49 protein-coding genes and 2 pseudogenes (1 of these 51 cut by a window edge) are annotated in these 56803 nt (G+C 69.7%); 29 read left to right on the top strand and 22 right to left on the bottom strand.

Annotation, left to right across the window (positions count from 1 at the left end):
- Positions 1 to 4973: the 3' portion of an amino acid adenylation domain-containing protein gene (locus tag AB0H43_RS03645; RefSeq protein WP_359995932.1), read on the top strand. It extends 2299 nt beyond the left edge of the window; the window shows 4973 of its 7272 coding nt (coding positions 2300-7272); the start codon falls outside the window, past its left edge; the stop codon is at positions 4971 to 4973.
- A 33-nt stretch (positions 4974 to 5006) separates the two neighbouring features.
- On the opposite strand, the gene AB0H43_RS03640 is transcribed toward AB0H43_RS03645, so the two are convergent.
- Positions 5007 to 6035: a pyridoxal-phosphate dependent enzyme gene (locus AB0H43_RS03640; RefSeq protein ID WP_359995929.1), complete on the bottom strand. Its 1029-nt coding sequence runs from the start codon at positions 6033 to 6035 to the stop codon at positions 5007 to 5009.
- A 109-nt stretch (positions 6036 to 6144) separates the two neighbouring features.
- Here AB0H43_RS03640 and AB0H43_RS03635 point away from each other — a divergent pair, with 109 nt between their 5' ends.
- From AB0H43_RS03635 to AB0H43_RS03600, 8 genes are all read left to right on the top strand, one after another.
- Positions 6145 to 11532, top strand: a complete 5388-nt coding sequence (locus AB0H43_RS03635; protein ID WP_359995926.1) for an SDR family oxidoreductase — start codon at positions 6145 to 6147, stop codon at positions 11530 to 11532.
- Positions 11522 to 12496, top strand: a complete 975-nt coding sequence (locus AB0H43_RS03630) for an LLM class flavin-dependent oxidoreductase (RefSeq protein WP_359995923.1) — start codon at positions 11522 to 11524, stop codon at positions 12494 to 12496. Before AB0H43_RS03635 ends, AB0H43_RS03630 begins: the two co-directional genes overlap by 11 nt.
- Positions 12493 to 14661 (top strand): lantibiotic dehydratase, encoded by a 2169-nt coding sequence (locus AB0H43_RS03625; protein ID WP_359995920.1) that lies wholly within the window; start codon positions 12493 to 12495, stop codon positions 14659 to 14661. Before AB0H43_RS03630 ends, AB0H43_RS03625 begins: the two co-directional genes overlap by 4 nt.
- Positions 14636 to 14863, top strand: coding sequence for an MbtH family NRPS accessory protein (locus AB0H43_RS03620; RefSeq protein ID WP_359995917.1), 228 nt, complete (start codon positions 14636 to 14638; stop codon positions 14861 to 14863). Before AB0H43_RS03625 ends, AB0H43_RS03620 begins: the two co-directional genes overlap by 26 nt.
- Before the next feature lie 125 nt (positions 14864 to 14988).
- Positions 14989 to 15978 (top strand): ATP-binding cassette domain-containing protein, encoded by a 990-nt coding sequence (locus AB0H43_RS03615; RefSeq protein ID WP_359995914.1) that lies wholly within the window; start codon positions 14989 to 14991, stop codon positions 15976 to 15978.
- On the top strand, positions 15975 to 16751 hold the full coding sequence (locus AB0H43_RS03610) for an ABC transporter permease (protein ID WP_359995911.1): 777 nt from the start codon (positions 15975 to 15977) through the stop codon (positions 16749 to 16751). Before AB0H43_RS03615 ends, AB0H43_RS03610 begins: the two co-directional genes overlap by 4 nt.
- Before the next feature lie 70 nt (positions 16752 to 16821).
- Entirely contained in the window at positions 16822 to 17655 is an 834-nt protein-coding gene (locus AB0H43_RS03605) for a metallophosphoesterase (protein ID WP_359995909.1), read from the top strand.
- A 1-nt stretch (position 17656) separates the two neighbouring features.
- Entirely contained in the window at positions 17657 to 18307 is a 651-nt protein-coding gene (locus AB0H43_RS03600; protein ID WP_359995906.1) for a 4'-phosphopantetheinyl transferase superfamily protein, read from the top strand.
- A 114-nt stretch (positions 18308 to 18421) separates the two neighbouring features.
- On the opposite strand, the gene AB0H43_RS03595 is transcribed toward AB0H43_RS03600, so the two are convergent.
- Entirely contained in the window at positions 18422 to 18853 is a 432-nt protein-coding gene (locus AB0H43_RS03595) for a nuclear transport factor 2 family protein (RefSeq protein ID WP_359995904.1), read from the bottom strand.
- Positions 18854 to 18901: 48 nt separating this feature from the next.
- On the opposite strand from AB0H43_RS03595, the gene AB0H43_RS03590 reads away from it, so the two are divergent.
- The 3 genes from AB0H43_RS03590 to AB0H43_RS03580 all read left to right on the top strand — a co-directional run bounded on the left by AB0H43_RS03590 (position 18902) and on the right by AB0H43_RS03580 (position 21224).
- Positions 18902 to 19552: a TetR/AcrR family transcriptional regulator gene (locus tag AB0H43_RS03590; protein WP_359995902.1), complete on the top strand. Its 651-nt coding sequence runs from the start codon at positions 18902 to 18904 to the stop codon at positions 19550 to 19552.
- A 42-nt stretch (positions 19553 to 19594) separates the two neighbouring features.
- On the top strand, positions 19595 to 20164 hold the full coding sequence (locus tag AB0H43_RS03585) for a DUF1349 domain-containing protein (RefSeq protein ID WP_359995899.1): 570 nt from the start codon (positions 19595 to 19597) through the stop codon (positions 20162 to 20164).
- A gap of 160 nt (positions 20165 to 20324) precedes the next feature.
- Entirely contained in the window at positions 20325 to 21224 is a 900-nt protein-coding gene (locus tag AB0H43_RS03580; RefSeq protein ID WP_359995897.1) for a glycosyltransferase family 2 protein, read from the top strand.
- On the opposite strand, the gene AB0H43_RS03575 is transcribed toward AB0H43_RS03580, so the two are convergent.
- The gene (locus tag AB0H43_RS03575) at positions 21124 to 21978 is read right to left on the bottom strand and encodes a glycosyltransferase family 8 protein (RefSeq protein ID WP_359995894.1); all 855 of its coding nucleotides are present in this window, start codon (positions 21976 to 21978) and stop codon (positions 21124 to 21126) included. The genes AB0H43_RS03580 and AB0H43_RS03575 overlap by 101 nt on opposite strands.
- Positions 21979 to 22163: 185 nt before the next feature.
- Between AB0H43_RS03575 and AB0H43_RS03570 the strand changes: the two genes are divergently transcribed.
- From AB0H43_RS03570 to AB0H43_RS03560, 3 genes are all read left to right on the top strand, one after another.
- Positions 22164 to 22619 (top strand): hemerythrin domain-containing protein, encoded by a 456-nt coding sequence (locus tag AB0H43_RS03570; protein WP_359995891.1) that lies wholly within the window; start codon positions 22164 to 22166, stop codon positions 22617 to 22619.
- 67 nt (positions 22620 to 22686) lie between these two features.
- On the top strand, positions 22687 to 25185 hold the full coding sequence (locus AB0H43_RS03565; RefSeq protein ID WP_359995888.1) for a multicopper oxidase domain-containing protein: 2499 nt from the start codon (positions 22687 to 22689) through the stop codon (positions 25183 to 25185).
- Positions 25186 to 25340: 155 nt separating this feature from the next.
- The gene (locus AB0H43_RS03560; RefSeq protein WP_359997450.1) at positions 25341 to 25613 is read left to right on the top strand and encodes a hypothetical protein; all 273 of its coding nucleotides are present in this window, start codon (positions 25341 to 25343) and stop codon (positions 25611 to 25613) included.
- A gap of 257 nt (positions 25614 to 25870) precedes the next feature.
- On the opposite strand, the pseudogene AB0H43_RS03555 reads toward AB0H43_RS03560, so the two are convergent.
- From AB0H43_RS03555 to AB0H43_RS03530, 6 genes and pseudogenes are all read right to left on the bottom strand, one after another.
- Positions 25871 to 26395, bottom strand: a pseudogene (locus tag AB0H43_RS03555) (AAA family ATPase); the annotation flags it as partial.
- Positions 26396 to 26474: 79 nt separating this feature from the next.
- The gene (locus AB0H43_RS03550) at positions 26475 to 26759 is read right to left on the bottom strand and encodes a hypothetical protein (RefSeq protein ID WP_359995886.1); all 285 of its coding nucleotides are present in this window, start codon (positions 26757 to 26759) and stop codon (positions 26475 to 26477) included.
- A gap of 49 nt (positions 26760 to 26808) precedes the next feature.
- Complete coding sequence (locus AB0H43_RS03545; RefSeq protein ID WP_359995883.1) at positions 26809 to 27726, bottom strand: RNA polymerase sigma-70 factor; 918 nt, start codon at positions 27724 to 27726, stop codon at positions 26809 to 26811.
- 5 nt (positions 27727 to 27731) lie between these two features.
- Positions 27732 to 28676, bottom strand: a complete 945-nt coding sequence (locus AB0H43_RS03540; RefSeq protein WP_359995881.1) for an NAD(P)-dependent oxidoreductase — start codon at positions 28674 to 28676, stop codon at positions 27732 to 27734.
- Positions 28677 to 28726: 50 nt separating this feature from the next.
- Positions 28727 to 29173, bottom strand: coding sequence for a WS/DGAT domain-containing protein (locus AB0H43_RS03535; protein ID WP_359995878.1), 447 nt, complete (start codon positions 29171 to 29173; stop codon positions 28727 to 28729).
- Positions 29065 to 30045 carry a wax ester/triacylglycerol synthase domain-containing protein gene (locus tag AB0H43_RS03530; RefSeq protein WP_359995875.1) on the bottom strand — a complete coding sequence of 327 codons (981 nt, stop codon included), beginning with the start codon at positions 30043 to 30045 and terminating at the stop codon, positions 29065 to 29067. Before AB0H43_RS03530 ends, AB0H43_RS03535 begins: the two co-directional genes overlap by 109 nt.
- A 130-nt stretch (positions 30046 to 30175) precedes the next feature.
- Between AB0H43_RS03530 and AB0H43_RS03525 the strand changes: the two genes are divergently transcribed.
- Positions 30176 to 30619: a nitroreductase/quinone reductase family protein gene (locus AB0H43_RS03525; protein WP_359995872.1), complete on the top strand. Its 444-nt coding sequence runs from the start codon at positions 30176 to 30178 to the stop codon at positions 30617 to 30619.
- 64 nt (positions 30620 to 30683) lie between these two features.
- On the opposite strand, the gene AB0H43_RS03520 is transcribed toward AB0H43_RS03525, so the two are convergent.
- The 5 genes from AB0H43_RS03520 to AB0H43_RS03500 all read right to left on the bottom strand — a co-directional run bounded on the left by AB0H43_RS03520 (position 30684) and on the right by AB0H43_RS03500 (position 36333).
- Positions 30684 to 31721, bottom strand: a complete 1038-nt coding sequence (locus AB0H43_RS03520; RefSeq protein ID WP_359995869.1) for a zinc-dependent alcohol dehydrogenase family protein — start codon at positions 31719 to 31721, stop codon at positions 30684 to 30686.
- Between the two features lie 119 nt (positions 31722 to 31840).
- Positions 31841 to 32524, bottom strand: a complete 684-nt coding sequence (locus tag AB0H43_RS03515; RefSeq protein WP_359995866.1) for a hydrolase — start codon at positions 32522 to 32524, stop codon at positions 31841 to 31843.
- 134 nt (positions 32525 to 32658) lie between these two features.
- The gene (gene pflA / locus AB0H43_RS03510; RefSeq protein WP_359995863.1) at positions 32659 to 33402 is read right to left on the bottom strand and encodes a pyruvate formate-lyase-activating protein; all 744 of its coding nucleotides are present in this window, start codon (positions 33400 to 33402) and stop codon (positions 32659 to 32661) included.
- Positions 33403 to 33407: 5 nt separating this feature from the next.
- Entirely contained in the window at positions 33408 to 35684 is a 2277-nt protein-coding gene (pflB, locus tag AB0H43_RS03505) for a formate C-acetyltransferase (RefSeq protein ID WP_359995860.1), read from the bottom strand.
- 175 nt (positions 35685 to 35859) lie between these two features.
- Positions 35860 to 36333 carry a hypothetical protein gene (locus tag AB0H43_RS03500; protein ID WP_359995857.1) on the bottom strand — a complete coding sequence of 158 codons (474 nt, stop codon included), beginning with the start codon at positions 36331 to 36333 and terminating at the stop codon, positions 35860 to 35862.
- A gap of 204 nt (positions 36334 to 36537) precedes the next feature.
- Here AB0H43_RS03500 and AB0H43_RS03495 point away from each other — a divergent pair, with 204 nt between their 5' ends.
- From AB0H43_RS03495 to AB0H43_RS03460, 8 genes are all read left to right on the top strand, one after another.
- Positions 36538 to 37401, top strand: a complete 864-nt coding sequence (locus tag AB0H43_RS03495) for a hypothetical protein (protein WP_359995855.1) — start codon at positions 36538 to 36540, stop codon at positions 37399 to 37401.
- Between the two features lie 65 nt (positions 37402 to 37466).
- Positions 37467 to 38714: an FAD/NAD(P)-binding oxidoreductase gene (locus AB0H43_RS03490; RefSeq protein ID WP_359995852.1), complete on the top strand. Its 1248-nt coding sequence runs from the start codon at positions 37467 to 37469 to the stop codon at positions 38712 to 38714.
- A gap of 1 nt (position 38715) precedes the next feature.
- A complete protein-coding gene (locus AB0H43_RS03485) occupies positions 38716 to 39030 on the top strand; it encodes a TusE/DsrC/DsvC family sulfur relay protein (RefSeq protein ID WP_359995849.1) in 315 nt (104 codons plus the stop codon).
- 30 nt (positions 39031 to 39060) lie between these two features.
- Positions 39061 to 39579, top strand: a complete 519-nt coding sequence (locus AB0H43_RS03480) for a DsrE/DsrF/DrsH-like family protein (RefSeq protein ID WP_359995846.1) — start codon at positions 39061 to 39063, stop codon at positions 39577 to 39579.
- Between the two features lie 26 nt (positions 39580 to 39605).
- Entirely contained in the window at positions 39606 to 40019 is a 414-nt protein-coding gene (locus AB0H43_RS03475) for an OsmC family protein (RefSeq protein ID WP_359995845.1), read from the top strand.
- Positions 40020 to 40115: 96 nt separating this feature from the next.
- The gene (locus AB0H43_RS03470) at positions 40116 to 40583 is read left to right on the top strand and encodes a universal stress protein (protein WP_359995842.1); all 468 of its coding nucleotides are present in this window, start codon (positions 40116 to 40118) and stop codon (positions 40581 to 40583) included.
- A gap of 56 nt (positions 40584 to 40639) precedes the next feature.
- Positions 40640 to 41119 (top strand): universal stress protein, encoded by a 480-nt coding sequence (locus AB0H43_RS03465; RefSeq protein ID WP_359995839.1) that lies wholly within the window; start codon positions 40640 to 40642, stop codon positions 41117 to 41119.
- 21 nt (positions 41120 to 41140) lie between these two features.
- The gene (locus AB0H43_RS03460) at positions 41141 to 41569 is read left to right on the top strand and encodes a CBS domain-containing protein (RefSeq protein WP_359995837.1); all 429 of its coding nucleotides are present in this window, start codon (positions 41141 to 41143) and stop codon (positions 41567 to 41569) included.
- A 73-nt stretch (positions 41570 to 41642) separates the two neighbouring features.
- On the opposite strand, the gene AB0H43_RS03455 is transcribed toward AB0H43_RS03460, so the two are convergent.
- The gene (locus tag AB0H43_RS03455; RefSeq protein WP_359995834.1) at positions 41643 to 42131 is read right to left on the bottom strand and encodes a flavodoxin domain-containing protein; all 489 of its coding nucleotides are present in this window, start codon (positions 42129 to 42131) and stop codon (positions 41643 to 41645) included.
- Between the two features lie 69 nt (positions 42132 to 42200).
- Entirely contained in the window at positions 42201 to 42851 is a 651-nt protein-coding gene (locus tag AB0H43_RS03450; RefSeq protein ID WP_359995831.1) for a hypothetical protein, read from the bottom strand.
- A 371-nt stretch (positions 42852 to 43222) separates the two neighbouring features.
- Between AB0H43_RS03450 and AB0H43_RS03445 the strand changes: the two genes are divergently transcribed.
- Positions 43223 to 44239, top strand: coding sequence for a nitroreductase family protein (locus AB0H43_RS03445; RefSeq protein WP_359995828.1), 1017 nt, complete (start codon positions 43223 to 43225; stop codon positions 44237 to 44239).
- A 23-nt stretch (positions 44240 to 44262) separates the two neighbouring features.
- Here AB0H43_RS03445 and AB0H43_RS03440 read toward each other — a convergent pair whose 3' ends face one another.
- The 4 genes from AB0H43_RS03440 to AB0H43_RS03425 all read right to left on the bottom strand — a co-directional run bounded on the left by AB0H43_RS03440 (position 44263) and on the right by AB0H43_RS03425 (position 47991).
- Positions 44263 to 45234, bottom strand: coding sequence for a nitroreductase (locus AB0H43_RS03440; RefSeq protein WP_359995826.1), 972 nt, complete (start codon positions 45232 to 45234; stop codon positions 44263 to 44265).
- Between the two features lie 66 nt (positions 45235 to 45300).
- Complete coding sequence (locus AB0H43_RS03435; RefSeq protein ID WP_359995823.1) at positions 45301 to 45732, bottom strand: hypothetical protein; 432 nt, start codon at positions 45730 to 45732, stop codon at positions 45301 to 45303.
- 102 nt (positions 45733 to 45834) lie between these two features.
- Positions 45835 to 47412: a GAF domain-containing protein gene (locus AB0H43_RS03430; protein WP_359997390.1), complete on the bottom strand. Its 1578-nt coding sequence runs from the start codon at positions 47410 to 47412 to the stop codon at positions 45835 to 45837.
- Between the two features lie 177 nt (positions 47413 to 47589).
- The gene (locus tag AB0H43_RS03425) at positions 47590 to 47991 is read right to left on the bottom strand and encodes an Hsp20/alpha crystallin family protein (RefSeq protein ID WP_359995820.1); all 402 of its coding nucleotides are present in this window, start codon (positions 47989 to 47991) and stop codon (positions 47590 to 47592) included.
- Between the two features lie 235 nt (positions 47992 to 48226).
- Between AB0H43_RS03425 and AB0H43_RS03420 the strand changes: the two genes are divergently transcribed.
- From AB0H43_RS03420 to mgtA, 4 genes are all read left to right on the top strand, one after another.
- Positions 48227 to 49102, top strand: coding sequence for a universal stress protein (locus tag AB0H43_RS03420; protein WP_359997387.1), 876 nt, complete (start codon positions 48227 to 48229; stop codon positions 49100 to 49102).
- Positions 49103 to 49106: 4 nt separating this feature from the next.
- Positions 49107 to 50519: a multicopper oxidase family protein gene (locus AB0H43_RS03415; RefSeq protein WP_359995817.1), complete on the top strand. Its 1413-nt coding sequence runs from the start codon at positions 49107 to 49109 to the stop codon at positions 50517 to 50519.
- A 116-nt stretch (positions 50520 to 50635) separates the two neighbouring features.
- Positions 50636 to 53134, top strand: coding sequence for a cation-transporting P-type ATPase (locus AB0H43_RS03410; protein ID WP_359995815.1), 2499 nt, complete (start codon positions 50636 to 50638; stop codon positions 53132 to 53134).
- Between the two features lie 31 nt (positions 53135 to 53165).
- Entirely contained in the window at positions 53166 to 55799 is a 2634-nt protein-coding gene (gene mgtA / locus AB0H43_RS03405; protein WP_359995812.1) for a magnesium-translocating P-type ATPase, read from the top strand.
- A 125-nt stretch (positions 55800 to 55924) separates the two neighbouring features.
- Here mgtA and AB0H43_RS03400 read toward each other — a convergent pair whose 3' ends face one another.
- Complete coding sequence (locus AB0H43_RS03400; protein WP_359995809.1) at positions 55925 to 56407, bottom strand: cyclic nucleotide-binding domain-containing protein; 483 nt, start codon at positions 56405 to 56407, stop codon at positions 55925 to 55927.
- Positions 56408 to 56494: 87 nt separating this feature from the next.
- Positions 56495 to 56803, bottom strand: a pseudogene (locus tag AB0H43_RS03395) (phosphoketolase); the annotation flags it as partial.

Raw genomic sequence — 56803 nt, 5'->3', positions numbered from 1 at the left:
CCGGCGCGACGCTGCACAATCTCTACGGGCCGACCGAGGCTTCGGTCGACGTCACGGCGTTCCAGATCCGCCCGGCCGACCTGGCCGACTCGGTCGCGCCCACGGTCCCGATCGGCGGACCGATCAGCAACATGATGGTCTACGTACTGGATCAGCATCTCTCGCCCGCGCCGGTGGGCTGCCCGGGAGAGCTTTACCTGGCCGGAGTCGGCCTGGCCCAAGGTTATCTGCGGCGTCCGGAGATCACCGCGGAGCGGTTCCTGCCCGACCCGTTCGCGGCGGTTCCCGGCAGCCGGATGTACCGCACGGGTGACTTGGTGCGATGGCGGCGCGACGGGACGATCGAGTTCCTCGGTCGCACCGACCATCAGGTGAAGCTCCACGGGGTTCGGATCGAGCTGGGCGAGATCGAGGCGCGGCTCGCTGAGCATCCCCGGATCGCTGCGGCGGCCGTCGTCGTGCACCGGCCCGCGGGCGGCATCGCGCAACTCGCCGCGTATGTGGTGAGCCGGGGCGACATCGAGCTCACCCCGGGCGAGCTGCGGGCGTACCTGGTCGGGCTGTTGCCGGCGGCGATGGTGCCGGGCCGCTACGTATTCCTTCCCGAGCTGCCCTTGACGAGCAGCGGAAAGATCGACAGGCGGGCACTGCCCGCCCCGGCGGTGACCCGCGAGCTGGACGCGGACTACGTGGCTCCGCAGAACGCCGAGCAGGTGCTCATGACGTCGGTTTGGGCGGAGGTCCTCGGCGTCGACCGGATCGGCGCGGACGACGACTTCTTCGCCCTGGGCGGCGACTCGATGCGGGCCATCCGCCTGGTCGGGGCGCTGAAGGATCAGGGTGTCGGCATCACGGTGCAGGATCTGTTCCAGCACCGTACGCCCGCGGCCCTGAGCGCGGTCGCCACCAGGACCGACGCGACGGCAGAGGAGTCGGCCGCCGAGCCGTTCAGCCAGATCTCGCCCGCCGATCGCGCCAGCCTGCCCGACGGCGTCGTCGACGCCTACCCGGTGACGCAGGTGCAGGCCGGAATGCTGTACGAGATGATGTCCGACGCTCAGCGGCTGCCTTATCAAAACGTGACGCTCTACTTCATCGACGACGGTGCCGAGCTGTCCGAGGCGGCGTTGCGCGGGGCCGTCCGCGAGGTCGTCCGCCGGCATGAGGTGCTGCGTACCTCCTTCGACCTGGTGAGCTACGGGGAGCCGCTGCAACTCGTGCACGCCGAGGCCGAGGTGGAGATCAGCGTCCAAGACCTGACCGGGCTCACCGACGAGGAGCAGGCCAGGCAGATCCGGCAGGCCACCCAGCAACAGCGGCTGCGGCCGATGGACATCGGCGAGGCTCCGCTCTGGCGGCTGTACGCGTACCGCACCTCGCCGACTCGCTGGACCCTGGCCTGGATGGAATGCCACGTCATCCTCGACGGGTGGAGCCACAACTCGCTGCTCCGGGAGGTGATGGATCGCTACACGGCCATCCGTGCGGGTGAGCCGTCGGCGCCGCTGACGCCGCCGGTCCGGCGGTGGGCGGACTTCGTCGCCGCCGAGCACAAGGCGATCGCCGACCCGGTGAGCCGGGACTTCTGGGCCGGTGTTCTGGCTGATTCGCAGACCTTGCGTCTGCCGCAGGAGTGGGGCGGGACGACGAGTCCGGCGCACACCGTGATGCAGCCCATCGGCGTCGAGGCGGCCGAGATCCGGGATCTGGCCAAGGTCACCGGAGTGCCGGTCAAGAGCATCTTCTTCGCCGCCTTCCTCAAGGTGATGAGCGCGATCACGCCGCTGGACACCTTCCTGTGCGGGCTGGTGTGCAACGGCCGTCCCGAGGTGAGCGGCGGCGACGAGGTGCTCGGGATGTACCTGAACACGGTGCCGATCCCCGGTGCGCGGCCCAAGGGAACCTGGCGGGATCTCCTTCAGGCCGCCGCCGCCGCCGAGACGGCACTCCTGCCGCACCGGCGGTTCGCGCTCCCGGCGATGCGTACGCTGGCCGGCACGTCCGAGCCGTTGTTCGAGGCGGTCTTCAACTTCCTGGACTTCTACCTGCTCGACGGCAGCGGGGTGGAGGTCACCCGGACCGACGACGACAGCCCGAACGAGTTCCCGTTGGCGGTCACCGTGCTGCCCGGTGCCGTCGCGTTCACCGCCCCCGGCGAGCGCGTTCGGCCGGAGCGGCTCGCTTGGCTGGCCGACGCGTACCACCGTGTTCTGCGGCAGATGCTCACCGATGTCGATGGTCATGCGGGCGGGCCCGTCCTCTCCCCGGCGCAGCTCGCGGAGCTGGCGTCGGCCACGGAGCACGAAGCACTGCCGGTGACCACCCTGCACGGTCCGTTCTTCGCGCAGGCGCGCCGTATGCCGGACGCGGTCGCCATCCGTGACGACGCGGGCGAAGTCACGTACGCGTCCCTGGCCGGCGAGGCGACGGCGTTGGCCCGCCGGCTGACCGCGGCCGGCGTGGAGGGCGGGCAGACGGTGGCCGTCTGCATGCGCCGTAGTCGTGTCCTGGTTCGGACGCTGTTCGGCGTCCTGGCGGCCGGCGCGGCGTACCTGCCGCTGGACCCCAACGACCCGCCGTCCCGGCTGCGCGAACGAGTCGCGGCGGGCGGAGCCGTACTGGTGATCGCGGACGAGGATCTCCACGACCGGCTCGCCGGTTTGCCGATTTCCGTCGTGACCCCGGAGTTCACCGGGCCTGAGCAGGATGCCGGCCGGGCGATCCCCGGGGACGTCGCCTACGTCTTGTTCACCTCCGGTTCGACCGGTGGGCCCAAGGGTGTCCGGGTCCCGCACGCGGGAGCGGCGAACTACGCGCATTGGCTGCAGTCGCAGATGCCGGTGGGGACGGGCGACGGCGTGATCCAGAAGACGCCGTACACCTTCGACGTCTCGGTGCCGGAGTTCTTCTGGCCCTTGATGTACGGCGCCACGGTGGTGGTGCCGCCGCCGGACCTTCACCTCGATCCGGTCGGCCTGGCCGCCTTCATCGGCCGGCACGGGGTCACGCACGCGTCCTTCGTGCCGTCCATGTTGGACATTTTCCTCGACACCGTCGAGACGGTGCCGGACTGCCTGCGCGAAGTGGTCTGCCTGGGCGAGGCGCTCCACTGGCCGACCGTTCGGCGTTTCCAAGCACGCTCGACGGCCCGCATGCACAACCACTACGGTCCGACGGAGGCGTCGATCGTGTGCATCGGGCAGGAGGTGGCGCCCGGCCGGTCGCCGTACGCCGTCGACGTGCCCATCGGCAAGCCGGTCACGGGCATGCGCGTACACGTGCTCGATCCCCAGCTGAACCCGGTGCCGGTCGGTGTGCCCGGCGAGCTGTACCTCGGCGGGGTCGGCCTGGCGTACGGATACGCCGGACGCCCCGGCGCCACCGCGGCGGCCTTCGTGCCCGACCCGTTCGGGCAACCCGGTGAGCGGCTCTATCGCACCGGCGATCTCGTGCGCCGGCTGGACGGGGACCTGCTGGAGTTCGTCGGCCGGATCGACGATCAAGTCAAGTTCGCCGGGGTCCGGCTCGAACCGGGCGAGATCGAAGAAGTGCTGACCGCTCACCCTGCCGTCCGTAGCGCGGTCGTGGTTCCGTTCCTGGACGGCAAGCGGTCTTCACTGGTCGCGTACCTCGTGGGACAGCCCGGAGCTGAGCCGATCGACGTCGGCGAGGTGAGGCGGCTGGCGCGTACCCGGCTTCCCGCGCTGCTGGTGCCCTCCCACTTCATCGTGCTCGCCGAACTGCCGACGACGAGCAGCGGGAAGCTCGACCGCCGGGCGCTTCCGCGGCCCGACGAGGCGTCCACCGGCAAGAGCCTGACGCCACCGCGGACGCCGCTGGAGAAGATCGTGGCTAGGGTGTGGCACAACGAGCTCGGCGGCGGCCCGGTCGACGTCGAGCAGGACTTCGCCGACGCGGGCGGGAACTCGCTGGGCGCGATGCGCATCGCGATCCGGCTGGGCCGCGAGCTGGAACTCCCCGTCTCGCCGACTGAAGTGCTGTTGCGCCGGACGGTGGCGGGGATGGCCTCCTGGATAGCCCCGCTCCTGCACGTCGTCCCGTCCGAGGACGCCGGCGCCCCGCAGGCCGCGACGCGAGCGCCGAACGTACTGTCGGTGCTCGACAACCAATCCGGCACCGATCTCGTGTGGTTCAGGCATCGGGAACAGGACGCCCCCGCGCTCTACTGTGTACATCCCGGCGGCGGCAGCGCGCACTGGTACCAGCGACTCACCCAGCATCTGCCGGAGTGGCTGGACGTCGGCGCCTTCCAGCACCCGGGACTGACGAATCCGGCCCGGGCCGCGACGTCCATGGCGGATCTGGCGGCGGGCTACCTGGCGGACCTCCGGGCGTCGCAGCCGGCGGGCCCGTACCACATCTTCGCCTGGTGCGGTGGCGCGCCGATCGGCTGGGAGATGGCCCGCACGCTGAGCGACTCGGGCGAGCAGGTGACGCTGATCTTGCACGATCCGGTGCTTCAGGTCGCCGAGGCCCAGGTCGGCGGCGGCGAGAATCTGCGGCAGCTCGCGGAGTGCGACGACGCGTACGAGCGGCTCGCCGTGGAGACCGACCCGGAGCAGATCCAGCGGCTGCAGGCGCGGATCGCCGAGCTGCTGCCCTCCATCGTGGTGGAAGCCTTCCACGACGCGTTGGACGACCCGGACCTGGAAGAGATCTGGCCGATCGCGGTGAAGAGCTGGCGCAGCCAGGTCGAGGCCCGGCTGCCCTACCGGTTCGGCCCGTACGCCGGTGCGCTTCACCTGCTGGCCTGCGACGAGCTGGCGGGTGGTGTGCACGACAGCCTGGCCGGGCTGAGCCTGGCTGAATACCTCGGGCACTGGGAGAAGCTGGCCACCGAGGTCACCGTTCATCGCGTGAGCGGCGGAAACGTCACTTCGATGCTGCCGCCGCACGTGGCGGGGCTGGCGCAGGTGCTGGCGGGGGTGGTGCGGCCGGAGAGCGGTCGCTGACGAGGACGTTGGCCTGGCCGGAGAACGACCTCGCTAAATCTGCGGCTCGGTCGACTTGAAGGCCAGGCCGTCGGCCCGCCATCGCTCGATGGTGGCGTGGACGGCCTCGACGAGCTTCACCTGCTCCAGCCACTCGTCGCTGTAGACGGAGTCTTCATACTTGGCGGCGTCGTCCGGCGCCAGGCACAGCGGGCGTGTGGGTGCCTCAGCGGACGTCAGATCCGTGACGCAGGCGCTCAGTACGCAGCCGGCCGACCCGCCCACTCCGATGTCGGTGTCTTCACGCAGCATCCGGCACATCGCGATCGCGTCGCTGTCGCGCACCATGTGGCGGGTGTCGAAGCTTTGCGGGGTGAGGAAGGACGACTGCCGGCTGGCGCCGATGCCCGGCAGCAGGCGGGCATCGGCGGTGGTCGCCTGAGACGCCGGCGGACCGCTGGCCATGGAGGCGTACGCGTCGACCGCGATCAGCCGGATCGGCCGTCCGGTGCCGCGTACGTGGCGGGCGATTCCGGCGAGCGTGCCTCCGGTGGAGACGGCGACGTAGACGGCGTCCAGTTCGGGTCCGCCCTGGCAGAGGATCTCGGGGCCGGTGGTCTGGGCGTGGATCTCCGGGTTCGCCTCGCTCCCGTACTGGTTGGTCCAGCGGTAGCCGGGGTGTGCCGTGATCAGCGCCCGCACGGTCGCGAGCCGGGTCAGCAGGTAACCACCGTGGCCGTCATCCTCGTCGACCATGTGCAGTGTGGCGCCCGCGGCGATCAGCAACTGCCGGGTGGCGACGGGAGTCTTCGGGTCGATGACCGCGATCAACCGTCCGCCGATGCGGGCGAGCTGATGGGCGAGCGCGATACCGAGATTGCCCGAGGTGGACTCGACCACCACCGTCCCGGGCGTCAGGGGCTCCTGCCGGTCCAGCGCCCGGAGCAGTCCGATGGCCGTGCGTTCCTTCACGGATCCAGAAGCCAGGTAGCTCTCGTGCTTGACCAACATCCGATGATGCTTCCCGGCGTATGTCACCAGAAGCTCTGACACCGGAGTCGGCGTCAGCGAGTCAAGCCACATCGTCAAAGAATGCAAGCGCCTCCCACTACTAGGAAGGCGCATGGCGAGTTGTCGCCAGGAGCCGGGCTCGGCCTTGATAGCCCGTCCACATCCACCCAGCATGACTCGCATGGCTCTTCACCCAGGTGCTGCGCAGTCGAAGATCATTCGCCAGCCGGGGCAGCCCGTCGCGATCATCGGCATGGCGGGCCGCTTTCCTGGCGCCAAGTCCATTGAGCAGTTCCGCCAGAACCTGCTGGCGGGCGTGGAGTCCATCTCCTTTTTCGACGAGGACGAACTACGTGCCAACGGCGCCACCGATGCCCAGCTCGCCAACCCCGCGTACGTGCGTGCCGCGCCCATCCTGGGCGACGTGGACAAGTTCGACGCGGACCTGTTCGGCTTGAGCGCACGGGAGGCGCAACTGCTCGACCCGCAGTTCCGCGTGTTCCTGGAGGTCTGCCACGCCGCTCTGGAAAACGGTGGCGTGGTTCCCGGACAGTCCGAGGACCGCGTCGGCGTCTATGCGGGCTCCAAGGACAACGCCTACCTGGAGGAGAACGTCTTCCAGAACGGCGCCATCATGCGCGGCACCGGATCGCTCATGGCGATGATCAACAATCACACCGACTACCTCGCCACCAGCGTCGCGTTCCGGCTCGGCCTGACCGGCCCGGCGATCAGCATGGTGACCGCCTGCTCGACCTCGCTCGTCGCGATCCACACGGCGGTCCAGGCGTTGCGCGCCGGTGAGTGTGAGGTCGCCCTGGCCGGCGGTGTCGAGATCGGCCTTCCCGAGGTGGGCGGCTACGTCTACAACGAGGGCGGAATCTACTCGCCCGACGGCCGGATCCGGCCGTTCGACGCCAAGGCCCGGGGCACGGTGTTCGGCAACGGTGTCGGCGTCGTGCTGCTCAAGCCCCTCGCTGCCGCGCTCGCCGACCGCAACCCCATCCACGCGATCATTCGCGGGTCGGCGATCAACAACGACGGCAACGACAAGAACGGCTTCTTCGCGCCGAGCAAGCCCGGCCAGGCCGCCGTGGTCCGCGCGGCGCTCAACGACGCCAATGTCGACCCGTCGACGATCGGCTACGTCGAAGCGCACGGCACAGGCACGCTCGTCGGCGACCCGATCGAGGTCGGCGCGCTGAGCACCGCATACCGGGAGCGGACCGACCGGACCGGCTACTGCGCGATCGCCTCCATCAAGGCCAACGTCGGGCACCTGGGCGCGGCCGCCGGCGTCGCCGGGTTGATCAACGCGGTGAGCAGCGTCAAGGACGGACAGCTCGCGCCAGTCGCGAACTTCGACGAGCCAAACCCCCGGATCGATTTCGGGCGCAGCCCCTTCTACCTGAACCGCGAGCGCAGTTCCTGGCCAGGCGGCACGGCGCCGCGTCGCGCGGCGATCAGCTCGTTCGGCATCGGCGGCACGAACGCGAACGTGATCATCGAGCAGGCCCCGGACCGCCCAGCCGCCCGCCCGGCACGCAGGCCGGTCCAGCTGGTGCCGTTGACCGCCCACGTCCAGACCGCGCTCGACGAGCTGACCGAGAACGTCGCCAAGCACCTCGGCCGCGGTGACGACGAACTCGCCGACGTCAGCTACACGCTGACCGTCGGCCGCAAGCCGCTGGCACTGCGGCGGTACGCGGTGGCCGGTAGCGCCGCGGCGGCCGCCGAGCGGCTCACCGTCGACCTGCCCGCGTTCCAGCCGAAGTCCGGGCGTACCGCCACCTTCCTCTTCCCGGGGCAGGGCGCGCAGTATCCCGCGATGGCGATGGAGCTCTACCACGCGGAGCCGGTGTTCCGGGCGGAGCTGAACGCCTGCGCGGCGGTTTTGCGCGAATCGCACGGCCTGGATCTGCTGGATCTGATCTTCCGCGCGGACGCCGAGACTCAGAACCAGACCTGCCACACCCAGCCGATCCTCTTCGCCGTCGAGTACGCCCTGGCGAAGACGCTGCAAGGGATGGGCATCACACCGACTGCGATGGCCGGCCACAGCGTCGGCGAGTACGTGGCGGCGGCCCTAGCCGGCGTGTTCAGCCGCGATGACGCGCTGCGTCTGGTGGCCGAGCGCGGGGCGCTCATGCAGACCGTCGAGAGTGGCGCGATGCTCGCGGTGCCCCTCTCCGAGGAGCTGCTGGCCCCGATGCTCGACGAGTCCCTGGACATTGCGGCGATCAACGCCCCCGGTGTCTGTGTGGTGGCGGGAACGCATGACGACATCGCCCGGCTCGAGGAGGAGTTGAGCCTGCAGGGGGTGAGCAGTCGCCCGCTGCACACCTCGCACGCCTTCCACTCCCGGATGATGGACGGGATTCTCGAGCCGTTCGCCGAGGCGGTCCACCGGACGACGCTGAATCCGCCCAGCATCCCGTTCGTCTCCAACTCGACCGGGACGTGGATCGCCGACGACGAGGCGACCGATCCGATGTACTGGGTGCGCCACCTCCGTGGCCGCGTACGCTTCTCCGAATCGCTGCGGTTGCTGACTTCCGACGGCGACCGTGCGTTCATCGAGGTCGGCCCCGGCCGGACGCTGACCGGATACGTCACGAGTCACGACCGTGCCGCCGTCGCCGTGCCGGCCATGCGTCATCCGAAGCAGCAGCAGTCCGATGTGGAAGTGCTGTTGACCGGGGTGGGCCGGCTCTGGGCCGAAGGCGTCGACGTCGACTGGTCCCAGTTCTGGAGCGACGAGCAGCGCAGCCTGGTGCAGTTGCCTGAGTACCCGTATCAGCGCCACCGTTACTGGATCGACCCCGATCCCGAGGGGGGCAGCGGGGAGGTCGCGGTCGCCGGTACGCCGGTCAAGGTCGGCGCGTACACCGCACCGGTGTGGCTGGAGAGCGTCCCGCCGGTCGCCGGATCGGCCTCCGGCGTCTGGATCACGCTCGGCCGGCCGGGCGACACCGTGCTGGTCCGCCTCGCGGAGCTGGCCGGGGCGGCCGGCGCGAAGGTGGTCGTCGCCACGACCGAGGATGAGCTGATCGACGCCCTCGCCGGGCGCGGCGGAAACGACCGTGAGAAGGTGACGATCGTCCACGGGCTCTGCCTGGGGGAGCGTCCCGCCGGAACCGGCGAATCCGAGTACGCGAACACGTGGCTGCGCGACGGATTCCACAGCGGACTGACGATCCTTCAGGAGGCGGCGCGGCAGCTTGCGGGAACCCCGGTCGAGCTGGTGTTCGTGACCAGTCAGATGCAGGACGTCGCCGGTGACGGGCTGATCGAGCCGGCGAAGTCGGCTCTGCTCGGTCTGGTGAAGCTGGTGCCGAAGGAGATGGAGTCGGTCAGCTGCCGCAGTGTGGACTTCGGCGCCGACCTCGCCGTCGAACGTGTCGCCGGCCAGTTGTTCGCCGAGATCACCGCCGGTGGCTCGGAGCAGCAGGTCGCCTATCGCGGCCGCAAGCGCTGGTCCTGGTCGTACGCCTCGACGCCATTGCAGGCGCCCGACGGGGTTCCGGTCATGCTCCGGCCTGGCGGTGTCTATCTGCTGACCGGTGGCCTGGGCGGTCTCGGTCTGGTGCTCGCGCGCCAGCTCGCAGCGCAGGTGCAGGCGAAGGTCGTGTTACTCGGCCGCAGCGGATTGCCGGACCGGGAGCACTGGGCGGAGATCCTCTCCACCACGCCGGACAGTCCACAGGCTCGCCGCATCCGGGCGGTCCGGGAGGTGGAGGCCGCCGGTGGCCAGGTGATGGTGCTGGCCGCCGACGTCACCGACGCGGCGGCGATGCGGGCCGTGAACGACGCGGTACGCGCGGAGTTCGGTGCCGTGGACGGCGTCTTCCATCTCGCTGCGGTAGCCGGTGGCGGCATGCTGGAGACGCGGTCCCATGCGGACGCCGCGGCCGTGCTCGCGCCCAAGGTTCAGGGCACCTACCTGCTCGAAGAGATCTTCCACCCTCGGTTGATGGTGCTGTACTCGTCGATCGCGGTCCTGTCGGCCGACTTCGGGCTCGGCGACTATGTCGGGGCGAACGCCGTCCTGGACGCCTTCGCCCAGTCCCGCTGGGCGCGCGGCCAGCACACCGTGTCGATCAACTGGCCGCCGTTCGCCGAGGTCGGCATGGCCAACGACGTGCTCGCCCCAGCGGTGTTCGACCACATCGCACTGGGCGGCGCATCGGGTGAGGGACCGCGTACGGCGGTGCGGCATCCGATGCTGCAGAGCCGGACCGAGGTCGACGCCGTCACCACGCACTTCGGCATCAACCTGTCGCATTCGCTGTGGGTGCTCGCCGAGCACAAGCTGAACGGCATCCCGACTATGCCGGGGACCGGCATCGTCGAGCTGGTCCGGGCGGCGTACGCGGAGCTGACCGGCAGCGAGACCGCCGAGATCACGGATCTGACCTTGGTGCAGCCGTTGGTGGCCCACGCAGGTCTGCGTTGCCACCTCGAACTGCGCCGAGCCGACGACGGCGGCTTCGAGGTGGCGATCCGAGCGCACGACGGCAACGAGTACGCCAAGGGCCGGGTCGGCCCGCTGACGTCCGAGGCGCCCGGCCGGCGAGACCTGACGGTGATGCGAGAGTCTTCCGGCGACGTCGGCGTCCCCGACGCGGCGGAGTGGGACGGCCCGCTCGCCTTCGGCCCCCGCTGGACCGGAATCCAAAGTGTCCGCTCGGCCGAGGCCACGGAGTTCGTCACGGTCGAGCTCGCGGACCGGTTCCGCGCCGACGAGGACACGTACTACGTGCATCCGGCGGTTCTCGACTGTGCGATCGGCTTGGGGCAGATCATTCGCGGCACCGGCCAGTATCTGCCGTTCAGTTACGGTCGGCTGTCCGTACGCGGGCCGTTGGCGGGGCGCGTGCACTCGATCATCGGTCATCTCGACGACACTCGCGGCGAGGTGAGCAGCACCAACGTCTCCGTCGTCGACGACGACGGCAACGAGCTCGTGTCGGTGGAGCGATTCATGCTCTTCCGGATGCCGGAGCATCTGGCGGCGAGCATGAAGGCCGAGCCGGCCACTTCGGGACCGCTCGACGACGAGGTCCTCCCGCAGCAGGGTGAGGAGGCGTTGCGGCTGATCCTCGGCTCCGGCGCGGGGCCGCAGGTGATCTGGTGCCCGGAGGGACTGGACGTCCGGATTCGGCGTACTTCCCGGGTGAACCGGGAGGCGGTCACCGAGCAGCTGACTGCGCAGTCCGGGATGGTCGGCGCTCCCCGGACGCTGACGACGCCCTACGTCGCACCGGAGTCCGATGTCGAACGGATTCTCGTGGGGCTGTGGTCGGAGACCGTCGGCGTGGAACGGATCGGCGTCGAGGACGACTTCTTCGACCTGGGCGGCAACTCGCTGTTCGCGGTGCAGCTCGTGGCCCGGATCAGCCATCGGTTCTCGATCGACGTCTCGGCGGCGTTGCTGTTCGATTCCCGCAACGTGCGTACGCTCGCCACGGCGATCGAGGCGGCGCTCATCGAGAAGGTGGCGTCGCTGTCCGAAGACGAGGCGCGTCAGGCCCTCGAGGCGTTGGGGACGGCCGCCAATGTCGGCTGAGCGGCTGCGCGTAGGGGCCGTCGTCGACGGCGGCGGGATTCCCATCTCGGCGATGATCGAAATCGTCGACCATGCCGAGGACATCGGCATGGACTCCATCTGGCTGCCGCAGATGCCGAACCAGCTGGACGTCGCGACCGTTCTCGCGGCGTTGGCCGCCCATACCAAGCGGGTCAGGCTCGCCTCCGCCGTCCTGCCGATGTACTCGCGGCCGCCCGTGGTGATGGCGCAATCGGCTCTGACCGCGGACGCCATCTCGGGTGGACGAGTCGCGCTCGGGCTCGGCCTGGGGCACCGCGCGGTCGGCGACTGGATGGTCGGCGGGCAGCCGGCTCCCGCGCTGCCCGCCACCCGTGAGTACCTCACGGTCGTGACGTCGCTGGTTCGCGATGGCGAGGTCAACTTCGACGGCACCTGGTACAGCGGCCATGCCGCCTACATCGGTGAGCGGCGCGAAGACTTCCCCGTCTACCTGGGATCGTTCGGGCCGAAGATGATCGAGCTGGCCGGTGAGCTGGCCGACGGCGTCATCCTGTGGATGTGCACCACCGACTATCTGGCCAAGCACGTGATGCCGGCGCTGCGACGGGGCTGGGCCAGGCGGGGCGGCCGCCCGGACGGCTTCAAGATCGTCGCCATGATGCACGCGGGCCTGTCCGGTGACCCCGATCGCGACCGGCAGGTCTTCGGCCGGACCCTGGGGGCGTATCTCCGGGTCGCGACCTATCGAGGACTGTTCACGCGGAGCGGTTTCGCCGATTCGGTCGCCTCGACCAGGCCGGACGACGCGATGGTCCGGGCACTGGGCGCCTTCACCGAGGACGAGGTGAAACAACGGCTCGAGGAGTTCCGCCGGTGTGGCGTGGACGAGATCGGGGTGGCTCCGGCCGGAGCCGCGAAGGCCTCCTTCGACCTCTGCCTCAAAACGTTGACAAGGGTTTATGAGATCGCGGGCGAGGGATGACCTCCGACCATCTGATCCCACTCGGCACGGGGGAGTTCTCGCTGTGGCGTTCGGTGTGCGTACGCTCCGCCGGGCTGCCCTTCGAGTGGATCAGTGATCCGGAGACGATCCGGCAGGCGCCGTTTCTCGAGGCGTTGGCCTGGCAGCATCCGCTCGTGGGCAGGCTGGCCCGGCGCGCCGGCGAGACGATGCCCCGAGACCTCGCCCGTACGCTCGCGAGCTACCGTTCGCGGTACTGCGCGAAGAACGATTCCATCGGTTTCTTCGGCCCGGTCGCCTGGGGCGCGTGGCGGGACGGGCCGACCAAGATCGGCGAGCTGACGCCGCCGGTACGAGGTCAGCTGTTCTTCGAGATGTGGGCGATCCAAGCACTGGGCGACGCCCTCGTGGAGCGGTACGCCCTCGACGAGTGGACGGTGCCGCACCGGTGCGCTTCGGTCGCGGTCACCTCCGGCGGGGTCCACCTGGCCGACGGTTCCTTTCTGCCCCTCTCGGAAGTCCGTCAGCAGATCGTCGCGGCCGCCGACGGATTCCACACCGTCGCGGACATCACCGCAGCCTGCGCCGACTTCGGCGACCCGGAGAAGATCGTCGGCGAAGTCAAGGTGCTCCGGGCGATGGGCGTGCTCACGCGGGGATTCTTCATCCCACAGTCCCGGCATCCGGAGCGTCAGCTCGCCATGCAACTCGCGCGCGTCGCCGACCCGGACCGCCGGGAGGCGGCCGAGCGGGATCTCGGCGCGCTGATCTCCGCACTCGACGAGGTGCGTGGCGTGCTCGGTGAACCGGCGGCGGTGGCGGCCGAACTCGGCATCCTGCACGACCGGTTCACCGAGCTGGCGGCAACGTCCTGGCACCGCCGGGACGGCGAGTTCTACGCCGGTCGGTCGGTCGCGTACGAGGACTGCCGATCGGAGTTCGCCCTGGAACTGGGCACCGAGCTGCTGACGGAGATCGCGCCTGCACTGGAACTGATGCTGCTCAGCGCCCGCTGGTATTCGACGCAGGTGGCGTCCCGATATCTCGCCCTCTGCCGCGACCTGCTCGCCTCCGAGCGTGATCCAGCCGGGTACCCCTTGCCGAAACTGCTGGCGACATTGGCCTCCAGCATCGGCGGCGACGCCGGCAGCCCCGCCGGGCAGGCCGCTGCGGAGCTGCGCCGGAAGTGGACCGAGCTGCTGTCGCCGGGCCGGCAAACGGGCGCGGTCACCTTTCGATCCGAGGACATCCGCGACGAGGTGACGGCGGCCTTCGCGGTCACTGAACCGGGCTGGCCGACCGCCCGATGGCATGGCCCGGACCTGATGTTCGCCGCCGCCAGCGTCGACGACCTGCACGAAGGACGTTTCCTCGGGGTTCTCGGCGAGCTGCATCCCACCATCAACTGCGTCGACCAGCTTTGCTTCGCCTCGACCCACCCGGATCAGCCCGCATTGCGCCGCTGGATCAACGCCGACATGCCCGAACGGATCGTGCCGCTGTATCCCATGATCGGCGGCATGGTCAACTCCCGGACGGCTCCGCCGGAGGCGTACCACGCGCCGCACTACACCTATCTCGGGGTGGCCAACGAACCCTCGTACGCCCCGCGCCGGGCGAAGGTCGTCGCGGCCGGGGGTCTTCGCGTACACCAGGAGGACGATCGGCTGGTGGTCCGGTCGGTCGCCGGGGACTTCCAGGCCGACCTCGCCGAAGTGCTCGACGACTATCTGGCGTTCGCGGCGTACAACAGGTTCGGCCTGTTCGAGCCGGCGGCACATCACCCCCGGGTGCAGATCGACCGGCTGGTGGTTTCTCGGGAGCGCTGGCAGCTGCCGATGGCCGCGTTTCCCGACCTCCCGCGGGCGAGACTGGATCAGGTCGTGGCCCACCTGCGCCGCCTGGCGTCCGAGCACGGACTGCCCGAGGTCGCGTTCTGGGTGGTCGCCGGTGAGGCGAAACCGATCTATGTAGATCTCGCCGATCCGACCTTGGTGGATGCCGTGTGGGCGAAGCTGCGCCGCGGCCGGCAGCGGCAGCCGGGTGGCTGGGTGACGGTTTCGGAGATGCTGCCCGGACCGGATGAGCTGTGGCTACGCGATGCCGATGGCCGCCGGTACGCCGTCGAGTTCCGGGTGACCTGCGTGGACAGTCGCCGATATGGAGGAGGTAACCCAAGTGTTTGACGATGAGGATCGGGTGTTCTGTGTCGTCGTCAACGACGAGGACCAGTACTCGATCTGGCCGGACGATCGCCCGGCGCCTTCGGGTTGGTCGATGGCCGGCAAGACCGGTCGCCGGCAGGAGTGCCTCGAATACATCGCGGAGGTGTGGACCGACATGCGGCCACGCAGCCTGCGCCTGCAGATGGACGGCGAATCCCGGTGACGGCCCGGGGATCCTCCCGCTGAACACCACGGCCGAGCACATGAGCGCCCCGGGCGGCCACCGGGAACTTGGGCAGCGCCGTGATCAGCGGACTGATCACGGCACAGAAGCGAGGAGAAGACATCATGGCCAGCGCCTCGATTCAGGTGAGCGATCTGGTGAAGACCTACCCACGGGGCGTACGGGCGCTGGACGGGCTGACCTTCACGGTCCGGGAAGGGACGGTGTTCGGGCTGCTCGGGCCCAACGGCGCCGGTAAGTCCACCGCGGTACGGATTTTGAGCACCCTGTCGCGCCAGGACACGGGGACCGCAGTCGTGGCCGGGTATGACGTCTCCCGGCAGCCGGACGCGGTCCGGCGCGAGATCGGGCTGGTCGGCCAGAAGCTCAGTGCCGTGCCGACCGCGACCGTACGGGAGAACGTCCTGCTTCAAGGCCGCATGTATGGCCTCAAGGGCCGGGAACTCGCGACCCGGGCCGACGAGGCGATCGCCCGGATCGGGTTGTCCGACGCGGCGGGCAAGCCGATCGGGTTCTGCTCGGGCGGCATGAAACGCCGAGTCGACATCGCGATGGGCATCGTCCATCGCCCGAAGGTGCTGTTCCTCGACGAGCCGACCACCGGGCTCGACCCGGACATCCGGATGCAGCTGTGGGACGACCTGGCCAAGCTGGTCCGTGCGGACGGGCTGACGATCCTCCTGACCACCCATTACCTCGAAGAGGCCGACACGCTCGCCGACGAGGTCGCCATCATGGACTCCGGACGAGTGGTCACTTCCGGGAGTCCGGCGACGTTGAAGCAGGAGCTTCGTGGCGACACCCTGCTCGTCGAGCTGGACACCGACGAGGCCGCCGGGCAGGCGACGGCTCTGCTGGCCGATGTGGGGCAGGTGGGCGAGTTCAAGGTGGATGGCCGGACGCTGCACGCCCGCGCGGAGGTCGGCGGCGCGGCCGTACCGGCGGTGCTCGAACGGCTCAGCGGTGCGGGGCTGCGAGTGACCTCGGTGACGGTTTCCCAGCCGACGCTCGACGACGTCTATCTGCAGCACACTGGGCACCGGCTGGTGGCACAACGGCGCGAAGAAACCGAACTCGAACGGAGCCAGTCTTGACCGAGCTCGTAGGCCAATCGGCGCACCTGGCCAAGCGCCACATCCTGCACGCCTTCCGGCAGCCGTGGCTCATCGCCATCAACCTGGTGCAGCCGTTTCTCTGGCTGCTGCTGTTCAGCGCCACCTTCAACCGGATCGCCGACATCCCCGGCTTCGGCGAGAGCAACTACGCGCAGTTCTTCCTGCCCGGTTTGATCGTCATGACGATTCTGCTGGCGGCCGGCTGGAGTGGATTGTCGCTGCTGGGCGACATGGAGCGCGGCACGCTCGATCGGATGCTCGCCTCCCCGGCCAAGCCGGCCGCGCTGGTCATCGGGCCGCTGCTGCAGCAGATCGTCAGTGGAGTCATTCCCACCGCGATTCTCCTGGCCATCGGCTACACGCTCGGCGTCCGGTTCCACGGCGGACTGCTCGGCGTGCTCGTCCTGGTGCTCGCGCTGGCGGCGATCGCCGCGGCGCTCGCGGCTCTGTCCAACGCGGTGGCTCTGCTGGTACGCCGAGAGGAGTCGCTGATCGCGGTCGTGAACTTCATCGTCATGCCGATGACGTTCCTCTCGACTGCCTTCATGCCGCGTGACCTCGTACCGGGCTGGGTGGCGGCCGCGGTCGCGGCCAACCCGGTCAACTGGGCCGTCGAACTCAGCCGGTCCGCTTTCGCCGGTACGCTGTCGGCCGGGCCGGTGCTGATGTACCTCGGCCTGCTGATCGCCCTCGCCGTCGGCGCCATCGCGCTGGCCCGGGCTTCGTTGGCCCAGTACCGGCGGACCGCGTGACGGTGGCGTCCCAGGTCGACCGGCACCGGCGCAGGCCGGTGCCGGCGACCCCCGGCGGAGGTCTGTTCCGGTGAGCCGGCTGCTGGCCATCAGTGACCTGCACGTCGGGTACGCGGAGAACCGCGACTTCGTCAGCCGGTTGCGGCCGGCCGATCCGGGGGACTGGCTGCTGGTCGCCGGCGACGTCGGTGAGCTGAGCACCGAGATCGAGTGGGCGCTCGGCGTCCTGAGCGATCGATTCGCCAAGGTCATCTGGGCGCCGGGCAATCACGAGCTGTGGACCCCCCGCAAGGACCCCGTGGACCTTCGCGGGCAGGAGCGCTACGAGTACCTGGTCGCCTTGTGCCGTCGGCTGGGGGTGTTGACGCCGGAGGACCCGTACGCGATTTGGGACGGTCCGGGCGGGCGGGCGGTCGTCGTGCCGCTGTTCATCCTCTACGACTACACGTTCCGGGTGGACGGCACGTCGAACAAGGAGGACTCCCTGGCGCTGGCGTATGAGCGAGGAGTGGTGTGCACCGACGAGATTCTGCTGCACCCGGATCCGTACCCGAGCCGGGAGGCTTGGTGCGCCGCCCGGCTCGCCGCGACCGAGCAGCGCCTGGCGGGTCTCGATCCCGATACGCCGATCGTCTTCGTCAACCATTACCCGCTGGTCCGGGAGCCGACGCGGGTCCTGACCTATCCGGAGTTCGCGCAATGGTGCGGCACGGTGCACACGGCCGACTGGCACCGGCGTCATCGCACCGCCGCCATGGTCTACGGGCACCTGCACATTCCTCGTACGACGTGGCACGACGGAGTTCGGTTCGAGGAGGTCTCCGTCGGCTACCCCCGAGAGTGGCGGCGCCGGGGTGACACACCGAATCCGCCGCGGCAGATCTTGCCGGCGGTGGGGGGTTGAGATGATCGAGGAGATCCTGCCGCCGGTTGTGGCGGCGGAGGAGGCGTTCGCCGATCTGCCGGAGGCGACGCTGTTTCCGGAGGAGCAAGCCGCCGTTGCGCAGGCCGTGGCCGGGCGACGCACCGAGTTCGCGACGGTCCGCCACTGCGCTCGGGCGGCGCTACATCGTTTGGGTATGCCGCCCGCACCCATCCTTCCCGGGGAGCGCCGCGCGCCCCAGTGGCCGCCGGGCATAGTCGGGAGCATGACGCACTGCACGGGATACCGTGCGGCGGCGCTCGCGCGGGAACGCGACGTGGTGGCGATCGGGATCGACGCCGAGCTTCATGGCGAACTGCCCGATGGCGTACTGGACTTGGTCGCGGTGGACGCCGAGCGTTCGATGCTGTCGCGCCTGGCGGCTGAGGACCCCAAGACGTGCTGGGATCGGCTCCTCTTCAGTGCGAAGGAGTCGATCTACAAGGCGTGGTATCCGCTGACCGGCCGGTGGCTCGACTTCGCCGACGCGCAGGTCACCTTCGAACCCGCCGCGCAGCGGTTCACCACACGGCTTCTTGTTGCCGATATGGGGACGGTGGGGCAGTGGCCTGAGTTCACCGGGCGCTATCTCGTCCGCGACGGCATGGTGCTGACCGCTGTCGTGGTGCTCTAGGACGCGCCAGCCACCCGCTGACACCGATTTCGTCCTCGGAGACGCGCGCTGGTGACCGGCGACGAGTAAAGCGTCTGGTTGTTTCACACCGGCTGACCGTTGCCCCGGTGCCGGTTAATCGTCGGGCAGGCTGCGGGTCAGCTGACGAGCCTGTCGCATGCGTCCGTCGGGCGTGAAGCTGGCGAACATGAAGACCTCGGTGTCGATGCGACGGCCCTTGCCGCTGGTCACCCGCAAGGTGAATCGCGTAGCGATCGTGTCGCCGGATGCGATCGCCTCGTGGACCTCGACGCTGAACCGGCCGCCGGTCAGCGTCTTGCGCGCCGGCCGCATGTGGGCGAGAAGCTTGTCCCAGTCGAGCCGGATGCCGTCGCTGATCTGGACGATGTCGGGCGTGTAGAACTTGGCCATCGCGCCGGCGGTGTCGGCTTCGGCGAAGACGACCTGTTCGGTGAGGTCGGTGAAGAAGTCGTGGACGAACTGGGCCGGGCTTGCCTGCCGCCGGGTGGTCATGGTGTCTGCCCTCTCCTCGCTTAGTCTTGACATCGTTGTAAGATATGTCGGACCGAAAGATCTGACAAGCGTGTAAAGGATGTGACCCAGGTGTCTCCGGCTCCCTCCGGCGGGCGACGGCGTGCCGACGCCGAACGCAGCCGCGTCGCGATCCTCGACGCGGCCGTCCGGTTACTAGCCGGCCAGCCGGACGCGGGCATGGCCGCGGTCGCCACGGCTGCCGGGGTGACCCGGCAAACCGTCTACGCGCATTTCCCGTCCCGCGACGCGTTACTGATCGCGGTCGTCGACCGGATCAGCGAACAGGCCACGGCGGCGATGGACGCCGCCGGCCTCGACGACGGTCCTGCCATCCCAGCGCTGCTACGACTACAGCAGGTCACCTGGCAGCTGTACCAAGCGCACCCCGTTCTCGTCGACGCCACCCGATTGACGGTTCCCGCCGAGCACGATCGCCGGCGCCATCACGACGTCCATCAGCGGCTGACCCGGCTGATCCAGCGTGGACAGGCGTCCGGTGAGATCGACCCGCAAGCACCGGCAAGCTGGCTCGTCGCCGCAGTCATCGCGCTCGGACACACCGCCGGTGAGCAGGTCGCCGCCGGCCGGCTGAACATCCGCCAGGCCGCGCAGGTCCTGAAGACCGCGACGCTACGGCTCCTCGCCACCCAGCAAGCCACCATCGACGGCGAAACCCCGCAGCCGCGCCAGCCGCCAGCTATCGGTCGATGACGGCGGGCCGAGCGGTGCGACGCAAGGCATTACTCTCCTCGCATGCTGGAGCGGATGTCTTGGCTGAACGAGCCCGGGGAATGGTCGTCGGAGGGCGGCGTGCTCCGTGCGGTGACGGAGTTCCGGACGGACTTTTGGCGGGAGACGTTCTACGGCTGGGTGACCGACAACGGGCACTTTTTCAGCCTGCCGGTGACCGGCGACTTCACGGCCGAGGTGGTCGTGGCGGCCGAGCATACGACACGGTTCGACCAGGCCGGCGTGATGGTCCGGGCCGATGCGCAGAACTGGCTGAAGAGCGGCCTGGAGGTTACCTCCGGGGTCGTGCAGGTCAGCACGGTCTATACGCGCGGATTCTCCGACGTGTCCATGGCTCCGGTCGCCGGTTTCCGTGGGGAGGTCGCGATGCGGGTGACCCGGTTCGGTGCGGCGCTGACCGTCCACTGCCGCAGTGGCGATGACCCGTGGCAACTTCTGCGCCTGGGATATCTCGACCTTCCCGCCACGGTGGAGGTCGGCGTCATGTGCTGCTCGCCCGAGCGTGCGGGTCTGCGAGCCACGTTCCGGGACTTCCGGGTCGGGCCGCCGATCTCCCGCGACGGCCTCGAGTGACCGTCTGCCGCCAGCGGACCGTCGTCAGCAAGCGCGGACTCGTCCCGAGCCCGCAGAGCGCCTCGACCTGTGTCGCGGGCCAGGCCAGCCGGTTATCCACGTTCGGTGACGGCGAACCGGCAGGATGTGTGCGGTGAGGGTCCAACAAGGAGTGCATGTCGTGACCGTCTCCTATTGGAGCTCGAGCCAGCTGGCCGGAATGCTGGCCGAGCTGGCGGGACGGTTCCCGGTGACGATCGTCGACAACGCGGACGGCACCGACGTTGAAACCCAGCGGGTCAGCGCGGGCCACGACTATGTGGCGATCGGTCACAACTCCGGTTTCGGGTCGGCCTGCAACGTCGGCGCTCGCCGGAGCAGCTCGGCGTACGTACTGTTTCTCAATCCGGACTGCCGGGTCTCGCCGTCCACGGTCGATGCTCTGGTTTCGCTGCTGGATCGGAGGCCGGACGCCGGTGCGTGCGCGCCGCGGCTCGGCCGGCGTCAAATCTACGGCGGTGCGGCGCCCGGATTCTGGTCTGCCGTGGGCTACCTCGCCCTGCCCGACGCCCTGCTCGGGTCGCGCTGTGTCTGGGCCACGGCGACCCGAGCTCGAGGGCCTGTCGCGGTCGGTTGGGCGTCCGGTGCCTGCCTGCTGGTACGCCGAGAGGCGTTCGACGCCGTCGGTGGCTTCCGCGAGGACTTGTTCATGTACAACGAGGACCTCGACCTGTCCGCTCGCCTGCGTCGCAGCGGCTGGTGCGTGCTGATCGACCCGCGGCTGTCCGCCGACCATGCCGGAGCGCGGTCCTCGGTGGCTCCGGTGGACACCGCGAACTCGTGGTCTCGGTCAACCCTTCGTTATCTGGGGCGATCGTGGCGTTCGACCGGTGTCGCGGCGATTCTCGGCGGTGGCATGTGGCGGCGGCATCTCGTGGCCCTGGCGACAGGACGCCGGAGGGCGACCTTCGCACCGGAGTTCACCGCGCAGTTGCTCCGTCGTAGGACCACCACAGATCCCGCAGCCGACCGGCCGGAAAGGTGTCCGTCCACGGCTTGTGACGGGTCACGAAGTGGATGAGGTACGCCTCCGACGCCAGCCGGCCCAGCCGGCTGCGCGGGACGTGTTCCTCGCCGTAGTAGGGGAATTCTTCGGCCTGCCAGATGTCCTCCAGGGGGAAGACGTTCCAGCGGCGGTCGAGCCGGTGCCACTGTCCGCGTACCACATGATTGAGGGCGTCTTGGTCCCAGAACCGCACGTGCTGCGCGGACGTCGTCGCGAAGCGAAGCGCGGCCGGGCCGATCTCCCGGCGGCGCCACCGGTCGAGGTCGATGACGAGCAGCCCGGAGTTGAAGTACGGCAGCGCGCGTTCGGCCTCGGCGAGTGGTAGGCCGGGCAGGCAGCCGGGTGTGCCGAGGGTCGGTACGCACACGTCCTGGACGGCGGCGAGCGGATACGGCCCCAGGTCCAGGGTGAGTAGTTCCGCTGGATCGCGCAGGAAGAGGGTGTCCGCGTCCACATACACCGCGCTGCTGTACTCCGGCAGCGCCTCGGCGATGTGCAGGCGGTAGTAGACCGCAGGCGAGCCGTGCGAGTCGAAGGGAAGCCCCAGGCACGCGCCGGTCATGTCCCGGATCTCGAAGTCCAGGCCGGCGGAGGTGGCAGCGCTGGTAATGGCGCGAGCCTGCTCCGGCGTCAGATCACCGGCCAACGCTATGACAGTGGTCGTCTGTCCATTACGGACAGCTGCGAGCGAGTGGAGCATTGCCCTGGCGGCGCGGGCATACCGGCTGTCGAAGGCGACGACGATGGGCCGCTGGAGATCTTCACGCATTCGCCACCCTAGCTTCGGAGGCGCCGGAACCGCACCACTTCGCAGGGCCAACCGCACAGGAGTCGGGATCCCTCGCGAATAGGGTCTTTCGGCCCGAGCCGCCACCGGCACGATCGCGATGCAATGAGGTAAACCCGCTAGGAGAAAGTCCCGCGATCGTGTGTGAATACTGCGGCTGCCAAGCCTTGACCGCCATCGACGAACTGACCCGGGAGCATGACGCCGTGGTCGGGCTGATCAGTGATGTCCGCGGCGCGTACGCCGCCGGCCGGGTCGATCGCATGGCCGAGTCGGCCCGGGCGATCGAGGCGATCCTCGGCCCGCACACGGCGGTGGAGGAGCGGGGACTGTTCCCTGCGCTCGCGGCGGACTTCCCGGACCACATCAGCGCACTGCAGGCGGACCATCGCCGGATCGAATCGGTGCTGGGCGAGGCTGCCGCCGCGGTGCCCGCCGACCCGACCTGGCCTCGACGCCTCCTCGACATCCTCGACGAATTGCGGGACCACATCCTCCGCGAACAAGACGGCGTCTTCCCGGCCGCGCTCACGACACTGCGTACCGCCGACTGGGAGGCGCTCGAAGCGGTCCGCGCACAGGTAGGCATTGCTGTCCTCACTGCCGGCGGGGCGAACCTGTGACGGCTGTGGGCCAGGTCACGGACCTTCGGCCCTGCCTTCGTCCGCTCAGTCGGACGACGCTGACGCCATGACCCCGCTGTCGATCGAGCGGCATCCGGTCCCTGACCCCGGCGCCGCCGTGTCGTCTCGCTTGCGTTGGCACTCTTCGGTCAACCTGCTCGTGGTCGGCTGGCTCACGGTGGCCGTGGTGGCCGCGGTCGCTGCCCTGACCGGCGCCGCGCCCGGATGGCTGCCGATTCACGCTCTGCTGCTCGGCGCCGCCACCAGCGCGATCGTGATTTGGACCGAGCACTTCGCGGTCGCGGTGACGCACGCGCGCCAACCCGGCCGCCGAGGGGCGGCGATCAGGCTGACAGCGCTCACGGTGGGCCAGGTGACGACCGTGGCGGCGGCGGTCACCTCGCAGCCGGTTCCGCTGGCGATCGGGGCGACGACGGTGGGGCTCGCGATCGCCGCGCATGCCGCTACGCTGCTGCGGCTGCGACGTGGTGCGTTAGGTGGCCGGCTGACCGGCATCGTCGACTACTACCTGGCCGCCAGTGTCGCGATGCTGGCCGGGGCGGTTCTCGGCGGTCTGATGGGCGCCGGCGTGTCGCCGCATCTGCACGAGCGAATGCACCTGGCGCACGAACACCTCGTGGTGGCTGGATGGTTGCTGCTCACCATCGTCGGAACAATGTTCATGCTGCTGCCGTCGGCCGCCCGCGTCCGCATCGATTCCTGGACCACTCCGGCGATGCGATGGTGTCTACGCCTGGCCGGGCCCGGGCTGGCGGTGGCGGTTCTCGGGATGCTCATGGCGTGGCGGCCGGCGACCACCATAGGCCTGACCGCGTACGCGGCCGGTCTGGCCGTCGCTGCCGCGCCCCTGGCACGGGCGTTACGCCGGACCCGCCCGGTCAGTGGATCCGCCTGGCTGCTGTCCGCCGCGACCGCGTGGCTGCTGGTGGCCGCCGTCGTGGACGTCGTTCTTTCGGTGACCGAGCGCACGGCCGATTTCCTCGGCCCGATCGTGTTGATCGGCGGAGTCGGTCAGGTCCTGCTGGGGTCGCTGACGTATCTGCTGCCAGTGGTCCTCGGCGCGGGTCCAGAGGGCGCCCGGCGGGCCACTGCGCTGCTGGACGCGTACTGGCCGCTGCGGGTCGCGGCGCTCAACACCGGTGTCGTGCTGATCGCGCTGGCGGCGGCTGGCGCCCAGCCGGCGTTCGCCCGCGCGGGATGGACACTGATCGGGCTGACCGTGGCGGAGACGCTTGCTCGAATGCTGTTGCTGCTGGTCACCCGGCTGGCCGCCGTCGGCCGTCTCCGCTCCTCGGGGCCGGCGCTGGCCGGTGCCGGGCTCGGCGTGATCGTGACTGCGGCGGCGGTGCTGTTCGCCCTCTCCGGCCGGAGCGCACCGCAGGCGACCGTGGTCGCAGCCGGGCCGGCCGGGATCGTCGACGTGGCCCTGCAGGACATGCGCATCGTGCCCGGCACCATCTCCGTACCGGCTGGAACGCACCTCATCCTGCGAGTGACCAACCACGACAATCAGAGCCACGACCTGCGTACCGCCCACGTGCGGACGCCGATGCTGCGCCCGCACGCCACCGCCGACCTCGACCTGGGCACTATCACCAAGCCGGTCGACGCCTGGTGCACCGTGCCCGGTCACCGGGCGGCGGGTATGCGCCTGGCGATCGTGATCGGCCCGGCGGCCGATCAAGCCGCCGGCTTCACCGCCCGGAACCCGGCACTGGCCCCAGCCGACCCGGCCACCGTTCACCGCGTCGAACTGCCCATCGTGGAGACTCAGCAGGAGATCGCGCCAGGCGTACGCCAGACGGTGTGGACGTTCGGCGGCACCGTACCCGGACCGACCCTACGCGGCCACGTCGGCGATCTGTTCGAGATCACGCTGATCAACCAGGGCAGCATGGGTCACGGCATCGACTTCCACGCCGGAGCCGTCGCGCCCGACGCGGTCATGCGCACCATCGAACCAGGTGAGCGGCTGACCTACCGGTTCCGCGCCGACCGTGCCGGGATCTGGCTCTACCACTGCAGCACCATGCCGATGAGTCAGCACATCGCGGCCGGAATGTTCGGCGCTGTCGTCATCGACCCGCCCGGGCTTCCCGCCGTCGACCGCGAATACTTGCTCGTCTCGTCCGAGATCTACGGCGACGCCTCCGCCGAGAGCACACTCAGTGCGATCAAGGCCGGTACGCCGGACCACTGGGCGTTCAACGGCGCCGCCGGGCAGTACGACACCAGGCCGCTGACCGCCACCGCGGGGCAGCGCGTACGGTTCTGGCTGCTCAACGCCGGACCCGGCTCGACCAGCGCGTTCCACGTCGTCGGCGCCCAGTTCGACACCGTGTACGCCGAGGGCGGCTACCGGCTCCGCCGCGGCGTCGACCCCTTCGGACAGACGGCAGGTGGCGCTCAAGTCCTCGACCTGGCCCCCGCCCAAGGCGGATTCGTCGAAACGGTCTTCGTCGAACCGGGGACCTACGCCCTGGTCGACCACGACATGCGCCACGCCGAGACCGGCGCCCACGGCAAGATAGTGATCACGCCATGATGTGGACGATCGTGCGATTCGTTCACATCCTCGGTGCGACGCTGTGGGTCGGCGGCCAACTCACCTTGACACTGGTCGTCCTACCCGTCGCACGACGCCGGCTCGACCCCGCGACACAAGCACATGTCGTCCCCCCGATCGGCCGACGATTCGCGATGACGACCCTTTCCGTGATGCTTCCGCTGCAGATCCTGACCGGCGTCGCGCTGGCCGCCCATCACGGTCTGACCTGGACCGGACTGGCCGAACCGGGGTACGGCCGCACCCTCGTCGCCAAGCTGGGACTTGTGACTCTCGCGATGGCCGCCTCGGCGACACACGGCATCCTGTCGGCCAAGGGCCATCCCACGGCGGCCCGAGCCGCGGTCACCGCCGGACTGATCTGCTCCGTCGGCATCGTGCTGCTCGCCGCCGCGCTGGCCACGTAGAACGCGTTCAGCCGTCCGCGGCTGGGCTCTGTAATGTCCAGTCGCCTGCCAGCCCGACCGCGATGAGGCTCGCGCCAGAGCGGGCGGCCTCCGATATGCGCTCCCAGCCGGCGATCGCCACGAAAGCTCGGCGGCTCGGGCATCACCAGGGGCGGCGCGTCTGGCACGCCGGCAGCGGTTGTCCGCCGGATCCGGCGGGGATCGAGGTGACAGACCGGGTTAGGCGCGCACAGCCCGGCAGTGTCGACGTGGTCGGCGATCCGTTCGACGATCTCGGCCGGCGAGGCCGTTGTGCTGTCCAGGACCAGGTCGTAGTTTCGCAGGTCGGACTTGTCGACGCCGTACCGGGTGAGGAACCGGGCCCGTTCGCTGTCGCTGCGGCTCGCTAGGCGCTGGCGAGCCTCCTCGACCGTCGCGTACCGCTCCACGTCGTTTGCCGGACGCGCCATCGCGCGGCGGGCTGCCACCGTGGGATCGGCGAGCATGTGGACCTTCACCGCGTCGGTGAAGAAGTGCCAGGCCAGCCGGCTGTCCACGACGAGCTGCTCGCCGGAGGTCGCGATGTCGGCCTGGAGCTGATCCACATAATGGTCGATCTTGTCATCGAGTTCGGCGTGCAGGTTGAGTTGCAGCGCGGTCATCCCGCGCTGCGCCGCCATCGATCGGTAGAGGTCGCCGACGCTGATCCGGCGGACACCCAGACGCTGAGCCAGCAACTTCGAGACGGTGGTCTTACCGCTGCCGAGATCGCCGTTCAGGACGACGGTGCGCCGGTTGGCCATCCGTCACCCTAACCCGGTCGGCTAAGTACCGCTGGTCTTCGGACGTCTCGTTCGAGTGACAGCCCTCGCGGCCGACGGCTTAGGGATGGTCGAGTCCGCGCGGTACGCCCAAGAGATCACGGGCGGCGATACGGGCCATCCGCCAGACCGATATGTCGTCACGGCTGCCCCGGATGGCCACCATTGATGTCGTGGCCAGGAGCAGCCCATAGAGGATTTGGGCGAAGCCGGCGAGGACGAGGGCGACGGCGGGCAGGTGGTGGCCCAGTTCGCCGGTGATCACCGACGCGCCGCACGTCAGCATCCCGGCCAGCGTCAGCCGGAGGCCGGCCAGATGCAGTCGGTAGTGTCTGGTGCGTCTCACGTGAGCGACCATGCGGCCACAGTAGGGCAAGCCTCTGACAAGCGCGCTGTCAGCTCCAGGGCCGGGCGCCGGACTGCAGGTCGCGGCCAAGATCGCTGGTCGGCCCGAGGTGCCGGAGCTTGTCCGGGTTCACGATGGAGTGGATCGTCGTGATGCGGCCGTCCACGATCGTCACGCCGAGGACGCCGACGATGCGGTCGTCGGCGTCGAACGTGACCGCGCCCGGACCTCCGTTGACCATCGTGACCTCGACGCGTACGCCGAGCTGCCGCAGGCGGGGCAGCCAGCGCGCCAGGATCCGGGCGATGGTGTCCCCACCGGTCACCGCACGTGCCATCGCCGGGACCTTGCCGCCGCCGTCGCCGTGGAACGCGGCGTCCTTGGCCAGCAGCTGCTCCAGTTCCGACAGGTCGCCCCGTTCGGCGGCGGCGAAGAACCGCCGGGTCAGCTCCTCCTGCTGCCGTGGTGACGCGTGATACCGGGGCCGTCGTTCCTGAAGGTGAGCCCGGGCCTTCGCGACGAGGTGCCGGGTGGTGTCGACGTCGGTGCCGACGATCTCGGCGACGTCGACGTACGGGTAGTCGAACACCTCGCGCAGCAGGAAGGCCGCCCGCTGCGGCGGGGTCAGGTTCTCCAGCAGGACGAGGAAGGCCAGCGACAGCGAATCCGCCGTCTCGGCCTGCTCCGCCGGAGACGGATCGGTCATCAGCGGCTCCGGCAGCCACTCACCGACGTACCGCTCCCGGCGTACCCGCGCCGACCGGAGCTGGTCGATCGCCTGGCGGGTCACCAGCGTTGCGACGTACGCCCGAGGCGAGCTGATCTCCGCGCCCTCGCGCAGGGCCTGGTGCATCCGCAGGAAGGCCTCCTGCACCACGTCCTCGGCGTCGCTGACGCTGCCGAGCATCCGGTATGCGATCGCGAAAGCCTTCGGCCGCAGCTCGCTGAACAGATCCGTCTCCGGCACGGCGATCAGCCCAGCCCTTCCCGGAACCCGGTACGCCAGCTGGGGTAGCGCAGCGTCCAGCCGAGTTCCCGCTTCGCCTTGTCACTGGAGATGCCCCGGGCGCGAGTCATCAGGTGCACCGGACCCTGCCCGGCGACCAGCCGTACCAGCCAGGCCGGAATGTGCCGCGGTGGCTTGGCGCCGAGGCACTGAGCGAGTTCCGGCAGCCAGACCGAGACCGGGGCCGGGTCGTCGTCGGCGACGTTGTAGATGCCGGCCGTGCCTCGTTCGACGGCCGCGACCGTGGCCGACGCGGCGTCGACGATGTGCACCATCGACCACACTCCCGCCCCGTTGCCGACGATCGGGAACTTCCGATCCCGGACCTGCTGAGCCATCACTGCGCCCGGCTCGGTGCTGAGTCCGGTGCCTGGGCCATAGAAACCACCGTAGCGAAGAGCGATGCCGTCGCCCCAGGTGATCCCCGTGACCGCCGCTTCGACATGACGCAACGCGTCCACCGACTCCCGCACATCGGCCGGCGGGTTCGGCTCGATCGCGACGTTGTCGTCGGCGAGCCCCGGACTGGTGTGCGCCGCCCACAACGCGTTGCTCTGCGCCACGAACTTGCGTACGCCGACCGCGCGGGCGGCCGCCAGCAGATGATCGGTTCCCTCGACACGCAGCCGGTCGGTCGCCGCCGCCATCCGCTTCGCGTGCCGGAAGTCGGGCGGTCCACCCAACGCCGTCATCTGATGCACGACGACCTCGGGTTCCGCCTTGGCGACCGCGTCGGCCACCGATTCCGGGTCGAGCGCGTCGACGACGACCGCCTGCGCGCCCAGGTCACGCAGTGCGCCTAGCTTGGCCGGCGTACGGGTCGTGCCGACGACTTCGTGACCCCGGGCCACGAGCTGGGTGACGAGGTGGCCGCCGATCGCGCCGGACGCCCCGGCAAGAAAAATCTTCATGCACCATAAGACGAGGCAGCCCGGCCGGGCATGAACGGCGGTAACCCAGGTCACACCCGCGACCGGCTGACCCGCAGCCGAACCTCCTCCGGCGCTGCCCGAATCGCGAGCTGATCGGCCTCGCGGCGCATCGCGGCCAGCAGAACCGGCAGGTCGGGATGGCGGTCGGCGTCGGCCTGGACGGCGATGATCAGCTTCCCGGCGTACGACAGGGCCAGGAACCCGATGGTCAGGTTGCCCACCACGGTCCCGATCGGGATGAAGTCGTGGATGGTCGCCCCGAGGATGCGCATCGGCATCGGCGGTCCCGCGACGTTGCTCTCGACAAAGTTGATCATGTGCTGCCGGTGGCTGAACCACCGAAGCACGCCCAGCCGGGAGAGCACGATCAGCAGGCCGTTCCCTGCCGTCGGAGCCTGGCTCCGCTTCGCTTCTGTGCTCTCGCGCGCGATCCGCTGGAGTCGACGATGCACATCTGGCTCCAGTGGCACACGCATCGCGTAGCCGCCGGTTCGGTTGCCCTCACCGACGGCGCCGGCCTCAGGAAGAGAGACACGGCCACGGTGGCGTGCAGGTGAACGCCGTCGGTCCGTTCCGCCCGGGACCGCAGCAGTGCCCTGAGGCCACCGGCGGCCAAGGCCAGCACGATGTCGTTGACCTTGCCGCCGTGCTCGTGGGCAGCGGTCTTGACCTGGCGAAGATCGAGCGTGACGACGTCGAGGCGTCGGTGCGCACCGACCGGTCCGTTCAGCGACGTGCGGGGCGCGTGGCGCAGCCCGGCCATCTGACGCCACGTCTCGATGCCAGGTCTGCGGAGCGTACGCAGTGCCGCGATCCGGCCGGCGACGTTGTCGCGGACCAGTGCTGGCCAGGTCGGCATCGTCTGCGGCCTGGGCGAGGGAAGCACCGGATGGTCGTCGGCGAGCGCTGTGAACATGCGAATCGTCGTCAGGCCATCGGCCACGACGTGGTGCATGGCGAAGACCAATGCGGCGCCTTCGCCGGGTAGTCCATTGACGAGCCACATCCGCCACAATGGTTGATCAGGGGGGAACGGCTCATTCGTCAGGCGTACTGCGAGATCGGTCAGCCGCTCTCCGGACGGCAGTGCGCATTCCCGCACGTGACGATCGACGTCGAAGTTCGGGGCGTCGACCCAGATGCGCCGCCCGCCGGGCCATCGAGGACGCGAGATGACCTGCCGCAGCCGGGCAACGGAACTCACCCGATCGGCAACGTGCCGGCGCAGAGCCGGCAGGTCGATCCGGGCGTCCAGCAGCACCAACGCGCCGACACGGGCCGGTGACGTCGGCGACTCGACGTACAGGTTGATCAGATCGGTGGGGGTCAGCCGCTCGATCCTCGTCATGTCTCCAGCGTTCTCGGGACCGATGGCGCGGCCCAGGGCCGTTCGGCCCTGACCAGAACGGCAGGCCGTCCCTAACGTCGCAGGCATGGGACAACAACGTGTACGGCCGCTTTACCGGTTGAAGAGGTGGATGTACCCCCACGACCGCCCGAACCGGCTCGCACGGGCGCTGAACAGCCTCTCGGTCGTCCAGTTCCGCTCCGGCGTGCTCGCCAGCCGTCGCTGGGTGGTCATGGAGGTCCGTGGCTACCGCAGCGGCCGCGTCATCTCCTGCCCGCTGGTCGTCGCCTCGGTGGCGGGTCACCGCTACCTCGTGTCGATGCTCGGTGAGAAGGCCAATTGGGTACGCAATGTGCGGGCCGCCGACGGGCACGTCGTACTGCGTCAGCGGGGCCGGGAGCCGGTGCGGCTCGTCGAGGTGCCCGTCGCCGACCGCGCTCGCATCATCCGCCGCTATCTCGACTTCGCCCCAGGCGCCCGGCCGCACATCCCGGTCGACCGGCACGCGCCCGTCGAGGAGTTCGAGAAGATCGCCGACCGTATCCCCGTCTTCCGGGTCACGGCGGAGGCGTAATAGCCGCAGTCGCACATGAGCGTCGGCGCCGCCGGTGATGGCGGCGCCGACCTGCGTACCGGGGTCATCGGGTGAGGACGACCTTGAGCGCGCCGCTGGTGGCGGCGTCGCCGAAGACCTCGTACGCCTGCAGGAAGTCGTCCAACGCGAACCGGTGTGTCACCATACGCTCGACATCCAACTGCCCGGCTTCGAGCATCGTGAGCAGCGTCGGCGTCGAGTAGGTGTCGACGAGTCCGGTGGTGATGGTGACGTTGCGGATCCACAGATCCTCGAGATGCAGGGTCGCCGGCTTGCCGTGTACGCCGATGTTCGCCACATGCCCACCGGGGCGCACCAGGGTGGTGCACAGTTCGAAGGTCTCCGGGATGCCGACGGCCTCGATCACGACGTCGGCGCCCAGGCCGCCGGTGATCGACCGCAGCACCTCCAGCGGGTCCCCGTCCGGGCGTACGGTGATGTCCGCGCCGAACTGCTTGGCCGCCTGCAGCCGGCTGTAGGCCTTGTCGATGACGACGATGTGGCTCGGGCTGAACAGCCGGGAGGTGAGCACGGCAGCCAGGCCGATCGGGCCCGCGCCGACGATCGCGACGACGTCTCCTGGGTGCACCGTGCCGTTCAGAACCCCCACCTCGTAGGAGGTCGGCAGGATGTCGGCGAGCATGACCGCGGCCTCGTCGGAGACCTGCGCCGGGAGCTTGTAGGTGGACAGGTCGGCGAACGGCAGCCGGGCGTACTGAGCCTGCACCCCGTCGATCTTGTGCCCGAGAATCCAGCCGCCTCCACCGAGGCACTGGCCGTAGGTGCCCTGACGGCAGTAGTGGCACGTCCCGCACGCGGTGATGCAGGACGCCAGGACCTTGTCGCCGGGGGTCAGGCCGCTGACTCCGCTGCCGACGTCGACGACGGTCCCGACGGCTTCGTGGCCGAGGATCCGCCCGGGTTCGACCGCCGGGACGTCCCCTTTGAGAATGTGCAGGTCGGTGCCGCAGATGGTGACCGCGTCGACCTGGATGATCGCGCCGCGGGGATCCTGGACCACCGGGTCGGGAACTTCCGTCCACGACTTCTGCCCGGGACCGCCGAAGACCAGCGCCTTCATGTCCTGCCTCCTGAATCGATTGCTTGTCGACTCCAGCGTTTCGCTTGAGGACGGAGGTCAAGAGAGTCCAAGGGGCTGTGCCGCCGGGCCGAACGTCCCGCACCTTCGCCGGCTCGTCGTCAGGGACGTCCAGGGGAACTCAAGCGGTGGCTCAGCCAGCGGAGCGCCTCTCCAGCAGCCAGGTGTCCGTCGCCGGCGTCGGCAAGCGGGCGGATTGAACCGATGATGTCGAGCAGAACCGGGCAGCCCAGGCGTCGTTGGGTAACGCGGTTGGCGTCCAGCACTTCGGTGTTCGCGACACCGGCCATCAGCAGCGTCGGGGCACGCACGGCTCGGAGCCGGTCCGCGGCTAGCGCTACCTGACTGTCCACCGCGACGATCGCCGCCACGTCGGCGTCGGGTTCGGCGGCCGCCCACAATGCTGCTCCGGCCGCCGCCCCGACGCCGTACCATCCGATTGGAGTGCTCGCCGCCCAGTGCTGGCGGCGGAGCCAGCGGGTGGCGGCCGCCAGGCGGTTCGCCAGGAGGGCGATGTCCGGTGCGGGCGTACGCGCCAGATCTTCGGCCGGGGTCAGCAGGTCCAGCAAGACGGTCCCGAGCCCGGCGTCGTTGAACCGGCGGGCGGCCAGGACGTTATGAGCGTCATACCGTCCGCCGGACGATCCGAGCGCGAAGATCACGAGCCCGTCGGGCGGCAGTGGCGCGAACAGGTCGCCGGTCAACGTCACGCCGCACACGTCGATCGTGAGCGGTGAGCGTACGCGGCCCGGGCTGTCGAGAACTGCCATGCTCGCGCTGGCCATGACTGCGGCCTCCTCCTGTCGGTCCCCTCTGTCCAGCACACCGCCTGGCGGGGGACCTGCGCAGTGTCCGGAGTCCCGCCGTGGGCCGTTCGAAGGTCCCGAACCGGACATCGAAGCCCGAACGTTCCGAGGTGTCAGACCGCCGTGAGCCCCGCTGCGAAGAACTGTTCGCGGACCCGCTCAACGATCTCGGCCGTGGGTGGCGCCACACCGTCGAGTGGGAAGCGCAGGCCCAGCCGTTCGTACTTGGGCACGCCGAGCCGATGGAACGGCAACACGTCGACCCGTTCGACGTTGCCCAAGGCGGCGGCGAACTCGGCGATGCCCGCGGCCTGCTCCGCGTCGTCCGTCCAGCCGGGTACGACCACGAACCGGAGCCACACCGGCTTGCGGAGGCCGGCCAGACGACGGGCGAACGCCAGTGTCGGGGTCAGCTCACCACCGGTGAGGCCGCGGTAGGTCGTTGGCTGCCAGGCCTTGATGTCGAGCAGCACGAGATCGGTGGCGGCGAGCAAGTCGTCGTCGGCTCGCGCGCCGAGGAAGCCCGAGGTGTCCAACGCCGTGTGCAGACCCAGCTCCCGAGCTCCCGTAAGCAGTGCACGGGTGAAAGCCGGCTGCAATAGCGGCTCGCCGCCGCTGACGGTGAACCCGCCCCGGCTGACCTCGAGGAAGCGCCGGAACCCGGCTGCGCGGTCGAGCACCTCGCCCGCCGTCGCCGGGATGCCGTCGCGTAGCCGCCACGTCTCCGGGTTGTGGCAGTACAGGCAGCGCAGCGGGCAGCCCGATGTGAACGCGACGAACCGCGTACCGGGGCCGTCCACTCCGGTGGACACGTCCCAGGAGTGCAGCCGGCCCTGGACTGTCCGCCACGCCGTCATCGCGTTCACATCGATTCGTGGAAGGTCCGGCTGAGCACGTCGCGTTGCTGCTCCGGGGTCAACCGCACGAAGTTCACGGCATAGCCCGACACCCGGATCGTCAACTGCGGGTACTTCTCCGGGTGCGCCATGGCGTCTTCCAGCGTCTCGCGTCGTAGCACGTTGACGTTCATGTGGTACCCGCCGGCGTCGGTGTATCCGTCGAGGATCCCGGCGAGGTTGTCCGCTCGTTCGTTCGGCGTACGCCCGAGGCTGCCGGGCATCATCGTCGTGGTCAGCGAGATGCCGTCGCGGGCATGTTCGAACGGCAGTTTCGCCACCGACAGCGCAGAGGCGACGATGCCGTGCCGGTCGCGGCCGTTCATCGGATTCGCGCCAGGTGCGAAGGGCTCACCGGCGCGGCGGCCGTCCGGGGTGTTGCCGGTGTGCTTGCCGTAGACCACGTTCGACGTGATGGTGAGCACCGACAGCGTGGGGATCGCGTCGCGATAGGTCGGCTGCCGGCGTACTTTCGCCATGAAGGTCTCCACGAGCGCGACGGCCAACGCGTCCGCGCGTTCGTCGTTGTTGCCGTACGCCGGATAGTCGCCGGTGACGGTGTAGTCGACGACCAGCCCGGTCTCGTCACGGATCGGGCGGACCTGTGCGTACTTGATGGCAGAGAGGCTGTCGACGGCGACCGAGAGCCCAGCCACGCCGGTCGCCAGGAACCGGCGTACGGGATAGTCGTGCAGCGCCATCTCTATGCGCTCGTAGGCGTATTTGTCGTGCATGTAGTGGATCGTGTTCAACGCGTCCACATAGGTCTCCGCGAGCCAGTCGAGGATCTGGTCGTACGCCTGCCACACCTCGTCGAAATCCAACGCCTCCCGGGTCATCGGGGCAGTCGGCGGGGCGACCTGCACTCCGGTCATCTCGTCGCGGCCCCCGTTGATCGCGTACAACAAGGCTTTGGCGAGATTCGCGCGGGCGCCGAAGAACTGCATGTCCTTGCCCACCCGCATGCCGGACACACAGCAGGCGATCGCGGTGTCGTCGCCGAGGTAGGGCCGCAACAGCTCGTCGTTCTCGTACTGGATGGCGCTGGTGTCGATCGACACCTGGGCGCAGAAGCGTTTGAACGCGGCCGGCAGCCGAGGCGACCACAAGACCGTCAGGTTCGGCTCGGGCGCCGGGCCGAGGTTGTAGAGCGTCTGCAGATAACGGAACGAGGTCCGGGTGACCATGGTGCGGCCGTCCTCGGCCATGCCGCCGAGGCATTCGGTGACCCACGTCGGGTCGCCGGAGAACAACTGGTCGTACTCGGGGGTGCGCAGGAAGCGGATGATGCGCAGCTTGATGACGAAGTCGTCGATCAGCTCCTGGGCTTCCTCCTCGGTCAGCCGGCCTTCGGCGAGATCCCGCTCCAGGTAGCCGTCGAGGAACGTCGAGGTCCGGCCGAGGGACATCGCGGCGCCGTTCTGCTCCTTGGCGGCGGCGAGGTAGGCGAAGTACAGCCACTGCACCGCCTCCCGGGCGGTACGCGCCGGTCCGCCGATGTCGAAGCCGTACTCGGCGGCCATCTCCTTGAGCTCGCGCAAGGCGTGGATCTGCTCGGAAAGCTCCTCGCGGTCACGGACCACGTCGGCGGTCGCGCGCTGCGGGTCGAGACGTGTCTTGTCCGCCTGCTTCGCCGCGATCAGCGCGTCGACACCGTAAAGGGCGACGCGGCGGTAGTCACCGATGATGCGGCCCCGGCCGTACGCGTCGGGCAGCCCGGTGATGACGCCCGCTTTGCGGGCGGCCAGGATCTGCGGCGTGTACGCGTCGAAGACGCCGTCGTTGTGGGTCTTGCGGTACTTGGTGAAGATCTCGCGCACCTTCGGGTCCGGCCAATACCCGTACGCTCGCAGTCCGGCCTCCACCATGCGGTAGCCGCCGGTGGGCATGATCGCCCGGCGCAGGGGAGCGTCGGTCTGCAGGCCGACGATCAGTTCCAGGTCGGCGTCGATGTAGCCCGGACGGTGGGCGGTGATCGAGGCAGGAGTGCTCGCGTCGACGTCGTAGATGCCCCGGTGACGCTCCTCGGTGAACATTCCGGTCAGCTTGCGCCACAGTGCGCCCGTCCGGCCGGTCGGTCCGGCCAGGAAGGCGCCGTCGCCTTCGTAAGGCCGCAGGTTGTCGCGAATGAAGCCGGCGACGTCGATCTGATCGCGCCATGCCCCGCCTTGGAAGCCGCGCCAGGCCGGGAGTTCTTCGACGGGGTCCTGGACGGGCCGCGTCGCCTCGGTGATGATGCTCATCGTCGATCCCTTCTCGGGTCCGCCTCCAGCGTCGCCGCCCGCGTCGGCGACCGGTAGGGACCAAGGTCATCGCCGAGATGTGATCCTTTCGCTGAAGACGATGCGACCTGTGGAAGACGGTGAACCGCCCCCGACCGACGCGAGTCGGGGGCGGTTCGCGGCGTGGGTGCGGTGATCAGCCGTCCACGCTGGTGTGGCTGGCCGTGCCGCAGTACGCGCCGGTTGTGTCGGAGCTGCCGTCGACCAGGCAGATCTTCAGCTTCACGGTGTCGCCCGCCCGCACATTGCCGTCGATGAACGGGTCCCAGACGACGTCCGCGCCCGCGACGCCGTTGCCGTTGTACTTCGACCCGAGGCTGTAGGTCAGGTCGCCGGCGGACGTGTGCTCGGTGACCCAGGCCCAGGCCCGGACACCGTGACTGTCGGAACAGTTGTCGCGGATCAAGACGTAGTCGTCGTTGTTGCCACCGCCGGCGGCACCCTCGCCATAGTCGACGAAGATGGCCGATCCGCAGGAGTTGGTGGTGGACGCGGCGAAGCCGTCGTTGTACGACGCGAACGCCGGGTTGGACAGCAGCAGGACCGCGCCGACGCTTGCCGCGACAAGGGTCGACAGCCGGCCGACTGACCGTCCGAACTGGAGTTTCATGGTGCCTCACTCCTGATGAGATGGGTTGAGCGGGGTACCGATCATGACCGATGTCCACCCGTTGATCAAGGGTTGCGGCGTCGCGCCTCGCACGCGTCTACCAGGGATCCCGCTGAGCAGTGGACTTTCCGAGGAGGCACAAGGTCCCGGATCCTGCGGCCATCGGACCTTCGCCAGGGCGTACCGACGGGTCAGGGTGGAAGTATGAGTGTCGCAAGCCTGCCGAACTGCTTGAGCTTCGCCGTCACAGCCCCGTCCATCCACAACACCCAGCCATGGCGGTTCGACCTGCGCGGTGACGTCATCGACGTCTACGCCGACCGGAATCGCCGGATCGCCGGTGATTCGCGCGGCCGGCAGCTGACCATCTCGGTGGGCGCCGCCCTCCTCAATCTGCGCGTCGCGCTCCTCGCGAGGGGACAGCGCCCGATAACCAGGCTCTGCCCAGACGAAGACCGTCCGGACCTACTGGCTCGAATCGTGGTGGTCGGCCGGACCCGCGCGCCCTACGGAGCACGCAGACTCGCCGGTATGACCGGCCGGCCGGGGAGGCACATCGTCCAGCCGGATGGACCAGTTCCGCAGTCGATGCTCGACGAGCTTCGGGACGACGCCCGCGCCGAGGGATGCGAGCTGACGGTGTATCGGCAGCCGCTTCCCGACGTGATCCGGGGATTCCGGCCGGCCGGGATCTCGCCCAGCCGATGGCCGGCCGTCTTCACCGCGGAGCCGACGACGGTCGTGCTGTCCACGGCAGACGACGACACCACCGCATGGCTGTTGGCCGGTCAGGCGTGGGAACGGGTTCGACTGCGTGCCGCCGCGGCCGGGGTGCAGAGCGTTCTGATGACCGAGCCGTTGGAGCACCCGGCGTTACGGCGGTACATCGGGTACGGCGAACCGGGCCGGACCGCCCAGGCGATCGTCCGGCTCGGCTACGGCCGACCGGCGCCGCCCGCCCCGCGGCGTGCGCTGGCCGACGTCGTGACGGTCACGCGAAATTCATCGGGACCTTCGGCCCACGCCCGGGGACCGGCGACTCTGAACGGCGCCGCGTCGCGCTCCTAGCGTCACAGATAGGGACGCGCGGCGGCTCGAGTCCGCCGAGGCCCGGCTGGAACGGGAGGTGGATCATGCGTGATCTGGTTGTCCTCGGGGCCGGCACCGCCGGCACGATGGTGGCCAACCGCTTGCGCCGACGTCTTCCCCGGCGTGAGTGGCGGATTACGGTCGTCGATCACGAGGTCGCCCACCTGTACCAGCCGGGCCTGCTGTTCGTGCCGTTCGGCGGCGGGAAGGCGCAGAAGCTGGTCAAGCCGCGGAAGCACTCGATCGGCGCCGGCGTCGAGTTCGTCGTCGGCGAGGTGGACCGGATCGAACCGGCAGCTCGCCTGGTTCATCTCGGCGACGGCCGCCGACTCGGCTACGACTTCCTCGTCATCGCCAGTGGCACCCAGCCGCGTCCCGACCAGACTCCTGGCATGCTCGGCGAGCTGTGGCGCACCTCGATCCACGAGTTCTACACCTACGACGGGGCGATCGCGCTGCGCGAGGCGCTGAAGGATTTCGCATACACCGGCGGCCGCCTGGTCGTGCACATCGTCGACATGCCGATCAAATGCCCTGTCGCGCCGCTGGAGTTCGCCTTCCTCGCCGACGCGCACCTGCGTGCGCTCGGCGTACGCGACAGCGTCGAGATCACCTACGTGACTCCGCTGTCGGATGCGTTCACCAAGCCGGTCGCCTCCGCGGAGCTCAGCTCGATGCTCGATGACCGCAAGATCGCTCTCGAGACGGACTTCATGGTCGAGCGCATCGACGGCTCATCGCGGGAACTCGTCTCCTACGACGAGCGGCGCATCCCGTTCGACCTGCTGGTGACGGTGCCGTTGAACATGGGAGCCGACTTCGTCGCCCGCAGCGGTCTCGGCGACGAATTGAACTACGTGCCGGTCGACCGGCACACGATGCGGTCCAAGGCGTACGACACGATCTTCGCGCTCGGCGACGCCGCCGACCTGCCGACGTCGAAGGCGGGTTCGGTCGCGCACTTCTCCGTCGACGTCTTCGTGGAGAACTTCGTCCGGCTGGCCCGAGGCGAGCCGATGAACGGCAGCTTCGACGGCCACGCGAACTGCTTCGTCGAGGCCGGTGACGACAAGGCTCTGCTCATCGACTTCAACTACGACGTCGAGCCGCTGCCCGGCGTCTACCCGCTGCCCACCGTCGGGCCGCTACGGCTGCTGCGCGCCACTCGCCTCAACCATTGGGGCAAGCTCGCGTTCGCCTGGCTCTACTGGCACGTTCTGCTGCCCGGCCGGCCACTGCCGCTGCCCGCGGCGATGTCGATGGCCGGAAAACGCCGGCCGGAGGAGGAGTGAGATGCCAACCGCAACGCTCAACGACGTCCAGTTCCACGTCGACGCCGAGGGCTTCCTCACCGATTACGACGAATGGGACCAGGCGCTGGCCCAGGACCTCGCCCAGGCGATCGGCGTCGAGCTGACCCCACGGCACTGGGAGGTCATCGCCTTCCTGCGTGAGGACTACCTGGCCGAACGGGAGACGGCGACGCTGCGCCGAACCGCGGCCGGTACCGGGATCGGGATCAAGCAGCTGTTCGAGCTGTTCCCCGGCAAACCCGGCAAGAAGATGGCCTACATCGCCGGCCTGCCCAAGCCGCGCGGCTGCGTGTGACGCCGCGCCCGATTCGGAAAGGCACCAGTCATGATCACGGTTGAGCGGCCCGTTCCGTCAGTCGTCCCAGACTTCGGCGACACCACCCCTACGACCCGTAAACTGGCCATCATCTGCTCCAAGGGCGCCCTCGACATGGCGTACCCGGGGCTCATCCTGGCCAACGCCGCCCTCGGCGAGGGCGTGGAGACCCATCTGTTCTTCACCTTCTGGGGCTTCGACATCATCACCAAGGCCCGCATGGACCACTTGAAGTTCACCCTGCTCGGCAACACCGCCACGCACGTGCCGCAAGGCTTCGGCGGGCTGCCCGGCATGACGGCGATGACCACTCACCAGATGAAGAAGCAGATCGCCGAGGCCGGCGTGCCCGACATCCGCGAGATGCTCGGCCAGATCGTCGACTCCGGCGGTCACCTGTGGGGCTGCCGGATGTCCGCCGACATGATGCACATCGACGAGCAGGACCTTTACGAGCCGGTCGAGGGCATCATCAGCGCCGCCGACTTCATCGAGAAGACCGAAGGCGCGCAGCTGCTGTTCATCTAGTTCGCAGGAGGCGCGTGATGGCCCGCATGACCATTCGTCATCTCGACGGCGACGCTTTCGCGGTCGACATCAGAAACCACACGGTGATCGTTGATCAACGTTCGACCACCGTAGCCGAGCGGGGCCCCACCCCGGTGGAGCTGTTCGTCGCCAGCCTGGCCGCGTGCGCCGCCTACTACGCCCACCGGTATTTGGAAGATTGCGGCCAGCCAGACCAGGGGTTGACCGTCGAATGCGACTGGCTCATGCGGGCCGGCACTCCGCACGCCGTCGGCAGTGTACGCCTGCGGGTCACGACGGGGGCGCCGATACCCGCCGAGCTGCGACCCGGTCTGCTCGACGCGATCGACGGGTGCACTGTCCAGAACTCCATCCGCCCGCCCCTGCCGGCCGTCTCGGTCGAACTGGACACCCGGCGCATGGCGTCGGCTGGAACCTGAACTGGGACCCGGCCAGGCGGGACCTATGACCCTGCTGTCCGCGTCGCGCCAGGGCGGATTCTTCAGGTGGAAAGCACATCTGCGAGGAGGCTTGACATGAACTTCCGCATCGTCGTCGGCGTCGACGGCTCCGAAGCCGGCCGGCGCGCCCTGCGCTGGGCGGCGACCGAGGCCGAGATCAGAGGCGGCACCGTGCAGGCGATCACTGTCTGGAATTGGGATGGCACCGGCTCCTTCGCGCCCATGGCCACTTCCCCGGACGAGGAACGCGAACGTGCGCGAACTGTGCTCGCCCGCGAGGTCGGTCCGATCGTGAACGATTTCCCAACGGTCACCATCACCGCCGACGTCGTCGAGGGGCACCCCGCCCGCGAACTGACCAAAGCCGCGCGGGACGCCGACCTGCTCGCGCTGGGCAGCCACGGCCACAGCCACGTGTACCAGGCCGTGCTGGGCTCGATCAGCGACGAATGCGTGCGTACGGCGACCTGCCCGGTCGTCGTGGTGCCGGCGAACAGGACGCAGCCGGTCGCACCCGCTCCGGCGTTCGCGACTACCCGTTGAGCCGTAAAGCCGGCCGACGCCCCGCCGGCCGGCTTCCCTCATTCCAGGAGGCGGTCATGACCACCGCGTATCGCATCGTCGTCGGCGTCGACGGCTCACCGGCGTCCATCGTCGCCCTGCGCTGGGCCTTCCGCCAGGCGTACGCCCGCGGTGGCGCCGTCCAGGCGGTCTGCGTCTGGACCGGAGATCCGCGTGCGACGGAGACCGACGCCTGGCGCGGCCAGGGTGAAGCGATCCTCAGCGACGCCATCACCGCGGCCCTGGCGAACAACTCGCGAGTGACCATCAGCGGGGTCACGATCGCGGGACGGCCGGCAGACGAATTGGTCCGCCTGGCCGACGGCGCCGACTTGCTTGTGCTGGGCAGTCACGGCCGTGGGCGGCTGTCCCGGGCAGTGCTGGGCTCCGTTGCCGAAAGGTGCGTCCGGATGGCTACCTCGCCCGTGGTCGTGATCCCACCATATCTGGTACAGCCGGCCGAGGCGGCCGAGACAGTGACGCTGCACGAGGTGCAACTCAATCCGTCGGCCGGCTGAGCAAGAAGACAGGATGCGGTCATGAAGACGAATGCGGCGCGGCGGACCCGGCTCACCGACCAGCGGGTCACCGCGATCATGTCTCGGCCCGCGGTCGCGGTCCGGGAGTACGCCACGCTGTCCGACGCGCTCACCGCGTTCGCCGCTTCGAGCCTGCGCCACCTGGTCGTGGTCGACGCGACCGGCCGTTGCCTGGGGCTGCTCGACGATCGCCGGGTCGCGGGCGCCTGGGCGGCCAACCCGACCTGCTTCGACGGCGTACGCGTCACCGAGCTCTTGGAGCGAGACCAGCCGCTCGTCGGGTCGACGGCGACGATCGGGCAGGCGGCTCAGGTGATGCACCGGCTGGGCACCGACGCGGTTGTGCTCGTGGATGCGGTCGCCGAACCGGTCGGCGTGCTCACGGCGTCCGACCTCATCGCGTTGCTCGCCAAACCCACCAGCGAGTGATCCGCTCGCCCGTTCGCGTGAACAACCACACGGGCCGGGAGCCTGGACGAACCAGGCTCCCGGCCCTTTCCGGTTAGACGGTCGTCTGCTGCTCGGCGACGGTCGCGGCGAACGCCCGTACCTGAGCGGGGTTGCGCCAATCACCGGCTTTCGTCTTGGCCATCGCCGACGCGATGAAGCCTTTCGCGTCCGGGGTCAGGCGGCCGCCGAAGGTGACCGTGCCGAGTGCCCCCAGGTCCTGCGCGATGCGGGCGACCTGGCGAACCGGCGGAACCGTGCCCGCGTCGGCCGAATCGTCGAGCGGGCCGCTGGCCACCAGCCACACCGGAACCTGCTGCAGGGCGGCGCGGTGGCGGCCGGCGAAGCGCCGCGCGTCGCGGTGCCACCGGGCGTTGTAGAGGGCGCCGGCGAGGATGACGGCCTGGTAGCCGTCCACCGACCGAACCTCAGCGGCGGGGTGGACGTCGACGGGGATCCCGAGGGCGACGAGTTCGCCGCCGATCATGTCGGCAAGTCCCGCGGTGCCACCACGCTTCGAGCCATAGGCGATCAGGACTGTCATCTTCGTACTCCCTTCCAAAGCCGATCGGCCCGGCGACGCTCACGCGTCACCGGGCCGATTCGGGGCGGATCACTTGACCGATTCCTTCTCCGGCTTGGCCTCGACGACGGCGAACCCGGCCGTCTTCGGAGTGGTGAAGGCGTGGGCGAAACCGGCCAGCGCCAGCAGGAACATCAGGGCGGCGGCGCCGTAGGCGACCAGTGCGGCCTGACCGGCCTTGGTCCCGAACTCGCTGAAGCCGTAGCTGGTCAGCAGCAGGCCACGCAGGGTCTCACCCTTGAACACGGTCTCGCGCTGCGCGGTGACGTCGGCCAGCTGCTTGGTCAGGTCGTCCACCTTGGCCTGGTCGACCGGGGTGGCCTTCTGCGCCTCGGTCAGCTGGTTCTTCAGCTGCGTCTGCGGGGTGCCGAGGTCGGCGTAGGTCTGGCCGCCGGCGATCGACTTGAGGTGCAGCCCGATGAACTCGTTGGCGTAGCACTCCGCCTGCTTGCCGGTGGTCATCGGCTGGCCGGCGTACTCGACGAGGCAGGCCGCCTTCTTCTCCTCGTCGGTGAGGGTGTCGGCGGTCTTGAAGGTGATGTGCTGGGCGGCCAGCTGGTCGTGCACGTAGTTGTTGGCGAAGCTGGCGTTGGCGCTCAGCACGATGCCGGCGACCAGGAGGAGAGCGGCGATGGCGAGCCCGCCGATGCTGAACAGGATGTCGAGGGTCCGACGCTTCATGGTGTGCTCCTTCAGGAGGGGGAGAGAAACACTTCGTTGTCCAAAAGCATCGGTGTTGGGCGGTCGCGGCAGCAGAGACCGAGTCCCTGGATCCGGCAGGACCAAAGACATGGATCACATGGGACCGTCAGCCCCGTGGCGGAACACAAAAACGGCGGTGCAGACCGTCGAAGGTCCACACCGCCGAGTCCGGCGTACCGCTCTCCCGCGTTCCTTCGCGGGCGTCCGCGCAGGCCCTCCTCGCAGGAAAGCCGAATATCCGGACCGGTCCATCACATCGCACGGCCCGGACCGTGGGCAGGGGACAAAGTCCTGAGCGGCTGCGCCCCACGGCCCTACGCCGCGTCCACGAAGCGGCGCACGGTGGGGTGATGAGACACGCCATCATCGCCGAGTGCCTCGACGCCGCGATCGCAGCGCCGTCCATTCACAACACTCAGCCCTGGCGGTTCCTGCCACGGGAACACTGCGTCGACGTGTACGCCGACCGCAGTAGGCAGCTGGCGGTGATCGACCCGGACGGGCGGGAGCTGACCATCTCCATCGGGGCGGCGGTGTTGAATCTGCGGGTCGCGTTGCTGGCCCGCGGATACAAGCCGCTGTACGCCCTGCTGCCGGATCCCGCGCAGCCGGATCTGATGGCCCGGGTCACCATCGGCGATCGGACTCAGCCGACCTACCTCGCCCGCCGGCTGGCCGGTGCCATCCCACGCCGGCACTCCAACCGCCGCCCGTTCCGGTCCGCCGAGCTGCCCGAGACGGTGCTGGACGAGCTCGGCGAGGCAGCCGCGTCGGAAGGCGGCTACCTGATGATCGCCGATCCGCCGCTGCGTGACGGTGTTCTGGGCGTTGTACGCCGAGCGGAGACGTTGCGCCGCACAGATCCGGATTATCTCGTCGAACTGGCCGGCTGGACCGCTCCCGAACCCGGCCGCCGCGAAGGGGTGCCGCTGGTGGCGTACGCGCCGCCGGACCGGGCCGAGCGCATCCCGCTGCGCGACTTCGGATTGGCGCATCCAGCCCGGCACGCCTGGCCGGGCGTGTTCGAGGACGAGCCGACCGTCGCGATCCTCTACGGCTCCGGCGATTCCCCGTACGCCTGGCTGCGGGCCGGGCAGGCGCTGGAACGAGTGCTGCTGACGGCGACGGCGAACGGTGTGCAGAGCACTCTGATGACCCAGCCGTTGGAGTACGCCGACCTCCGGGCACTGTTCGACGACAGCGCCCAGGGCCGGGTCGCACAGGCCGTCATCCGGCTCGGCTACGGCCACGAGTCGCCGCCGTCACCGCGGCGCCCTCTGGCGGACGTCCTCATGTCTATGCCGGACGAGCTGGCCGTGCCCGACGAGCTGACCGTGCCGGACGAGCCGGCGTGGCCGACGAGCTGACCGTGCCGGGCGAGCTGGGCTGATCAGCCCAGCTCGACGATCTGATCGGCCGGAAGCCGGGGCGTGTGTGGCGGCAGCCGGTGCTCCGGATCCAGCGCACCCAGTCGCAGCACCAGATACGGATGGCCGAGTCCGGACAGCACCGTGGCGGCCAGCCGTTCGCGTACCGGGGCGACCTCGACGACCGAGCTGAACGGCAGAACCGACAGACCTAGTTCCGTGGCTTTCAGCCAGGCCGACGACAGGGCCTGCCCCGCACGCAGCCAGTCGGCGGGCTCGTCACCGGGACCGAACAGCATCAGATAGGTCGCGTACGCGTCGTTTCCGGAGGACACGTCCAGTGTCCCGGCGCGGACGTAGTCACGGCCGGGCACCGGGCCGCCCGACGGCTCCGGCGGCACCACGTCGAGGGGCACACCAGACTGGTCCGGACGCTCCCCGCCGACCCAGTACGCCAGCTCGGCGCGTTGCTGCGGATCGAGGATCTCGGTGCGGTCGGCGTGCGCGGCTGCGACACCGAGTTCCGAGACCTGCTCGGGTCGCAGCAGATGCACGTCCACGCCGGGGGTCGTGCCGGCCTGGCGTACGGCGGCGACGGCGTCGGGGTCGGCCGGGCCGAAGACCGGGCGGCGGTCGGTGTGCCGTAGGCGCATGTCCTGGACCGCCCGCATTGCTTGACCGGTCACCTCCCGATGCCCCTTGACGCTGATCCGGGCCAGCAGGTCGCCTTCCGCCACGAGCTCGACGTCGATGGTCACTCCTTCGGCCGCCAACGCGAGCGCCGCGTGGTGCAGCGCAGCCCCGCAACTGATGACCAGCAGCCGTCCGTCGGGATCGACCGCCTGCATCTGGCGGCTGGGGTCGGCGTACAGCTCGAGGACGTCGCCATGGACCCGCCACCGCCACGGTTGGGTGTTGAGGATGGACGGCGCGTATCCGGCGGCCGTGGCCGCTTTGGCCAGCAGGGCCGACGGTTCCTGGCGGGCGGTGTCCATGAGAGCTCCTCCGGAAGAAGGCCGCATGCCGAGTCGGTCAGACTCAGCATGCGGCAGCGGGACGGGTCAGCGGGCGATCTTTTCGCGATCGATCAGGTCGTGCAGGTCGCGGTCGGAGATCCGCCGCCGCGGCCCGATCAGGTGACGGGATGTCGTGGTGAGCCACAATGCGACGGTCAGCCCGACCAGGAAGGTGAGCGCGACCGTCGATCCACCGATGACGGCGACGGCGGCCGCGACCACCACGCCGGTTGCGAGGATGCCGATCCAGCGGCCGTAGCCCGCGGAAGCACCCTCCAGCGGCCATGCCGCTGTGACGCACGCGAGCAGTCCAAGGGCCACGACGACGGCGGCGATCGGCCTGATTCCGTGCAGACCGGGCAGGTGAGCACCGGCGATGTGGGCGAGGTAGAGGCCGGCGGCCGATCCGACCAGCCAGGTCGCGAACGCGTCGCGCCAAGTGATCCTCAGGGGGTTCCGGCGGGCGAGCGGGGTCATGGTGGTCTCCTTCGCGAGGCTGTTGACGCCTATGCTCACCGTCGTCCCCACCGGCTACCGTCGACAGTGCCGGGCGTCCTGTTCCGACAGCCGAAGGTCCTGTCAGGTCAGTGGCACCGACCACACCAGACGGGTTCCTTCGCCCGGCGGCGAGGTCAGCTTCAGCTCACCGGCATGCTGGCGGGCGCGTTCCCGGGCGTTGGCCAGCCCGCTGGACTCGCGGGCTCCGCCGCGGCCGTTGTCGTACACGGTGAGGGTCAGCCGTCCCGCTTGCACCGCGACAGCCATCTCCAGCTCGGTCGCCTGCGCATGGCGTACCACATTGGACAGAGCCTCGTTGACCACGGCCAGGATGTCGCCGTGCAGCTCGATCGGCACCGCCGAGTCGATCGGCCCGTCGACCCGCAGCGCCGGGCGGAACCCGAGCCCCGCGGCCGCGCGCTCGGCCAGTGCGCGGATCTCGGCCCGCAGCGAGGTCGTGGCCGGGGCGCGCAGCTCGAAGATCGCGCCGCGGATGTCGCGGATGGTGGCGTCCAGGTCGTCCACGGCCTGATGGATCCGGGTGGCGACCTCCGGCTTCGTCGCGAGCGCCGCCACGGTCTGCAATTGCAGGCCGGTGGCGAACAGACGCTGGATGACGACGTCATGCAGGTCCCGGGCGATGCGCTCGCGGTCGGACAGGACGAGCAGCTGCTCGCGATCGGCGTGCGCCTGGGCTCGGTCGAGGGCGAACGCGGCCTGGTTGGCGAACAGCCCCACCAGTCGCAGCTCCTCGCTGTCCCGGGGCTCCCCGGCATAGGCCACGACGAGGGCTCCCCGGGAGTCGCCGAACGGCGAGATCGACGCCCGTAGCTCGGGCACGGTGACGGGCCAACTCGCGGCCTTGCCGACATGTTCGACCTCGAGCTGTTCGCCGCGGGTGATGGCCGCCTCGATCGCCGAGCCCTCCAGCGCGACCGTCGCTCCGGCCAGGCCCTCCAGAGGCTCCGTCGAATCGCAGGCCGCGACGGTCAGACTGTCGCCGATCTCCTCCCGCAGCACCACCGTGGCGAAGACGGCGTCCGCCGCCTCCCGGGCTTTGCGGACCACCATCTCGAGCGGGTCGTCTGCTTCGTGCACGTCGGCGATCGCGGCCGAGACCTCGGCGGTGGCCTGCAGCCAGCGTTGGCGGCGACCGGCCAGCGCGTAGAGGCGGGCGTTCTCGATCGCGGCGCCGGCGGCGGCGGCCAGCGCGACCATGATCTCCTCGTCGTCGTCGGAGAACTCGGGTGCGCCCTGCTTCTCCGACAGGTAGAGGTTGCCGAAGATGTGGTCGCGGACGCGGATCGGAACACCGAGGAAGCTGTGCATCGGCGGGTGGTTGGGCGGGAAACCGGCCGACTGCGGGTGGCGGGTGATGTCGGGCAGGCGTACCGGCCGCGGGTCACCGATCAGCAGGCCGAGCACACCCTTGCCGGTCGGCGGATTGCCGATCATCTTGTGCGTCTTGGGGTCCATGCCGTGGGTGATGAACTCGATGAGCTGCCGGTCGCCGCCGATGACGCCGAGCGCGCCGTACTTCGCGTCCGCCAGGTGGCAGGCGGACACGACGATCCGCTCCAGGGTCGCGTGCAGGTCCAGGTCGGTGCCGATGCCCACGACGGCGTCGAGCAGGCTGCGCAGCCGCTCCCGGCTGTTCATCACCTCACCCACGCGGTCCAGCAGTTCTTGGAGAAGCTCATCCAGGCGTACGCGTGACAGCGGCGAGAGGCCGAGCGAAGTCCACTGCTGTTCCACGGGGTTCATGGTACGGCCGTCCGGCGGCCGAACGGGCGGCCGCCGGACGGCTTGATCCGGTTTCCTGAGTTTGGGGCGCGGTCACTTGGCGGGAATCAGGACGGGGATCTGGCGGACGGTCGGCTTGGCCTCGGCCAGCGGCACCGTCACCTCGAGGATGCCCTCGGCGTACTTCGCGGAGATCTTGTCCTCCTGGACGGCGCCGGGCAGCCGGATGATCCGCTGCAGCGCGCCGTACCGGAACTCGGTCCGGTCGTGCGCCTGCTTTTCTTCCTCGCGGGTGCAGCGGATGGTGAGCAATCCGTGTTCGACGCCCACTTGGATGTCCTTCTGCGGGTCGCAGCCGGGCAGCTCGGCCCGGACCAGGTACTCGGTGTCGGTCAGCCGGTCCTCGACCCGGATCAGGTGGCCGGGCCGGGTCAAGGTGTCCGCGTCGAACCAGTCGAACAGGTCACCGAAGAACCTCGGCATCAATGTGGTCATGGAACACCTCCTTTCTTCACTTCCATCCCATCGCTGGTCATGGTGCCCAGCTATGGACAGAAGTCCCGAGAACCCCGGCAGATGACAGGGCCTTTGGTCCGCCAGACGGCGGTGCCGACAACGGCGTCGCGGGCACCGCCATGCAACCGGCCGAGGGGACCTTGGTCCCATGATCAGGGGCCGGGACACCCTGCCCGCCCCGGTTGACCGGGCCGATCGTGAAGGGATGAACACCATGTATGCCTCACGTCCGGTCGTCGTCGGCGTCGACGGTTCGCCGTCCAGCCTGGCTGCCGTCGCGTACGCCGCGCGGGACGCCCTATGGCGGGGTGTGCCGCTCCGCCTGGTGTACGCGCACGAGTCGCCGCTGTACGGATACCTGCCGATGGGCATGGTGTCCTATTCCATCGCCGAGGCGGAACACTTCCAGGAACAGGTCGCCAAGCTGCTGACCGACACGGCCGAGCGGGTGCAGCAGCAGTTCCCTGCGCTGACCGCGGTCGAGTCGAAAGAGGTCGCCGGGGTTCCCGCGGGCATCCTGATCGAGGAGTCGCGTAAGGCGGCGCTGACGGTGGTCGGCTGCCGCGGCGTCGGCGGCTTCGCCGAGCTGCTCCTCGGCTCGGTGTCGGCGCAGCTCGCCGCGCACGCGCACGGCCCGGTGGTGGTGGTACGCCCGCCGGTGAGCGACGTCGAGCCCGGCCCGGAACAGCCGCCGGCTTCGCCCGGCCCGGCGGGACCGGTCCTCGTGGGGTACGACGGGTCGGCCGCCGCTCGGGCCGCGTTGGTCTTCGGCGTCGACGAGGCCCGCCGTCGTGGCGTCCCGTTGATCGTCATGAACGCCTGTGTGCCCAGTGAGCAGACCGATGCCGCGAAGATGCTGGCGAACGCCGTCGCGGTGTACGCCGAAGGCGGCATCTCGGTCCAGACCCGCGCTCAGGTCACCGACAACGTCGAGAAGGCGATGGTCGACGCCTCCGCCGACGCGGCGTTGACCGTCGTCGGGTGCCGAGGCCGGGGCGGCTTCGCCGGGCTGATGCTCGGCTCGGTCAGCCGCGCGCTCGTGCACCACGCGCACCACCCGGTCGCCGTGATCCACCCGACCGAAGACTGACCCGATGGTGACCCGCCGGGTCCTCTTGGCCGCCGGACTGACCGCGGCCGGCGGAGGGCTCGGCGGTTGCCTGCCGGGCGGCTCGACCGCCGTGGTGTCGCCGACCGGCCCGCAGGTCGCCGCCGCGGAACAAGCCCGCCGGCCCGGGCCTGAACGCGGTGTCGCCATCGACGCGATCGAGTCCGAGGTGGATCTCGGTGGCGTGATCGTGCCCGCGTGGTCCTACGGCGGGCGGCTCGCCCGGCCGGTGATCCGGCTGCGTGCCGGCGAACAGCTCGTGGCCACAGTGCGTAACCGGCTTCCGGCCGAGACGTCGGTGCACTGGCACGGCATCACCTTGCGTAACGACGCCGACGGCGTACCGCACGTCACCCAGGAGCCGATCCAGGCCGGGGGCGAATTCGTCTACCGGTTCACCGCCCCGGCTCCGGGCACCTATTGGTTCCATCCGCACAGCGGACTGCAGCTGGAACGCGGGCTGTCGGCTCCGCTGATCGTCGACGACCCGCATGAGCCGCTGGCCTACGACCACGAGTGGATCGTCGTCCTCGACGACTGGCTCGATCGCACCCCGGAGGCGGTGTACGCCGACCTGGCTCGCACCGGCCGCATGATGGGCATGGGCGAGGTCATGGGTACGGTCGCGTACGCGCACCACCTGGTCAACGGGCGGCTGCCGGCCGACCCCGACGTGCTGCGCGCCCGGCCGGGGGACCGCATCCGGCTGCGGCTGATCAACGCCGGTGGCGACACGGCGTACCGGGTGGCGCTCGGCGGTCACCGGATGACCGTCACGCACACCGACGGGCTGCCGATCCGGCCGATCCCGGCCGACACGCTCCTGATCGGGATGGGGGAGCGCTACGACGCGCTGATCACCGCCGGTGACGGGGTCTTCCCGCTGGTCGCCTCAGCCGAGGGCAAGAACGGCACCGGTCTGGCGCTGCTGCGTACCGGGGGTGGGGCTCCACCACCCGCGGGCGTGCTTCCGGCCGAGCTCGGTGGGCTGCTGCCGGCGTACGACCAGATGAAAGCGGACGACTCGGTGGCGCTGGCGGGCCGGAACGCCGCGCAGACCCTGCGCACCCGCCTGACCGGCGGCATGATGCGCTTCGTGTGGGGTTTCGACGGCCGCACGTTCGATCATGACCGGGTCGATCTCGTGGTCTCCGCCGGAGAGCGGGTGTGGCTGGAGATCGCCAACACCACGATGATGTGGCATCCCGTTCATCTGCACGGCCACAGCTTCGCGGTCGGCGATGTGTCCGGACCGCGCAAAGACACTGTGGGTGTGTTTCCGGGGCGCACGGTCAGGCTGTTGTTCGACGCGGACAACCCGGGGCGGTGGATGCTGCACTGCCACAACGCCTACCACGCGGAGGCGGGCATGATGACCTTGCTCGGATACCGGGTCTAAAGTCCCGGCCCTCGCGGACCGCCGGCACTGGGCCGATCAGCCCTGCGGCCGCAGGCTGAAAGCATGGCGACCATAGCTGTGCGCGAAGCGAAGCCGGCCGCTCGGACGTGGTCCCGGTGACCGTGACGGCTCCGTCGATCACTGGATTGACCAGCGCCGAGGCGGCTGCCCGGCGGGACCGGGAGGGGCCGAACGAGGTCGCGCGGCCGCGCCCACGGCACCTGGCCTCCCGGATCCTCGACCAGCTGCGCGATCCACTCGTACTTCTGCTGCTCGCGGCGGTTGTGGTCACGATCGCCCTCGGCGACCTGCCCGACACCGCGATCATCGCCCTGGTGATCGTGCTCAACACCACCATCGGCGTGGTCCAGCAGGTCCGCGCGGACCATGCGATCGCGGCCCTGGACACCCTGACCGCGCCGACCGCGCGCGTGGTCCGGGACGGCCACGACGTGGTCGTTCCCGCTGCCCAGCTGGTACGCGAAGACTGGGTGCGCCTGGAGGCGGGCGACATCGTCCCGGCCGACCTGATGATCGCGTACGCCCATCGGTGCCAGGTCGACGAGGCGGTGCTGACCGGCGAATCCCTGCCGGTAGTCCGGGAACCCGGCGACGAGCTGCTCTCCGGCACGGTGCTGGTCACCGGGCGGGCCGAAGGTCCTGTGCTGCGTATCGGGGGTGACAGCGCGCTCGGCCGGATCGCCTCGCTGGCCCGGGGCGCCAAGGCCGGGCCGACGCCGCTGCAACGCCGGCTGGCCGGGCTGGGCAAGCTGCTCGGCGCGGCGATCGTTGCGGTGAGCCTGATCGTGGCGGTCCTGGGCGTGCTCGCCGGCCGGCCGGTGGTCACGATGGCACTCGTCGCGGTAAGCCTGGTCGTGGCGGCCGTGCCGGAGTCGCTGCCCGCCGTGGTGACCCTCGCCTTGGCGCTGGGCGCCCGGCGGATCGCCCGGCATCAGGCCATTCCCCGGAACCTGCATGCGGTCGAGACGCTCGGTTCGGTGACCGTGCTGGCCTCGGACAAGACCGGGACGGTCACCGAAGGCCGGATGGCCGTGCGCCGGGCGGTCAGCGAAGGCGTCACCTATGAGGTGCACGGCGCCGGGTACGAGCCGGTCGGGGTCGTGATCCCCGATGCCGGGCCGCCCCTGCGCGAGCTGGCGCTGGCCGGGCTGTTGTGCTCGGACGCGGTGCTGCTTGCACCGGACGACGACCATCCGCAGTGGTACGCGGTCGGCGATCCCGTGGAGGCCGCGCTGGTCGCCTTCGCCGCCCGGTGCGGCCTGGATCCGCAGGCCGAGCGCGTGGCGTACCCGCGAGTGGCGGAGCGTCCCTTCGACCAGGCCACCCGCCGGATGACGACCGTCCACAAGCGAGGCTCCGGCTACTACGCGGTCTGCAAAGGCGCTCCGGAGACCGTGCTCGCGGCGCCCGTGGTCGGCGGGGACGTCGAGGACCTGCGCCGGGCCGCTGCCGACCTGGCCGCCCAGGGGCTGCGCGTCGTCGCCGTCGCAGCCGCGTACGCCGAGACCCCGATCGACCCGGCCGACCCCCGCGGACTGTGGCCGCTGGGCGTCATCGGCATCGGCGACCCGTTGCGCGCTGGAGCGAGCGGCACCGCCGACGCGTTCGGCCAGGCGGGCGTACGCATGATGCTGATCACCGGCGATCATCCGAACACGGCGGCCGCCATCGCGGGACAGCTCGGTATCTGGCACCCCGGCGACGGCGTCGGCACCGGCGATCATCCCGAGCGGGCACACGACGTGCAGGTCTTCGCGCGTACGCGGCCGGAGCAGAAGCTCGACATCATCACCGCGCTCCAGAGCCGCGGGGAGGTGGTCGCGATGACCGGCGACGGGGTGAACGACGCGCCGGCGTTGCGTCGCGCGGACATCGGGGTGGCGATGGGCGGCGGGACCGAGGTCGCCCGGCAGGCCGCAGACCTCGTGCTGGTCGACGACAACCTGGACACGGTGACCGCCGCGATCGGCGAGGGCCGGCGGGTGTACGACAACATCCGCCGCTTCCTGCGCTACGGGCTGGCCGGGGGAGTGGCCGAACTACTCGTCATGCTGGCCGGGCCGTTCCTCGGTCTGGCGGTGCCGCTGTTGCCCGGCCAGATTCTGTGGATCAATCTGCTGACGCACGGGCTGCCCGGTGTCGCGCTCGGGGCCGAGCCGGCCGAGCCGGACGTGCTTACGCGACCGCCTCGCGCGCCCGGCGAGCAGGTCCTCGGTGGCGGGCTGGGACGGACGATCCTCGGCGTCGGCATGCTCGTGGCCCTGGTGTCGGCCGGACTCGCCGTGGCCGCGTCGAACGCTGGGCTGCCCTGGCAGAGCATGCTGTTCGTGACCCTCGGCCTGGCGCAGCTGGGCGTGGCGCTGGCGGTACGCGCCCGGCGTGACCGCGCCCACCGGTGGGCCAACCCCGGCCTGCTGCTCGCGATAGCCCTCTCCGCGCTCGCGCAGGTCGGCGCGGTCCTGGCCGAGCCGCTGCGCGTGCTGCTGCGGACGGAGTCCCTCACCGGCGCTCAGCTCCTGGTGTGTGCGGCCGTCGCGGCGTTGCCGGGCCTGCTGTTGTGGGCGATGAACCGCCGACGGGATCTCCGGTCCTGAAATCGGCCGCGTCATGACAGGAGGCGAAGGCGTGGTAGCGACCCAGCCGGCGACGGTGTCCGGTGAGCGGCCGCCCTCGTGGTCCCTCGACGTTCAGCAGGCGGCCACGATGGACCTCCCGGACGTGCTGAAGGCGCTCGAAACCGGACCGGCCGGACTCGACGAGGCCGAGGCCGACCGGCGGCTCGCCTCGGTGGGACCGAACGCGGTGCGTACGCATCGGGTGTCGGCGTGGGCGGTGCTGGCCCGGCAGCTGCGCTCGGCCCTGCTGGCGCTGCTGCTGATCGCCGCTGCGGTGTCGTTCGTCGTGGGTCAGCACACCGACGCGGTGGTCATCGGCGTCATCATCGCGATCAGCGTCGGCCTCGGCTTCGTCAACGAGTACCGGGCGGAGCAGGCCGGCGCGGCGTTGCACGATCGGATCCGGCATCGCGCCGTAGTCGTACGCTCGGGCGAGGCGCGCGAGGTCGATGTGACCGAGCTGGTCCCGGGCGACCGCGTACGCCTGGAGCTCGGCCAGGTGGTTCCGGCCGACCTACGTCTGCTCGAGGTCACCGGCCTCGCGTGTGACGAGGCGATGCTGACCGGTGAGTCCGCGCCGGTCACCAAGAACGTGGCCGTGCTGCCGGCCGTGGCCGGGCCGGGTGAGCTGACGCCGTGCGCCTTGATGGGCACCGTCGTCCGCGCCGGGTCGGCGACTGGAGTGGTCGTCGCGACCGGAACCCGCACAGCGTTCGGGCGAATCGCCGTCGGCCTGGGCCGAAAGCATCCGCCCACCGAATTCCAGGTGGGCCTCGCGCAGTTCTCGACGCTGCTCGCCCGGGTCGCCGCAGTGCTCACCGCGATGATCTTCGTCATCAACCTCGTCCTCGACCGGCCGCTCCTCGACGCGATCCTGTTCAGCCTCGCCATCGCGGTGGGCATAACGCCGCAGCTGTTGCCCGCGATCGTCACGACGAGCCTGGCGACCGGCACCCGGCGACTGGCCCGGCAGCGGGTGCTCGTCAAGCGCCTGGTGTGCGTGGAAGACCTTGGCAACGTCGAGGTGCTGTTCACGGACAAGACCGGAACCCTCACCGAAGGAGCCCTCGCACTGCGTGAAGCCGTGGGCGCGGACGGGGGGCCGGCGCACTTGCCCCTGCTGTACGGACTACTGGCCAACGAGGCCACCACTGAATCGGGCGCGCCGGTCGGGGGCAACGCGCTGGATGAGGCGCTGTGGCGCGCGCCGGACGCGGCCGCCCAGCCCGTGGGTGACTACCAGCGCCGGTTCCTGGTGCCGTTCGATCACGAGCGTCGCCGGACCAGCGTCCTGGTGGACGGCCCGGACGGGCGGCTGCTCATCGTCAAAGGCGCTCCCGAGGACATCCTGGCGCGGTGCGTCGGCGCCTCGGCGGACGTCCGGCGCGTACTCGACGAACGGCTCGCCACCGGTGGGCGGGTGATCGCCGTCGCGTCCCGGGCAATGCCCGGCGCGGTGCGGATCGATCCGCGGGACGTGCGGGATCTCACGCTCGCCGGCCTGCTCGTGCTGTCCGATCCGCCCAAACGAGGAGCGGCGGAGGCGTTGACCCGGCTCGCCCAGCTCGGTATCGCCGTCAAGGTCATCACCGGCGACCACCCGGCCGTCGCCGAACACGTCTGCCGTCAGGTCGGCCTGCCGGTGTCCGGCGTGATCACCGGGCAGCAGCTGGCCCAGGTGGGTGACGAGGCGCTGCCCGCGCTCATCGCGGCCACCACGGTGTTCGCGCGGGTCAGTCCCGACGACAAGGCCCGGCTGGTACGCGTACAGCGGCTGGCGGGCCGGGACGTGGCGTTCCTCGGCGACGGGGTCAACGACGCGCTGGCCCTGCACAGCGCCGACGTCGGAGTTTCCGTCGACGGTGGGGCCGACGTCGCCAAGGACGCCGCCGACGTCCTGCTGCTGGACAAGGATCTCGGTGTCCTCGCGGACGGGGTGACCGAGGGACGCCGGATCTTCGCCAACACGATCAAGTACGTGCTCATGGGGACGTCGTCGAACTTCGGCAACATGTTCTCCGCCGCCGGGGCGTCGGCCTTCCTGCCGTTCCTGCCGATGCTGCCCGGCCAGATCCTGCTCAACAACCTGCTCTACGACGTGTCCCAGATCGCCATTCCGACCGACCGAGTCGATCCCGAGCAGCTGGCCCGGCCGTCGCACTGGGACCTGCGGGAGATCCGCCGGTTCATGCTGACCTTCGGCCCGTTGTCGTCGATCTTCGACTTCCTGACGTTCGCGATCCTGCTCAGCGTGCTGCACGCGGGACAGACCGAGTTCCGTACGGGCTGGTTCGTCGAGTCGATCGCCACCCAGACCCTGATCGTCTTCGTCATCCGTACGCACGCCAGCCCGTTCTGGCGGAGCCGGCCCAGCCTGGCGCTCGTCCTGTCCGCGGTGGCCGCTGTCGCGGTCGCGTGGGCGATCCCGTATTCGCCGGTGGCCGGGGCGTTGGGCTTCACTCCGTTGCCACCGGCGTTCCTGGGCGTGGTCGTGGCGCTGGTCGTGGTCTACCTGGCCCTCGTCGAGACCGCCAAGCGCAGCCTGTTCGCGGCGGGCGACCTGCGCAGTGCGACGGCGCGGCGGGTACGCCCACCGCATCAGCGGCGGCAACACCGCCGCGCCGCCCGCTTCACCACCCGATGAATGGCCGCTCCGTAGGCGCGTTCCATGATCAGGGTCATTTCACGGTGCCATAGCGACACGGAATTGACCATGATCATGGGAGCCGGCCCGCGCTGCGCCATGGCACACGGTCGCGGCGCTCGGCATCAGGCGGCCGGCTCGGTCTCGACCGACTCGGATTCGGCCGCGAGCAGGCGCGCCCGGGTGTACAGCAGCCGTTCGGCGATAACGGCGGTGAACCGCCGCATCAGCTCGTAGCCGAGCGCCGGGTCGGCCGCGCACAGCTCCCGTACGCCGGGACCGTCCAGTGCCACGGCGTGCACCATGTCCTCGGCGGTGCCGGTGAACTGCCACCGGTAGGGCGGGAACAGCCAGGACCAGCCGATGACCGTGCCGGGGCCGAGGGTCTCCACGACGACCTCGCCGCGGCCGGGGACGGTGGTGCTGAGCCGGACATGGCCGTCGTCGACGAGCCAGAACCGGTCGGCGCGCCCGCCTTCAGCGAACAGGCGGCTGTCCCGGTGGAAGATGGTGGTGTAGCCCCACATGGACAACCGGTCGAGTTGCCGGTCCGACAAGCCGGCCAGGAACGGGTGGGACCGCAGCGTCTGATACGTCGTCTCGATCATCGGAATACACCTCCACGTCCAGCACACCGCAGACGAAAGCGGCGTGACAGGGGACAAAGTCCCGAGCCACGCCGCCGGTCGCCCTGATCAGGCTGGTTGGTCGGGTGTGACGGGCCATTTCCAGTCGCGGATCCAGGGGTGGTCTTCGCCGTAGCGGCGGGTGTAGTCGCGGCAGATTTGGCGGGCGTCGGTCATCTGCTGGCGGAGGGCGGCTGCGCCGACGGACAGTCCGGGTACGCGGTCGATGACGTCGATGACGAGGTGGAATCGGTCGAGGTCGTTGAGCATGACCATGTCGAACGGTGTGGTGGTGGTGCCTTCTTCTTTGTAGCCGCGGACGTGGATGTTGTGGTGGTTGGTGCGGCGGTAGGTGAGCCGGTGGATGAGGGTCGGGTA

Origin of the sequence: Hamadaea sp. NPDC050747, assembly GCF_040654195.1 — a bacterium.
Taxonomy (GTDB): Bacteria; Actinomycetota; Actinomycetes; order Mycobacteriales; family Micromonosporaceae; genus Hamadaea.
Note: the sequence above shows the minus strand (reverse complement) of the source record. Positions and strands in the feature narration are given on the sequence as shown.

Excerpts from the sequence above, each read along its gene's own strand:
- AB0H43_RS03575 (WP_359995894.1), bottom strand. The coding sequence starts at position 21,978 with ATGCGTGAAGATCTCCAGCGGCCCATCGTCGTCGCCTTCGACAGCCGG.
- AB0H43_RS03420 (WP_359997387.1), top strand. The coding sequence starts at position 48,227 with ATGTATGCCTCACGTCCGGTCGTCGTCGGCGTCGACGGTTCGCCGTCC.
- AB0H43_RS03520 (WP_359995869.1), bottom strand. The coding sequence starts at position 31,721 with ATGAAGGCGCTGGTCTTCGGCGGTCCCGGGCAGAAGTCGTGGACGGAA.
- AB0H43_RS03500 (WP_359995857.1), bottom strand. The coding sequence starts at position 36,333 with ATGAAACTCCAGTTCGGACGGTCAGTCGGCCGGCTGTCGACCCTTGTC.
- AB0H43_RS03495 (WP_359995855.1), top strand. The coding sequence starts at position 36,538 with ATGAGTGTCGCAAGCCTGCCGAACTGCTTGAGCTTCGCCGTCACAGCC.
- AB0H43_RS03625 (WP_359995920.1), top strand. The coding sequence starts at position 12,493 with ATGACCTCCGACCATCTGATCCCACTCGGCACGGGGGAGTTCTCGCTG.
- AB0H43_RS03540 (WP_359995881.1), bottom strand. The coding sequence starts at position 28,676 with ATGAAGATTTTTCTTGCCGGGGCGTCCGGCGCGATCGGCGGCCACCTC.
- AB0H43_RS03635 (WP_359995926.1), top strand. The coding sequence starts at position 6,145 with ATGGCTCTTCACCCAGGTGCTGCGCAGTCGAAGATCATTCGCCAGCCG.
- AB0H43_RS03465 (WP_359995839.1), top strand. The coding sequence starts at position 40,640 with ATGACCACCGCGTATCGCATCGTCGTCGGCGTCGACGGCTCACCGGCG.
- AB0H43_RS03630 (WP_359995923.1), top strand. The coding sequence starts at position 11,522 with ATGTCGGCTGAGCGGCTGCGCGTAGGGGCCGTCGTCGACGGCGGCGGG.
- pflA (WP_359995863.1), bottom strand. The coding sequence starts at position 33,402 with ATGACGGCGTGGCGGACAGTCCAGGGCCGGCTGCACTCCTGGGACGTG.
- AB0H43_RS03475 (WP_359995845.1), top strand. The coding sequence starts at position 39,606 with ATGACCATTCGTCATCTCGACGGCGACGCTTTCGCGGTCGACATCAGA.
- AB0H43_RS03515 (WP_359995866.1), bottom strand. The coding sequence starts at position 32,524 with ATGGCCAGCGCGAGCATGGCAGTTCTCGACAGCCCGGGCCGCGTACGC.
- AB0H43_RS03445 (WP_359995828.1), top strand. The coding sequence starts at position 43,223 with ATGAGACACGCCATCATCGCCGAGTGCCTCGACGCCGCGATCGCAGCG.
- AB0H43_RS03560 (WP_359997450.1), top strand. The coding sequence starts at position 25,341 with ATGACGACCCTTTCCGTGATGCTTCCGCTGCAGATCCTGACCGGCGTC.
- AB0H43_RS03525 (WP_359995872.1), top strand. The coding sequence starts at position 30,176 with ATGTACCCCCACGACCGCCCGAACCGGCTCGCACGGGCGCTGAACAGC.
- AB0H43_RS03400 (WP_359995809.1), bottom strand. The coding sequence starts at position 56,407 with ATGATCGAGACGACGTATCAGACGCTGCGGTCCCACCCGTTCCTGGCC.
- AB0H43_RS03615 (WP_359995914.1), top strand. The coding sequence starts at position 14,989 with ATGGCCAGCGCCTCGATTCAGGTGAGCGATCTGGTGAAGACCTACCCA.
- AB0H43_RS03455 (WP_359995834.1), bottom strand. The coding sequence starts at position 42,131 with ATGACAGTCCTGATCGCCTATGGCTCGAAGCGTGGTGGCACCGCGGGA.
- AB0H43_RS03480 (WP_359995846.1), top strand. The coding sequence starts at position 39,061 with ATGATCACGGTTGAGCGGCCCGTTCCGTCAGTCGTCCCAGACTTCGGC.
- AB0H43_RS03490 (WP_359995852.1), top strand. The coding sequence starts at position 37,467 with ATGCGTGATCTGGTTGTCCTCGGGGCCGGCACCGCCGGCACGATGGTG.
- AB0H43_RS03430 (WP_359997390.1), bottom strand. The coding sequence starts at position 47,412 with ATGAACAGCCGGGAGCGGCTGCGCAGCCTGCTCGACGCCGTCGTGGGC.
- AB0H43_RS03620 (WP_359995917.1), top strand. The coding sequence starts at position 14,636 with ATGGAGGAGGTAACCCAAGTGTTTGACGATGAGGATCGGGTGTTCTGT.
- AB0H43_RS03440 (WP_359995826.1), bottom strand. The coding sequence starts at position 45,234 with ATGGACACCGCCCGCCAGGAACCGTCGGCCCTGCTGGCCAAAGCGGCC.
- AB0H43_RS03600 (WP_359995906.1), top strand. The coding sequence starts at position 17,657 with ATGATCGAGGAGATCCTGCCGCCGGTTGTGGCGGCGGAGGAGGCGTTC.
- AB0H43_RS03415 (WP_359995817.1), top strand. The coding sequence starts at position 49,107 with ATGGTGACCCGCCGGGTCCTCTTGGCCGCCGGACTGACCGCGGCCGGC.
- AB0H43_RS03530 (WP_359995875.1), bottom strand. The coding sequence starts at position 30,045 with ATGACGAGGATCGAGCGGCTGACCCCCACCGATCTGATCAACCTGTAC.
- AB0H43_RS03535 (WP_359995878.1), bottom strand. The coding sequence starts at position 29,173 with ATGCGTGTGCCACTGGAGCCAGATGTGCATCGTCGACTCCAGCGGATC.
- AB0H43_RS03435 (WP_359995823.1), bottom strand. The coding sequence starts at position 45,732 with ATGACCCCGCTCGCCCGCCGGAACCCCCTGAGGATCACTTGGCGCGAC.
- pflB (WP_359995860.1), bottom strand. The coding sequence starts at position 35,684 with ATGAGCATCATCACCGAGGCGACGCGGCCCGTCCAGGACCCCGTCGAA.
- AB0H43_RS03595 (WP_359995904.1), bottom strand. The coding sequence starts at position 18,853 with ATGTCAAGACTAAGCGAGGAGAGGGCAGACACCATGACCACCCGGCGG.
- AB0H43_RS03470 (WP_359995842.1), top strand. The coding sequence starts at position 40,116 with ATGAACTTCCGCATCGTCGTCGGCGTCGACGGCTCCGAAGCCGGCCGG.
- AB0H43_RS03640 (WP_359995929.1), bottom strand. The coding sequence starts at position 6,035 with ATGTGGCTTGACTCGCTGACGCCGACTCCGGTGTCAGAGCTTCTGGTG.
- AB0H43_RS03425 (WP_359995820.1), bottom strand. The coding sequence starts at position 47,991 with ATGACCACATTGATGCCGAGGTTCTTCGGTGACCTGTTCGACTGGTTC.
- AB0H43_RS03485 (WP_359995849.1), top strand. The coding sequence starts at position 38,716 with ATGCCAACCGCAACGCTCAACGACGTCCAGTTCCACGTCGACGCCGAG.
- AB0H43_RS03460 (WP_359995837.1), top strand. The coding sequence starts at position 41,141 with ATGAAGACGAATGCGGCGCGGCGGACCCGGCTCACCGACCAGCGGGTC.
- AB0H43_RS03585 (WP_359995899.1), top strand. The coding sequence starts at position 19,595 with ATGCTGGAGCGGATGTCTTGGCTGAACGAGCCCGGGGAATGGTCGTCG.
- AB0H43_RS03450 (WP_359995831.1), bottom strand. The coding sequence starts at position 42,851 with ATGAAGCGTCGGACCCTCGACATCCTGTTCAGCATCGGCGGGCTCGCC.
- AB0H43_RS03565 (WP_359995888.1), top strand. The coding sequence starts at position 22,687 with ATGACCCCGCTGTCGATCGAGCGGCATCCGGTCCCTGACCCCGGCGCC.